The 52,109-nt window shown below is 67.1% G+C and carries 52 protein-coding genes, 1 tRNA gene and 1 rRNA gene (1 of these 54 cut by a window edge); 33 read left to right on the top strand and 21 right to left on the bottom strand.

Annotation, left to right across the window (positions count from 1 at the left end; all coding sequences use genetic code 11):
• The first annotated feature begins 3 nt into the window (after positions 1 to 3).
• The 21 genes from rrf (at position 4) to EEB19_RS02940 (ending at position 19,956) form a co-directional block, all read left to right on the top strand.
• A 5S ribosomal RNA gene (gene rrf, locus EEB19_RS03040) occupies positions 4 to 120 on the top strand.
• Between the two features lie 156 nt (positions 121 to 276).
• The gene (locus EEB19_RS03035; RefSeq protein WP_187582999.1) at positions 277 to 2,490 is read left to right on the top strand and encodes an HAD-IIA family hydrolase; all 2,214 of its coding nucleotides are present in this window, start codon (positions 277 to 279) and stop codon (positions 2,488 to 2,490) included.
• Positions 2,491 to 2,503: 13 nt separating this feature from the next.
• Entirely contained in the window at positions 2,504 to 2,848 is a 345-nt protein-coding gene (locus EEB19_RS03030; RefSeq protein WP_187583118.1) for a hypothetical protein, read from the top strand.
• 14 nt (positions 2,849 to 2,862) lie between these two features.
• On the top strand, positions 2,863 to 3,762 hold the full coding sequence (locus tag EEB19_RS03025) for a TlyA family RNA methyltransferase (RefSeq protein WP_187582997.1): 900 nt from the start codon (positions 2,863 to 2,865) through the stop codon (positions 3,760 to 3,762).
• Between the two features lie 17 nt (positions 3,763 to 3,779).
• Complete coding sequence (locus tag EEB19_RS03020) at positions 3,780 to 4,793, top strand: NAD kinase (RefSeq protein WP_187582995.1); 1,014 nt, start codon at positions 3,780 to 3,782, stop codon at positions 4,791 to 4,793.
• A 1-nt stretch (position 4,794) separates the two neighbouring features.
• A complete protein-coding gene (gene recN, locus EEB19_RS03015; protein WP_187582993.1) occupies positions 4,795 to 6,585 on the top strand; it encodes a DNA repair protein RecN in 1,791 nt (596 codons plus the stop codon).
• A gap of 124 nt (positions 6,586 to 6,709) precedes the next feature.
• Entirely contained in the window at positions 6,710 to 7,891 is a 1,182-nt protein-coding gene (gene steA, locus EEB19_RS03010) for a putative cytokinetic ring protein SteA (protein WP_187583117.1), read from the top strand.
• Positions 7,892 to 7,894: 3 nt separating this feature from the next.
• Positions 7,895 to 8,830, top strand: a complete 936-nt coding sequence (locus tag EEB19_RS03005) for a copper transporter (RefSeq protein WP_187582991.1) — start codon at positions 7,895 to 7,897, stop codon at positions 8,828 to 8,830.
• A 137-nt stretch (positions 8,831 to 8,967) separates the two neighbouring features.
• A complete protein-coding gene (locus EEB19_RS03000; RefSeq protein ID WP_187582988.1) occupies positions 8,968 to 10,716 on the top strand; it encodes a CTP synthase in 1,749 nt (582 codons plus the stop codon).
• Entirely contained in the window at positions 10,713 to 11,390 is a 678-nt protein-coding gene (locus tag EEB19_RS02995; protein ID WP_262365386.1) for an NUDIX hydrolase, read from the top strand. Before EEB19_RS03000 ends, EEB19_RS02995 begins: the two co-directional genes overlap by 4 nt.
• Positions 11,387 to 12,328, top strand: coding sequence for a site-specific tyrosine recombinase XerD (xerD, locus tag EEB19_RS02990; RefSeq protein WP_187582986.1), 942 nt, complete (start codon positions 11,387 to 11,389; stop codon positions 12,326 to 12,328). Before EEB19_RS02995 ends, xerD begins: the two co-directional genes overlap by 4 nt.
• A gap of 110 nt (positions 12,329 to 12,438) precedes the next feature.
• Complete coding sequence (locus tag EEB19_RS02985) at positions 12,439 to 13,377, top strand: ParA family protein (protein ID WP_187583115.1); 939 nt, start codon at positions 12,439 to 12,441, stop codon at positions 13,375 to 13,377.
• A 20-nt stretch (positions 13,378 to 13,397) separates the two neighbouring features.
• A complete protein-coding gene (locus EEB19_RS02980) occupies positions 13,398 to 14,330 on the top strand; it encodes a ScpA family protein (protein ID WP_187583114.1) in 933 nt (310 codons plus the stop codon).
• Entirely contained in the window at positions 14,327 to 15,100 is a 774-nt protein-coding gene (gene scpB / locus EEB19_RS02975; RefSeq protein ID WP_187582984.1) for an SMC-Scp complex subunit ScpB, read from the top strand. The genes EEB19_RS02980 and scpB overlap by 4 nt, the downstream gene beginning before the upstream one ends.
• A 5-nt stretch (positions 15,101 to 15,105) precedes the next feature.
• Positions 15,106 to 16,158, top strand: a complete 1,053-nt coding sequence (locus tag EEB19_RS02970; RefSeq protein ID WP_187582982.1) for a pseudouridine synthase — start codon at positions 15,106 to 15,108, stop codon at positions 16,156 to 16,158.
• Entirely contained in the window at positions 16,155 to 16,841 is a 687-nt protein-coding gene (gene cmk, locus EEB19_RS02965; protein ID WP_187582980.1) for a (d)CMP kinase, read from the top strand. The genes EEB19_RS02970 and cmk overlap by 4 nt, the downstream gene beginning before the upstream one ends.
• Positions 16,838 to 18,289: a ribosome biogenesis GTPase Der gene (gene der, locus EEB19_RS02960; RefSeq protein ID WP_187582978.1), complete on the top strand. Its 1,452-nt coding sequence runs from the start codon at positions 16,838 to 16,840 to the stop codon at positions 18,287 to 18,289. Before cmk ends, der begins: the two co-directional genes overlap by 4 nt.
• A gap of 43 nt (positions 18,290 to 18,332) precedes the next feature.
• On the top strand, positions 18,333 to 18,596 hold the full coding sequence (locus EEB19_RS02955; RefSeq protein ID WP_187582976.1) for a GlsB/YeaQ/YmgE family stress response membrane protein: 264 nt from the start codon (positions 18,333 to 18,335) through the stop codon (positions 18,594 to 18,596).
• 97 nt (positions 18,597 to 18,693) lie between these two features.
• Positions 18,694 to 18,767 (top strand) — tRNA-Pro (locus EEB19_RS02950).
• A 170-nt stretch (positions 18,768 to 18,937) separates the two neighbouring features.
• Positions 18,938 to 19,288, top strand: coding sequence for a hypothetical protein (locus EEB19_RS02945; RefSeq protein ID WP_187582974.1), 351 nt, complete (start codon positions 18,938 to 18,940; stop codon positions 19,286 to 19,288).
• Complete coding sequence (locus tag EEB19_RS02940; RefSeq protein WP_262365385.1) at positions 19,285 to 19,956, top strand: DUF4145 domain-containing protein; 672 nt, start codon at positions 19,285 to 19,287, stop codon at positions 19,954 to 19,956. Before EEB19_RS02945 ends, EEB19_RS02940 begins: the two co-directional genes overlap by 4 nt.
• A 195-nt stretch (positions 19,957 to 20,151) precedes the next feature.
• On the opposite strand, the gene EEB19_RS02935 is transcribed toward EEB19_RS02940, so the two are convergent.
• The 4 genes from EEB19_RS02935 to EEB19_RS02920 all read right to left on the bottom strand — a co-directional run bounded on the left by EEB19_RS02935 (position 20,152) and on the right by EEB19_RS02920 (position 22,463).
• Complete coding sequence (locus EEB19_RS02935) at positions 20,152 to 21,243, bottom strand: phage major capsid protein (protein ID WP_262365384.1); 1,092 nt, start codon at positions 21,241 to 21,243, stop codon at positions 20,152 to 20,154.
• 376 nt (positions 21,244 to 21,619) lie between these two features.
• Positions 21,620 to 21,862: a hypothetical protein gene (locus EEB19_RS02930; RefSeq protein ID WP_187582971.1), complete on the bottom strand. Its 243-nt coding sequence runs from the start codon at positions 21,860 to 21,862 to the stop codon at positions 21,620 to 21,622.
• Positions 21,859 to 22,089, bottom strand: a complete 231-nt coding sequence (locus tag EEB19_RS02925; protein ID WP_187582969.1) for a hypothetical protein — start codon at positions 22,087 to 22,089, stop codon at positions 21,859 to 21,861. Before EEB19_RS02925 ends, EEB19_RS02930 begins: the two co-directional genes overlap by 4 nt.
• A 215-nt stretch (positions 22,090 to 22,304) precedes the next feature.
• Complete coding sequence (locus EEB19_RS02920) at positions 22,305 to 22,463, bottom strand: hypothetical protein (RefSeq protein WP_187582967.1); 159 nt, start codon at positions 22,461 to 22,463, stop codon at positions 22,305 to 22,307.
• 88 nt (positions 22,464 to 22,551) lie between these two features.
• Between EEB19_RS02920 and EEB19_RS02915 the strand changes: the two genes are divergently transcribed.
• The 3 genes from EEB19_RS02915 (at position 22,552) to EEB19_RS02905 (ending at position 23,956) form a co-directional block, all read left to right on the top strand.
• A complete protein-coding gene (locus tag EEB19_RS02915) occupies positions 22,552 to 22,923 on the top strand; it encodes a hypothetical protein (RefSeq protein ID WP_187582965.1) in 372 nt (123 codons plus the stop codon).
• Positions 22,865 to 23,245: a hypothetical protein gene (locus tag EEB19_RS02910; protein ID WP_187582963.1), complete on the top strand. Its 381-nt coding sequence runs from the start codon at positions 22,865 to 22,867 to the stop codon at positions 23,243 to 23,245. The genes EEB19_RS02915 and EEB19_RS02910 overlap by 59 nt, the downstream gene beginning before the upstream one ends.
• A gap of 216 nt (positions 23,246 to 23,461) precedes the next feature.
• Positions 23,462 to 23,956, top strand: a complete 495-nt coding sequence (locus tag EEB19_RS02905; protein WP_187582961.1) for a hypothetical protein — start codon at positions 23,462 to 23,464, stop codon at positions 23,954 to 23,956.
• 12 nt (positions 23,957 to 23,968) lie between these two features.
• Here EEB19_RS02905 and EEB19_RS02900 read toward each other — a convergent pair whose 3' ends face one another.
• The 5 genes from EEB19_RS02900 to EEB19_RS02880 form a co-directional block, all read right to left on the bottom strand.
• On the bottom strand, positions 23,969 to 24,982 hold the full coding sequence (locus tag EEB19_RS02900; RefSeq protein WP_187582959.1) for an adenine-specific methyltransferase EcoRI family protein: 1,014 nt from the start codon (positions 24,980 to 24,982) through the stop codon (positions 23,969 to 23,971).
• Positions 24,966 to 25,832 carry an EcoRI family type II restriction endonuclease gene (locus EEB19_RS02895; RefSeq protein ID WP_187582957.1) on the bottom strand — a complete coding sequence of 289 codons (867 nt, stop codon included), beginning with the start codon at positions 25,830 to 25,832 and terminating at the stop codon, positions 24,966 to 24,968. Before EEB19_RS02895 ends, EEB19_RS02900 begins: the two co-directional genes overlap by 17 nt.
• 901 nt (positions 25,833 to 26,733) lie before the next feature.
• On the bottom strand, positions 26,734 to 29,115 hold the full coding sequence (ppsA, locus tag EEB19_RS02890; protein ID WP_187582955.1) for a phosphoenolpyruvate synthase: 2,382 nt from the start codon (positions 29,113 to 29,115) through the stop codon (positions 26,734 to 26,736).
• Between the two features lie 11 nt (positions 29,116 to 29,126).
• Positions 29,127 to 29,966 carry a pyruvate, water dikinase regulatory protein gene (locus EEB19_RS02885; RefSeq protein ID WP_187582953.1) on the bottom strand — a complete coding sequence of 280 codons (840 nt, stop codon included), beginning with the start codon at positions 29,964 to 29,966 and terminating at the stop codon, positions 29,127 to 29,129.
• 180 nt (positions 29,967 to 30,146) lie between these two features.
• Positions 30,147 to 30,728, bottom strand: a complete 582-nt coding sequence (locus EEB19_RS02880) for a dihydrofolate reductase family protein (RefSeq protein WP_187582951.1) — start codon at positions 30,726 to 30,728, stop codon at positions 30,147 to 30,149.
• Positions 30,729 to 30,826: 98 nt separating this feature from the next.
• Between EEB19_RS02880 and EEB19_RS02875 the strand changes: the two genes are divergently transcribed.
• A complete protein-coding gene (locus tag EEB19_RS02875; protein ID WP_187582949.1) occupies positions 30,827 to 31,408 on the top strand; it encodes a dihydrofolate reductase family protein in 582 nt (193 codons plus the stop codon).
• A gap of 60 nt (positions 31,409 to 31,468) precedes the next feature.
• Here EEB19_RS02875 and EEB19_RS02870 read toward each other — a convergent pair whose 3' ends face one another.
• The 3 genes from EEB19_RS02870 to EEB19_RS02860 all read right to left on the bottom strand — a co-directional run bounded on the left by EEB19_RS02870 (position 31,469) and on the right by EEB19_RS02860 (position 33,420).
• A complete protein-coding gene (locus EEB19_RS02870; RefSeq protein WP_187582947.1) occupies positions 31,469 to 31,771 on the bottom strand; it encodes a hypothetical protein in 303 nt (100 codons plus the stop codon).
• Entirely contained in the window at positions 31,768 to 32,349 is a 582-nt protein-coding gene (locus EEB19_RS02865; RefSeq protein ID WP_187583110.1) for a recombinase family protein, read from the bottom strand. The genes EEB19_RS02870 and EEB19_RS02865 overlap by 4 nt, the downstream gene beginning before the upstream one ends.
• A gap of 210 nt (positions 32,350 to 32,559) precedes the next feature.
• Complete coding sequence (locus EEB19_RS02860) at positions 32,560 to 33,420, bottom strand: hypothetical protein (RefSeq protein ID WP_187583108.1); 861 nt, start codon at positions 33,418 to 33,420, stop codon at positions 32,560 to 32,562.
• 308 nt (positions 33,421 to 33,728) lie between these two features.
• Here EEB19_RS02860 and EEB19_RS02855 point away from each other — a divergent pair, with 308 nt between their 5' ends.
• Together EEB19_RS02855 and EEB19_RS02850 are read left to right on the top strand one after the other, a co-directional pair.
• Entirely contained in the window at positions 33,729 to 34,634 is a 906-nt protein-coding gene (locus EEB19_RS02855; RefSeq protein WP_187582945.1) for an alpha/beta fold hydrolase, read from the top strand.
• A gap of 52 nt (positions 34,635 to 34,686) precedes the next feature.
• Positions 34,687 to 35,478 (top strand): DUF4239 domain-containing protein, encoded by a 792-nt coding sequence (locus EEB19_RS02850; RefSeq protein ID WP_187582944.1) that lies wholly within the window; start codon positions 34,687 to 34,689, stop codon positions 35,476 to 35,478.
• A gap of 16 nt (positions 35,479 to 35,494) precedes the next feature.
• Here the strand turns inward: EEB19_RS02850 and EEB19_RS02845 are convergent, their stop codons facing one another.
• Positions 35,495 to 36,118 (bottom strand): TetR/AcrR family transcriptional regulator, encoded by a 624-nt coding sequence (locus EEB19_RS02845; protein WP_187582942.1) that lies wholly within the window; start codon positions 36,116 to 36,118, stop codon positions 35,495 to 35,497.
• A gap of 67 nt (positions 36,119 to 36,185) precedes the next feature.
• Between EEB19_RS02845 and EEB19_RS02840 the strand changes: the two genes are divergently transcribed.
• Positions 36,186 to 37,058: an alpha/beta fold hydrolase gene (locus EEB19_RS02840; protein ID WP_187582940.1), complete on the top strand. Its 873-nt coding sequence runs from the start codon at positions 36,186 to 36,188 to the stop codon at positions 37,056 to 37,058.
• A 110-nt stretch (positions 37,059 to 37,168) separates the two neighbouring features.
• Here the strand turns inward: EEB19_RS02840 and EEB19_RS02835 are convergent, their stop codons facing one another.
• Positions 37,169 to 38,785: an FAD-dependent monooxygenase gene (locus EEB19_RS02835; RefSeq protein ID WP_187582938.1), complete on the bottom strand. Its 1,617-nt coding sequence runs from the start codon at positions 38,783 to 38,785 to the stop codon at positions 37,169 to 37,171.
• 163 nt (positions 38,786 to 38,948) lie between these two features.
• Here EEB19_RS02835 and EEB19_RS02830 point away from each other — a divergent pair, with 163 nt between their 5' ends.
• Positions 38,949 to 41,351: a Tex family protein gene (locus EEB19_RS02830; RefSeq protein ID WP_187582936.1), complete on the top strand. Its 2,403-nt coding sequence runs from the start codon at positions 38,949 to 38,951 to the stop codon at positions 41,349 to 41,351.
• A 64-nt stretch (positions 41,352 to 41,415) separates the two neighbouring features.
• Here the strand turns inward: EEB19_RS02830 and EEB19_RS02825 are convergent, their stop codons facing one another.
• Together EEB19_RS02825 and EEB19_RS02820 are read right to left on the bottom strand one after the other, a co-directional pair.
• A complete protein-coding gene (locus EEB19_RS02825; RefSeq protein WP_262365382.1) occupies positions 41,416 to 42,765 on the bottom strand; it encodes a DUF4185 domain-containing protein in 1,350 nt (449 codons plus the stop codon).
• 163 nt (positions 42,766 to 42,928) lie between these two features.
• Positions 42,929 to 43,330, bottom strand: coding sequence for an SRPBCC family protein (locus EEB19_RS02820; RefSeq protein ID WP_187582932.1), 402 nt, complete (start codon positions 43,328 to 43,330; stop codon positions 42,929 to 42,931).
• 38 nt (positions 43,331 to 43,368) lie between these two features.
• Here EEB19_RS02820 and EEB19_RS02815 point away from each other — a divergent pair, with 38 nt between their 5' ends.
• Positions 43,369 to 44,184: a shikimate 5-dehydrogenase gene (locus tag EEB19_RS02815; protein WP_187582930.1), complete on the top strand. Its 816-nt coding sequence runs from the start codon at positions 43,369 to 43,371 to the stop codon at positions 44,182 to 44,184.
• 27 nt (positions 44,185 to 44,211) lie between these two features.
• On the opposite strand, the gene EEB19_RS02810 is transcribed toward EEB19_RS02815, so the two are convergent.
• The gene (locus EEB19_RS02810; RefSeq protein ID WP_187582928.1) at positions 44,212 to 45,045 is read right to left on the bottom strand and encodes an arylamine N-acetyltransferase; all 834 of its coding nucleotides are present in this window, start codon (positions 45,043 to 45,045) and stop codon (positions 44,212 to 44,214) included.
• 94 nt (positions 45,046 to 45,139) lie between these two features.
• Between EEB19_RS02810 and EEB19_RS02805 the strand changes: the two genes are divergently transcribed.
• Both EEB19_RS02805 and EEB19_RS02800 read left to right on the top strand, forming a co-directional pair.
• The gene (locus tag EEB19_RS02805) at positions 45,140 to 46,003 is read left to right on the top strand and encodes an alpha/beta fold hydrolase (protein WP_262365404.1); all 864 of its coding nucleotides are present in this window, start codon (positions 45,140 to 45,142) and stop codon (positions 46,001 to 46,003) included.
• Between the two features lie 185 nt (positions 46,004 to 46,188).
• Positions 46,189 to 47,253, top strand: coding sequence for an acyl-CoA desaturase (locus EEB19_RS02800; RefSeq protein ID WP_187582924.1), 1,065 nt, complete (start codon positions 46,189 to 46,191; stop codon positions 47,251 to 47,253).
• A gap of 41 nt (positions 47,254 to 47,294) precedes the next feature.
• Here EEB19_RS02800 and poxB read toward each other — a convergent pair whose 3' ends face one another.
• Positions 47,295 to 49,031, bottom strand: coding sequence for a ubiquinone-dependent pyruvate dehydrogenase (gene poxB / locus EEB19_RS02795; RefSeq protein WP_187582922.1), 1,737 nt, complete (start codon positions 49,029 to 49,031; stop codon positions 47,295 to 47,297).
• A gap of 163 nt (positions 49,032 to 49,194) precedes the next feature.
• Here poxB and EEB19_RS02790 point away from each other — a divergent pair, with 163 nt between their 5' ends.
• On the top strand, positions 49,195 to 49,344 hold the full coding sequence (locus tag EEB19_RS02790; protein ID WP_187582920.1) for a hypothetical protein: 150 nt from the start codon (positions 49,195 to 49,197) through the stop codon (positions 49,342 to 49,344).
• A 52-nt stretch (positions 49,345 to 49,396) separates the two neighbouring features.
• On the opposite strand, the gene EEB19_RS02785 is transcribed toward EEB19_RS02790, so the two are convergent.
• The 3 genes from EEB19_RS02785 to EEB19_RS02775 form a co-directional block, all read right to left on the bottom strand.
• Complete coding sequence (locus EEB19_RS02785; protein ID WP_262365381.1) at positions 49,397 to 49,825, bottom strand: hypothetical protein; 429 nt, start codon at positions 49,823 to 49,825, stop codon at positions 49,397 to 49,399.
• Positions 49,826 to 49,847: 22 nt separating this feature from the next.
• On the bottom strand, positions 49,848 to 51,257 hold the full coding sequence (locus tag EEB19_RS02780; protein ID WP_187582918.1) for an FAD-binding oxidoreductase: 1,410 nt from the start codon (positions 51,255 to 51,257) through the stop codon (positions 49,848 to 49,850).
• A gap of 152 nt (positions 51,258 to 51,409) precedes the next feature.
• Positions 51,410 to 52,109, bottom strand: the end of a protein-coding gene (locus EEB19_RS02775) for a BTAD domain-containing putative transcriptional regulator (RefSeq protein WP_187582916.1). It continues 2,480 nt past the right edge of the window; only the last 700 of its 3,180 coding nucleotides appear in the window; its start codon lies off the right edge, out of view — the gene reads right to left on this strand; its stop codon occupies positions 51,410 to 51,412.

Below are 52,109 nucleotides of genomic sequence, written 5' to 3'. Positions count from 1 at the left end.
AGTTACGGCGGCCATAGCGGAGGGGAAACGCCCGGTCCCATTCCGAACCCGGAAGCTAAGCCCTCCAGCGCCAATGGTACTGCACCCTAACCAGTGTGGGAGAGTAGGACACCGCCGAACACAATTTCACCAACGGCCCTGTATTCGATTTCGATCGGATACGGGGCCGTTGGCATTTCCATGACGTCCTCGGCGGATGCATGCTGCATGCGCTGTCGAACTGCTCGTGGAATCATTTGCTGACGACCCTCCCGCCCCAGGCATAGATTGGCTGTTATGAACGAGCGTGACCGCAACCCGCGACGTGAAGGCGCTACCCGCCGTGACGGTGGCCCGCGACGTGACGGGACTCCGCGACGTGACGGCGGTCGTGGCCGCGACGGCGGCTTTCGCCGCGATCCCGGTCCTCGGTCGGACCGCGCGGCCGGCGGCGGGCGTTCGTCGCGTGGCACGGGTTCCGCCGGGCGGCCGGACGAGCCCGCCCTGCCGATCGACGTCGCGGCGTCGGATCTCGACACCGAGGTCCGCCGTGACCTGCTGACACTGGACAAGGCCAACGCGGAGAATGTTGCCCGACACCTGGTGATGGTGACGCGCCTGCTCGAAGAGGATCCTGCCCTCGCGCTCGAGCACGCACGGGCTGCGCGGCGCCGGGCCGGTCGCGTCGGACTCGTTCGCGAGACCATGGGCATCGCCGCGTACAACGCCGGGGAGTGGCAGGAGGCCGCCTCGGAACTCCGGGCGGCACGACGAATCACCGGCAACACCGCGCTCCTGCCTCTCATCGCTGATTCCGAGCGCGGGCTGGGTCGCCCCGAACGGGCCATCGAGATCGCCCGGAGTGACGACGGCCGCGCTCTCACCGGCGAGGAGGCAACCGAGATGCGCATCGTCGAATCGGGTGCGCGGATCGATCTCGGCGAGCCGGAGAAAGCCGTCGTGACGCTACAGGCCGCGGATCTCAAGCCCGGACAGAGTGGGACCGGCCCCGCACGTCTCTACTACGCGTACGCGTCGGCGCTGCACGCTGCCGGCCGCAGCGACGACGCGATGACCTGGTTCATGAACGCCGCGTCCGCTGACGTCGACGATGTCACCGATGCAGAACTGAAACTCGTCGAACTGACCGAAGGTTTCGGCGACGGCGACGGCGACAACCAGGTCGACGACATCGTCGAGCGGACCGCGGCCTCGGATCCGGCCCCTGGTGACACAGTCGCGCCATCTGCGGCGGCGGAGTCCGCGGTTCGCGAGCCGTCGTCGGCGCCGGCACCGGCCCCGCAGCGTGACGTGGAGACCGTGTCGCCCGCATCGTCGGCCTCTGGTGGCGCGACGTCAGCCGCAGTGACGCCGTCTGATCGCGCGACAGTGTCGGAGAAGGCAGTGCGGTCCGATCCGGCGACGGTCAGCGACCCCGCGTGGTCGACCGACCCCGCGACAACGGATCCGACGCCGACGCCGCCATCGTCTGTCTCCACCGACATCGAGCTCGCATCCCGCTACGACGCCTTGCTCCTCGATCTCGACGGCACCGTCTTCGCCGGGCACAAGGCGCTGCCGGGAGCCCGTGAGTCGCTCGAAAAGACCACGACCGCACGCTATTTCGTGACCAACAATGCCAGCCGGCTGCCCGCCGAGGTCGTGACGCACCTCGTCGAACTCGGTTTCGATGCCACCGCGGAACAGGTCGTGACGAGTGCTCAGTCCGCTGCTCGTCTGCTCGCCGAGCACCTCACCCCGGGTTCGCGCGCTCTCGTCGTCGGGACCGACGGACTCGCTCAAGAGGTGCGTGAGGTCGGCATCGGCGTGACGCGGAGCGCCGACGACCGCCCGGCCGCGGTCATCCAGGGGCACTCCCCGGAGACCGGCTGGGCACAGTTGTCGGAGGCGGCCCTCGCGATCAACGCGGGAGCATTGTGGATCGCGTGCAACACCGACGCGACACTTCCGTCCGAGCGGGGCAAGCTCGTCGGCAACGGGTCGATGGTGGCGGCGGTGGCCAATGCGACCGGACAACAGCCCCTCGTGGCCGGGAAACCGGCTGCGCCGTTGATGGCGGATGCGATCGCCCGCAGCAACGCGTCGCGCCCGCTGGTGGTCGGCGATCGGCTGGACACCGACATCGAGGGTGCCCACTCGGTGGGGGTCGACAGCGCACTCGTGCTCACCGGTGTCAGCTCGGCAACCGACCTGCTGGTGGCACCACCCGAACAGCGCCCGACCTTCGTCATCGGTGACCTCACCGGACTCTTCCACGACGTGGATGCGGTCCGGATCGCGGCTCAACCGGACTGGCACGTGACGTTCGACGGTGATGTCGCGACCATCGACGGTGACGGGCGTACCGAATCGCTGGTCCCGGCGCTCGCTGCCGCTGTCTGGCAGGCCGTCGACGACGATCAGATCGACGCATCGCTGCTCCGTGTGGTCGGTGCGAATCACGAGATCAGCCGTGTGCTGGAATCGGTCGGCGTCGGGAGTGTGCGCTAGCGTTGGTCTCATCATGACCGACCATCTCGACGAGCCGAACCGTGAGCACGGACCCGGCGGCGGGCCCGTTCCGGGTCCACCGCGTCCCGGTCCGAACATGATGCCGCGGACCGCCGGTCCCGCTGCGTCGACGACACCTGATCCGTCCACAGCGCACGACGATCCGCCCGCTGCGGAGCCCGAAACCGAGCCCGGCGCGGTCACCGATGCCGTCGTCGACCTGCTCCGCCAGGTGGACGAGGTCCGTCAGTCCACCGGTGACACCTTCGATCTCGACGCACTGGCGCGTCAGACCGAACTCCTCGAGCGCGCACACGAAGTGCTGACGTCTGCCCTCGAGGATGTCGATCCGCGATGACGGGCTGCTGAGGGGTGGCCCCACGTGCGCGCCTCGACGCCGAACTCGTCCGTCGCGGCCTGGCCAGATCGCGCGAGCAGGCCCGAACCCTCATCTCCGAGGGCCTGGTGAAGGTCAACGGGGTTCTCGCCGCGAAGCCGGCCACCAATGTCGGCCGCGACACCCCGATCGTCGTCGCCGAGACCGTCGGTGACGACTGGGCCTCACGCGGCGCCCACAAACTGATCGGAGCGCTGGATGCGTTCGGGCCCGAAGGACTCTCGGTCGCCGGTCGGCGATGTCTCGACGCGGGGGCGTCAACGGGTGGCTTCACCGATGTCCTGCTCCGGCGCGAGGCGGCCGAGGTGGTTGCCGTCGACGTCGGGTACGGCCAACTGGTCTGGCGATTGCAGAACGACGCCCGTGTCCGGGTACACGACCGCACCAACGTGCGCCGACTCGCGCCCGAGCAGATTGATGGTCCGGTCGACGTCGTCGTCGCCGACCTCTCGTTCATCTCGTTGGCTCTCGTCCTGCCGGCGCTGGCGGCGTGCACAAGGGTCGGCGGAGACCTGCTTCCGATGGTGAAACCGCAGTTCGAGGTCGGCAAGGACCGCGTCGGATCCGGTGGGGTCGTGCGTGATCCGCAGCAGCGCGCCGATGCCGTGCTGGCCGTCGCCCGCGCGGCGTCGCGCCTCGGGCTCGAGACCCGTGGTGCCATCGCGAGTCCACTCCCCGGACCGTCCGGCAACGTCGAGTATTTCCTATGGCTTCGCAAGGAACGCGAGGTCATCGAGCCGGCGGACGACCAGTCCGACGCGAACCCGACCGCGCCGGATAGGGTCGATGTCCGGGCGGACTCTACCGGGGGACCCATGGACGACACGTGGCTGATCGAGATGATCGGCCACGCGGTCGAGACCGGGCCCCGTTGACAGACGAAGGGACCACTGTGGCCAACGACACGGTCGCCGATCGGGCGGGCCATCGAGAGTTCTTGGTGGTCGCCCACACCGGCCGGGAGATCGTCACGCGGACGATGGACGCGATCGCGCGCCATTGCGCGGCCGCCGGTGTCCGACTCCGGGTGGTCGACCACGACACCAAGGTCCGCGAGGAACATGGCGCCCTCATCGAGGTACCGGTCGCGGATCCACCTCGACCCGAGAGCCACCCCGTCGACCCCGAACACCTGCGCAGCATCGGTGCCGCCGTCGAGGTGACCTCCGCCGTGCCTGCCTCGGCGGAGGGATGCGAGGTGGTCATCGTGCTCGGTGGTGACGGGACATTCCTGCGGGCCGCCGAACTCGCGTACCCGGCCCAGGTGCCGGTGCTCGGGATCAACCTGGGCCGCATCGGATTCCTCGCCGAAGCCGAGGCGAACCGGGTCGACGAGGTGATGCGCCAGCTCATCGACCGTGACTATCGGGTCGAGCCCCGGATGACGCTCGACGTGTCGGTGATCGACCCGGCCCGGCCGGGCGAGACCCCGATCCGCAGCTGGGCGCTCAACGAGATCGCGATCCTCAACCGGACGAACAACGGTGTCCTCGAACTCGTCACCGAGGTCGATGGGCGTCCGGTGTCGGCGTTCGGGGCGGACGGTGTGCTGGTGTCGACGCCGACGGGATCGACCGCATACGCGTTCTCCGCCGGAGGCCCGGTGATGTGGCCGGACCTCGAGGCGATACTGGTGGTTCCGAGTAACGCTCATGCACTGTTCGCGCGGCCGCTCGTGACGAGTCCCCGGTCGCGGATCGCGGTGGAGATCGACAAGGGCGGGCGGGCCGCGGTGGCGTTGTGCGACGGCCGTAGACGGATCGACGTCCCGGCCGGAGCGCGCGTGGAGGTCGTACGCAGCGAACGATCGGTGCGCTGGGTGCGAATCGACTCCGAACCGTTCACCGATCGACTCGTGACCAAATTCGCTCTACCGGTGACAGGCTGGCGGGGGAGGCTTACCTGACGTGCTGGAAGAACTGTCCATCGAAGGCCTGGGCGTCATCGAACAGGCATCGGCGCAATTTCATCCGGGTTTCACCGTCCTGACCGGTGAGACCGGTGCCGGCAAGACCATGATCGTGACGAGTCTGCATCTGCTGTCCGGCGCCCGTGCGGATGCCTCCCGGGTGCGGACCGGCGACAGCAAGGCCATCGTCGAGGGGCGCTTCCGGCTGTCCGGCCACGATGCCGCGGCCGACGATCCGATCTCGGATCCGGTGGTCGCGGAGATCCTGGAGGCCTCCGGGGCCGACGTCGACGACGACGGATCCATGATCGCGGTGCGGTCGGTGAACTCCGACGGACGATCTCGCGCGCACCTCGGTGGCCGGTCGGTGCCGGTCGGGGTGATGGGGCGGCTCACCAACCACCTGTTGACGATCCACGGTCAGAACGACCAGCTGCGTCTGCTCAAACCAGAGCACCAGCGGGCCGCGCTCGACACCTTCGCCGGGTCGTCGGTCGCCGGTGCGCTGCGGACCTATCGAGCCGCGCGCGACGAATGGGTGGCGATTCTCGACGACCTCGAGGCTCGACGCACGAACTACCGCGAACTGGCACAAGAAGCCGACCGTCTCCGGTTCGGCATCGACGAGATCGCCGCTGTCGACCCTGCTCCGGGCGAGGACGCGGAGCTCGCCGCGACGATCCGGCGGCTGTCCGACCTCGAGACCATCCGCACCGAGGGCGCGCAGTCGCACGAAATCGTCACCGGCGACGGCGCTTCCGTCATCGAGGGCCTCGGTCAGGTCCGCAGCATCCTGGAGGCCACTGCCGACGACACGCTCCGTGAGCTGCTGCCGCGTGTGTCCGAGGCGCTGACCGTCGTCACCGATGTCGGGGAAGAACTGGCGTCGTTCCTCGCCGATCTGCCCGCGGACGCCGAGGAACTCGACAAGCTGCTCAACCGGCAGGCCGAACTGAAGGCGCTGGTGCGCAAGTACGCTCCCGACATCGACGGTGTCATCGAGTGGCGTACGTCGGCAGAGTCGAGGTTGGCCGAGATCGACGACCCGCACCGATCGATCACCGAACTCGAGAACGCGGCGTCGGCCGCGCGGGAGAAAGTGTGTGACGCCGCGGCGAAACTGCACAAACGGCGAACCACCGCTGCCAAATCCATGGCGACACAGGTATCCGCCGAACTCGCCGGGCTCGCGATGGGCGATGCACTTCTCGCCGTCGACGTCGGGCTCGATCCGGCCGCCGACGACGACCGCCTCGCCGTCGATCTCGACGGTCGCCGGGCACATGCCGGATCCGACGGTGCCGATCGTGTCGAGTTCGCCTTGCTCGCCCACAAGGGCGCCACCCCGCTACCGATCGCCAAATCGGCGTCCGGGGGTGAGCTGTCGCGCGTCATGCTCGCGATGGAGGTCGTGCTCGCCGCCCCGACCAGCGGGTCGATCATGGTCTTCGACGAGGTGGATGCCGGCGTGGGAGGCCGGGCAGCCGTCGAGATCGGCCGTCGGCTCGCCGGCCTCGCTCGCGCACATCAGGTCATCGTCGTGACCCACCTCCCGCAGGTCGCGGCGTTCGCCGACAACCATCTCGTGATCGGCAAGAACACCGGCGGTGCCAAGAAGAACCGCCCGAACACGAGTACCGTCCGGACCCTCGACCGCGATGAGAGAGTGGCCGAACTGGCCCGCATGCTGGCAGGTCTGGGAGATTCCGACACCGGCCGCGCCCACGCCGAAGAACTGCTCGCCACCGCCGAGAGCGAGAAGTCGGTCGATGGGACGCCGCGCAGCTGACATGAGGGTTGGAGTGGGCATGGGTCCGCGGCGACTGGTGTTACTCGTGTGACAAAAGTTGCGGATGTTGCGGCGCGCCTCCACGGATCGGGACGTTGATCCGTCAATCATGGGCGTCATGAAGATGCCTGCCCTGCTTGCCCGTACGACTGACGAACTCCCTGGCGTCACCGGAATAGCCAGGATCGACAAGAACACCCGCCGGCTCCTCGACCGAGTCGGCCCCGGCGACATCGCCATTCTCGACGAGATCGATCTCGATCGCGTCACCGCGGACGCGCTGGTGGCGGCCAATGTGGTCGCCGTCGTCAACGCGTCATCGTCGATCTCCGGGCGGTACCCGAACCTCGGCCCCGAGGTGCTGGTGGCATCGGGCGTCGTCCTGCTCGACAATGTCGGCGACGAGGTCTTCAAGCGGGTCAAGGACGGCGCCAAGCTGCGTGTCCACAACGACCGGCTCTACGTCGGGGAGCGCAGGCTGGCGCTGGGCACCGAACTCGAGGAACGCGACATCGCGGACATGATGATCGAGGCGAAGACGGGACTGGTCGATCATCTGGAGGCATTCTCGGGCAACACGATCGAGTTCATCCGCAGCGAGTCCCCGCTGCTGATCGACGGCGTCGGTGTGCCGGATGTCGATGTCGATCTCGCCGGTCGGCATGTGATCATCGTCGGTGACGGTCCCGACCGTGCGGCCGACCTGCGCGCCCTGAAGCCGTTCATCAAGGAATACTCACCGGTGATCGTCGGGGTCGGTGCCGGTGCGGACACACTCATCAAGTCCGGTTACAAGCCGGCGCTCATCGTCGGCGATCCGGACGACATGAAGACGACGACGCTGAAATCCGGTGCACAACTTGTCCTTCCGGCCGACACCGATGGGCACGCGCCCGGTCTGGCACGTATCCAGGACCTGGGTGTGGGTGCCACGACGTTCCCCGCCGCCGGTTCGGCCTCCGACCTCGCCTTGTTGCTGGCCGATTATCACGGAGCTGACCTCATCGTCACCGTTGGCTACGGCGGGACCCTCGACGACTTCTTCGATCGGTCTCGTCGCGAGAGCAATCCGTCGACCTTCCTCACCCGGCTCAAGGTCGGACCGAAGCTCGTCGACGCGAAAGCCGTTGCCACACTTTATCGCAGCAGGGTCTCGGGGGCCGCGATCGCCTGCGTGATCCTGGCCGCGCTCATCGCCGTCATCGCCGCGGTGCTGCTGTCCAACATGGGGCCGGAGGTCACCGACTGGGCAGTTGCGCAGTACCACCAGGCCGTCGAGTGGGCCAAGGGCGTCTGGAACAGGTGATCGATGATCTCTCCACGGCAGCACGCGATCTCGCTCGTTGCGGTCTTCCTGGCCCTCGCGGTCGGGCTGTTCCTCGGTTCCGGGTTCATCGGTGATCAGGTCAACTCGCTCACCGGGACGTCCCGGGACCGTCTCGGCGACCTCGAGAAGCAACGCGACGAACTCAACGAGCAGGTCAACGCGGCCAACAGCTTCGGTGCGGCGGTCGCGCCGAGACTGATCGACGGCACCCTGAAGGGGCAGTCGGTCCTCGTCGTCACCACCCCTGACGCCGCAGATCCCGATGTCGACGCGGTGAAGGAGTCGATCTCGTCGGCCGGGGCGCGATTCTCCGGTCAGATCGCCCTCACCGACGCGCTGGTGCGGGACCAGAACGCCGAACAACTCCGCACGATCGTCGACCAGACCATTCCGCCGGGCACGACGCTGCGGGCCGAACTCACCGACTCGGGCGGACGGATCGGCGACCTCATCGGGGCGCTCGCGCTCCGGCGCGACGGCCAGTCGGGTGCCACGGCCGGCGACACCCGTCTCGGGCTGCAGGCACTGCGCGAGGGTGGCTTCATCCAGTACGCCGACAACGCGGTATCCGAGGCCGACCTGGTCGTCGTGGTCGCCGGCGACGCACTCGCCGGCGACGCCGGCGCGCAGGGGCAACTCGTCGGTCGGATGGCGGCCGCGATGGCGGCGCGCGGCCAGGGCGGCGCACTCGTCGGTCGGACGGGTTCGGCGACGGGGGGATCCCCGATCGCGGTGGTCCGCTCCGACCCGTCACTCGGCAACGCGGTCTCCACGGTCGACAACGTGGATCAGCAGACCGGCCGGATCACGACAATCCTGGTCCTCGCACAGGAGTCCGACGGCAAGACCGGCGCGTACGGCACCGGACCCGGTGCTCGGGCGATCACCGTCGGCGGGGAGTCCGGGCCGGCGGCCTGAGCGCGGCCGTACGTGGCGTGCGCCACGTACGGCGCCCGGTCGGTGTGGCGGCAGTGGTTCGTCGACCGAGGTGTTACCCTGGAGTCCCGTAGGTAATCAGGGTTTTCTGGCCTGAATCGGCCGACGGGAGACGCATTTTGCGACCACTTCGTGTGCACACGGACACCAAACACATCTTCGTGACGGGCGGTGTCGCGTCGTCCCTGGGCAAGGGACTGACGGCATCGAGTCTCGGACAACTTCTCACCTCACGTGGCCTGCGGGTCACGATGCAGAAACTCGACCCGTATCTGAACGTGGATCCGGGCACCATGAATCCCTTCCAGCACGGCGAGGTCTTCGTCACCGAGGACGGCGCCGAGACCGACCTCGACGTCGGGCACTACGAGCGGTTCCTGGACCGCAATCTGTCGCAGTCGGCCAATGTGACCACCGGGCAGGTGTATTCGACGGTGATCGCCAAGGAACGCCGAGGCGAGTACCTCGGCGAGACCGTCCAGGTGATCCCGCACATCACCGACGAGCTCAAGGCCCGTGTCCTCGCCATGCGTGAACCCGGCTCCGACGGCGAGGCACCCGACGTGGTGATCACCGAGATCGGTGGCACCGTCGGCGACATCGAGTCGCAGCCGTTCATCGAAGCTGCGCGTCAGATCCGCCACGACGTCGGCCGGGACAACGTGTTCTTCCTGCATGTGTCCCTGGTCCCGTATCTCGCGCCGTCCGGGGAGCTCAAGACCAAGCCGACCCAGCACTCGGTCGCGGCTCTGCGCAACGTCGGCATCCAGCCCGACGCCCTGATCCTGCGGTGCGACCGCGAGGTCCCCGAGGGTCTGAAGAAGAAGATCGCGTTGATGTGCGACGTCGACATCGAGGGCGTCATCTCGACCCCCGATGCACCGTCGATCTACGACATCCCCAAGGTGTTGCACCACGAGCAGCTCGACGCGTACGTGGTGCGCAAGCTGGGTCTGCCGTTCCGCGATGTCGACTGGACCGAATGGGGCGAGCTGCTCAAGCGTGTGCACGATCCGCGGGAGACTGTGACGGTCGCGCTGGTGGGCAAATATGTGGACCTGCCCGATGCCTACCTGTCGGTGACCGAGGCGATTCGAGCCGGCGGCTTCGCGTGGAAGGCCCGTACCGAGATCAAATGGGTGCCGTCCGACGAGTGCGCCACCCCCGAGGGTGCGCAGGCTGCCCTCGGCGATGTCCACGCGGTGCTGATCCCCGGCGGCTTCGGCATCCGCGGCATCGAGGGCAAGGTCGGCGCGATCAATTACGCGCGCAAGCGCGGTGTGCCGTTGCTGGGATTGTGCCTGGGGTTGCAGTGTGTCGTGATCGAGGCGGCCCGTGCCGCCGGGCTCGACGGCGCGAGCTCCACCGAGTTCGATCCGGACACCCCGTTCCCCGTCATCTCGACCATGGCCGATCAGGCCGATGCCGTCGCCGGTGAGGCCGATCTCGGCGGCACCATGCGGCTCGGCGCCTATCCGGCGACTCTCCAGCCCGGCAGCGTCGTCGCGGATGCGTACGAGACGACCGATGTCTCCGAACGGCACCGGCATCGCTTCGAGGTCAACAACTCCTATCGCGACAAGATCTCCGAATCCGGTCTGGTGTTCTCCGGCACATCGCCCGATGGGCATCTGGTCGAATTCGTGGAGTACCCGGCATCGGTCCATCCGTTCCTGGTGGCCACCCAGGCCCACCCGGAGCTCAAGAGCCGGCCGACGCGACCGCATCCGCTGTTCCGTGCGTTCATCGATGCGGCGCTGAAATACAAGGCGGCCGAACGTCTGCCGGTCGACATCGGCGACTACGACCGTCCTGCGGCGGCTGAGGACGACGCAGTCCTGGAGGACTCCGAGGTACGCGGCGCTTGAGCGGCACAGTGCACGATCCGGGAGACGAGCAGCGCCCGCCCGACACCGCGGGCAGTCACGAGTTCGACGTCCGCGAGAGCCGGACGGTCTATGACGGGGCCATCCTCACGTTGCGGGTCGACGATGTCGCCATGCCCGGTGGACGGGTCGCCGAGCGCGAGGTCGTCGAACACTTCGGTGCGGTCGCCGTCGTCGCGCGCGACGAGGCGGGGCGGATCGCGATGGTCCGCCAATACCGGCATCCGATTGGTCGCAGGCTGCTGGAGTTGCCCGCCGGTCTCCTCGACGGCGGACCGGGGGAGTCCCCGCTCGAGGCCGCGCGCCGTGAACTCGCCGAAGAGGTCGACCTGGCCGCCGACGACTGGCGGGTGCTCGTCGACCTGGCGTTGTCCCCGGGATTCACCGACGAGGCGTTGCGGCTGTATCTCGCCGAAGGCCTGCACCGGCTCGACGTGTCCGAGCGGCACGACGAGGAGGCCGACATGTCGGTGGAGTGGGTCTCCCTCGACGACGCAGTCGGGCGCGTGCTCAACGGCGAGATCGTGAACGCGACCAGTGTTGCGGGCATCCTCGCCGTGGCCACCGCCGATGTCCGCGGCATCACGCTGCGCGGCGTCGACGCACCCTGGACCGACGAGCCGGTGGCCCTGCGCGACCGACGCTCTCGGCGATGACCGGGGCGACGGTGTCCGCCGCGAATCCCGCCGAACACATCACCCGCTACCTCGATCACCTCACGGTGGAGCGCGGAGCCGCGGCCAACACGGTGAGTTCTTATCGTCGTGATCTCGAGCGCTACCGTCTCTACCTGACCTCGCGGGGGATCGACCGACTCTCCGAGGTGACCGAGAACGACGTCCGCGAGTTCCTCGTCGATCTGCGTCGTGGCGACCCCGACAGCGGTACGACGCCGCTGGCGGACAGTTCGATCGCCCGGACCCTGGTGGCGGTGCGCGGATTCCACAAGTTCGCCTCGGCCGAGGGCGTCGTCGATGTCGACGTCGCCCACGCGGTCCGCCCACCGCGTCCGGCCCGTCGACTGCCCAAGTCGCTGCCCGTGGATGAGGTCCTGGCGATCCTGGACTCCGCGGGCGCCGCGGATCATCCACGCGCGCTTCGTGATCGGGCCCTGCTCGAGCTGCTCTACAGTTGTGGCGCGCGGATCTCGGAGGCCATCGCACTCGACATCGACGACATCGACACCGACACACGCGCGGTCCGGTTGTCCGGAAAGGGTGGCAAGGAGCGGGTCGTCCCGGTCGGGGGGCCGGCCGTCGAGGCCATCGATGCGTACCTCGTGCGGGGACGTCCGGCGCTGGCGAGTCGTGCGAACCCGGCGTTGTTCCTCAACGCCCGCGGTGGCCGGCTCTCCCGGCAGAGTGCCTGGCAGGTTCTGGTCGACGCCGCCCAGCGTGTCGGGCTCGACAAGGCCGTCTCACCGCACACCCTGCGCCACAGTTTCGCGACCCACCTCCTCGACGGTGGTGCCGACGTCCGTGTCGTCCAGGAATTGCTGGGCCACGCGTCGGTGACCACCACGCAGGTGTACACACTCGTCACCGTGAACACGATGCGTGAGGTCTACGCCACGGCCCATCCCCGCGCCCGGTGATCGGCGATCCATATCTGCCCGGTCTGTTCGTCGGCGATGCGCCACGGGATCAGGGCGTCGACGCACTACGCTGGGACCAGCAATTCGGCGAAGAAGGGAGCGGCGGACACGTGAGCACCCCGGGGGCACCGCGGTCTGCCGACGACCAGTACCGGATCTCGGTGACGCCGTCGCATGACGTCGACGAGGACAGCGGCGCGGAGAACGAGATCGGCCCGACCGGCCGGCCCTATCGTGAGGTCCCCGAGCCCACCCCGCTCGATCGGCACGGACCGGCGACGGTCGTGGCCGTGTGCAACCAGAAGGGCGGGGTCGGCAAGACCACCTCGACCATCAACCTGGGTGCGGCCCTCGCCGAGTACGGCCGCCGGGTCCTGCTGGTCGACCTCGATCCGCAGGGTGCGTTGTCGGCCGGGCTCGGCGTCCCTCACCACGACCTGGAGCAGACCGTCTACAATCTGCTCGTCCCACCGCAGGTGGAGACCGACGAGGTCCTCATGCGCACCCGGGTCGAGGGACTGGACCTGTTGCCCAGCAACATCGACCTGTCCGCCGCCGAGATCCAGCTCGTCACCGAGGTCGGCCGCGAGCAGTCCCTGAACCGGGCCCTGCATCCGGTGCTCGACCGCTACGACTTCGTTCTCATCGACTGCCAGCCGTCGTTGGGACTGCTCACCGTGAACGCACTGGCCTGTGCCGACACCGTGGTGATCCCGATGGAGTGTGAGTACTTCAGCCTCCGCGGGCTGGCCTTGCTCACCGACACCGTCGACAAGGTCCGCGACCGGCTCAACCCGAGGCTCACGCTCGGCGGCATCCTGGTCACGATGTTCGACGCTCGCACCCTGCACTCGCGTGAGGTGATGGCACGGGTCGTCGAGGTCTTCGGCGACGCGGTCTACGACACCGTCATCAGCCGTACGGTCCGGTTCCCCGAGACGAGTGTCGCGGGCGAACCGATCACCTCGTGGGCACCCAAGTCGGCGGGCGCGAAGGCCTATCGCGCGCTCGCGCGGGAGGTCATCGCCCGCGATTCACGTTCCACATGACCGAGTCCGACGACGCAGGCATGCTCGCCGAGGCGGAGGTGACCGAGCCGGATGCACCCGGCTCAGCGGCCGACCCCGAGGTGGCAGGCGCGGAGGTGACAAGCGCACAGGTGGCCGACGCAGTGGCGGACCCGGCCGTCGGGGAGGCCGAGGCGGGGGAGAAGCCCACCGGCTTCCAGGTCCGGTTACGCAACTTCGAGGGTCCCTTCGACCTCCTGCTCAACCTGATCAGCCAGCACCGACTCGATGTCACCGAGGTGGCACTGCACGAGGTGACCGACGACTTCATCGCCTACACCCGCGAGATGGGTGCGGAGATGGGGCTGGAACAGACCACCGAGTTCCTGGTGGTTGCCGCCACGCTGCTCGATCTCAAGGCCGCCCGGCTCCTCCCGTCTGGAGAGGTCGATGACCCGGAGGACCTCGCGCTGCTCGAGGCGCGGGACCTGCTCTTCGCCCGTCTCCTGCAGTACCGCGCCTACAAGCAGGTCGCAGCACTCTTCGGGGAGTTGGAAGCGGCTGCGCTACAACGTTATCCGCGCGCGGTATCGCTGGAGAAGCAGTTCGAGGACCTGTTGCCCGAGGTGACTCTCGGCGTCGACGCCGGACGATTCGCGCAGGTCGCTGCGTCGGCGATGACACCGCGCCCGACGCCCAGCGTCGGCCTCGATCACCTGCACGATGTCCACTCGGTGTCGGTACCTGCGCAGGCGCGTCGGATCGCGGAATTGCTGACGGTACGGCCCGGCTCCTGGCTGACGTTCCACGATCTCGTCGCCGGATGCGAGAGCGGACTCGAGGTGGTGGGCAGTTTCCTGGGACTCCTCGAGCTGTTCCGCGAGCGTGCGGTCGCCTTCGAGCAACCCGAGGCGCTCGGTGATCTCCAGGTGATCTGGACCGGGGACCGGGACGTGGAGGATCTGACGATGGACAAGGCGGAGGACTACGGATGACCGAGGACACCGGGAGCGCGGCGAGCGGGCCGGGATTCGAGGAGGATACATCGCCGGGACAGGGCGTCCTGGAGGTCGATGTCGACGACGAACTGGCCCTCGATGATGACCGGTTGCGTTCGGCGCTCGAGGCCGTGCTCCTGGTGGTCGACACTCCCGTCACGGCCGGTGAACTCGCCACCGCGGTCGAGCAGGACGTGGCGCGTGTCCGCACGATGCTCACGCGGATGTCCGATGAGCTCACGGCCGCCAACAGCGGTATGGATCTCCGGTTCGCCGGCGACGGGTGGCGGTACTACACCCGAGCCGAGTTCGCGCCCTATGTCGAGCGGCTCCTGTTGGACGGCGCGCGGTCCAAACTCACCCGTGCCGCGCTGGAGACCCTCGCCGTCATCGCCTATCGGCAGCCCGTGTCGCGGGCACGTGTCAGTGCCATTCGCGGCGTCAACGTCGACGGCGTCATGCGTACCCTCGTCGCGCGTGGCCTGATCAACGAGGTCGGGACCGACCCACAGACCACCGCCACGATGTACGCGACCACCGAGCTCTTCCTCGAGCGACTGGGACTCGCGTCACTCTCGGAATTGCCGGACCTGGCGCCGTTGTTGCCTGACGTGGACGTCATCGATGATCTCGACGAGGAACTGTCGTCGGACCCGCGATTCGCCAAACTCGACCGTCACCGGTCAGACTCGACAGAGAACGATTCAGCAGGATCGGCCGCCGACACCACGTCGGTAGGCGGTCCCGACAACGACAACCAGGACTGATCACCATGGCATCCGCTAGCCGAGACGGCACACCGGGCCCGCGCAAGAAGTCGTCGCGCGTGCAGAAGACCGGCAAGAACGCACCCTCCCAGAGCCCGTCTGCACGACATTCCTCCGGCAAGAAGCCGACCGGCAAGACCGGTGCCGGGAAGAACTCCGGCAAGGGCCGCGCCGCCCCGACGGCGGGCTCGACGAGGAAACCGCACCGCAAGGGTTCGTCGAAACCGGATGTCACCTCGGGCAAGGTCCGACTCAACAACGCCAAACCGGCGCGACACCAGGTCCCCGACGCCGACCTCGGCGATTCCGGCGCCACCTACGTTGCCGACGGTGTCCGCCTGCAAAAGGTGCTGGCCGCGGCCGGTGTCGCCTCGCGGCGAGGCGCGGAAGAACTGATCGCGGCCGGCCGGGTCGATGTCGACGGCGAGATCGTCACCGAGCAGGGCCTGCGCATCAACCCCGACACCGCGATCATCCGTGTCGATGGGGCCCGCGTCGTCATCGACGAGAGCAAGCAGTACCTCGCCCTCAACAAGCCCAAGGGCTGGCAGTCGACCATGTCCGACGACCAGGGTCGCCCGTGTGTCGGTGACATCGTCGCCGAGCGGGTGATGGCGGGGCAGCGACTGTTCCACGTCGGACGCCTTGACGCCGACACCGAGGGACTTCTCCTGCTGACCAACGACGGCGAGCTGGCCCATCGACTGATGCATCCGTCCTATGAGGTCCCCAAGACCTACATGGCGACGTTGCGTGGTGAGGTGCCGCGCTCACTGGGGCGTACCCTGCGCGCCGGCGTCGAACTCGAGGACGGCCCCGTCGCGGTGGACTCCTTCACCGCCGTGTCGGTGTACGAAGGGCAGTCACTGGTCCGGATCACATTGCACGAAGGACGCAATCGGATCGTGCGCCGCATGATGGAAGAGGTCGGGTTCCCGGTCACCGCGCTCGTCCGGACCCATGTCGGTGCCGTCACACTCGGCGAGCAACGACCCGGCAGTCTGCGAGTCCTGAATCGCAACGAGATCGGTGAGCTGTACAAGGCGGTCGGACTGTGAGCGCCGGTACCCGCGTCATCGCCATCGACGGACCGGCCGGCACCGGCAAGTCGACGGTGTCGAAGATCCTCGCCGACCGGGTCGGCGCACAGTTCCTCGACACCGGCGCCATGTACCGGGCCGCAACCCTGGCTGTGTTGAATGCCGATGTGTCGCTGGATGATCCGGCTGCGATCGGCGAGACCGTCGATCGCGCCGACATCAACCTCGACGTCGCAGGCGGCGGATCGACGACCTACCTCGACGGCGCCGATGTCTCCACCGATATCCGCACCGACGTGGTGACCAAGGCGGTGTCCGCGGTCTCCGCCGTTCCCGCTGTGCGCACCAAACTCGTTGCGGTCCAACGCCGTGAGGCACAGGGTGCCTTCGTCGTGGTGGAGGGTCGCGACATCGGGACCGTCGTCTTCCCCGATGCCGATCTGAAGATCTACCTCACCGCGACGCCGGAGGCGCGTGCGATGCGGCGCCATCGGCAGAACGTCGCCGCCGGCCGCGCCGGCGACGTCGCCGAGGTGCTCGCGGATGTCAACCGTCGCGATCATCTGGATTCGACCCGGGCGGTGTCGCCCCTGCGGCCCGCCGACGACGCCGTGCTCGTCGACACCAGTGACCTCACCCTCGACGAGGTCGTCGACACCCTCGGCGGTCTCGTGCGCGACCGGATCGGAGTGCAGTCGTGACCGAGCAGAACACGGGCGGCACGCCCGGAGACGAACTGGCACTGCCCGGTGACGGGACCTGGTCGGATGAAACCGACTGGGACCTGGTCGATGTCGATGTCGACGGGCAACCGGTCGATGCGACCCCGGTGCCGGTGGTCGCCATCGTGGGCCGCCCCAACGTCGGCAAGTCGACCCTCGTCAACCGCATCCTCGGCCGCCGCGAAGCGGTCGTGGAGGACATCCCCGGGGTGACCCGCGACCGCGTCTCGTATGCGGCCAGCTGGTCAGGACAACGGTTCACCGTCGTCGACACCGGTGGGTGGGAGCCGGATGCGAAGGGGTTGCAGCAGGCGGTCGCAGCGCAGGCCGAGCTCGCGATGCGAACGGCAGACGCGATCGTGCTCGTCGTCGACGCGACCGTCGGTGCCACCGCCACCGACGAGGCCGTGGCCCGCGTGTTGCGCCGATCGAAGACCCCGGTCATCCTCGCCGCCAACAAGATCGACAGCGAGCGCGCCGAGGCCGAGGCCGCGGCACTGTGGTCGCTGGGTCTCGGCGAACCGCAGCCGGTGTCCGCAGCGCATGGCCGTGGGGCCGGCGACCTGCTCGACGTCATCCTCGCCGCGCTCCCGGAGACGCCTCGTGAGGGGCCCGCGATGGGTGGGCCGCGACGGGTTGCGTTGGTGGGCAAGCCGAATGTGGGCAAGAGCTCGCTGCTGAACAAGTTGGCCGGTTCGGAGCGGTCGGTGGTCGACAACGTCGCCGGGACGACGGTCGACCCGGTCGACGAGCTCATCGAACTCGGGGGCAAGGCCTGGCAGTTCGTCGACACGGCCGGGTTGCGACGCAAGGTCCGGACCGCGAGCGGTCACGAGTACTACGCGTCGCTCCGGACACGCGCCGCCCTCGATGCGGCCGAGGTCGCGATCCTGCTCATCGACGCGTCGGAACCGATCACCGAGCAAGACCTGCGGGTGCTGTCGATGATCATCGACAGCGGCCGCGCGCTGGTCATCGCCTTCAACAAGTGGGACCTGGTCGACGAGGACCGCCGCTATCAGCTCGACAAGGAGATCGATCGCGAGCTGGCCCGGGTGCCGTGGGCGCGCCGCGTCAACATCTCCGCGAGCACCGGCCGTTCGGTGCAGAAGCTGGTGCCTGCGCTCGAGGGTGCGTTGGCGTCGTGGGACAAGCGCGTGGCCACGGGGCGGCTCAACAACTGGCTCAAGGACGTCATCGCGGCCACGCCTCCGCCGCTGCGCGGCGGTAGGCAGCCGAGGGTCATGTTCGCCACCCAGGCGGCGACGCGACCTCCGACCTTCGTGCTCTTCACGACGGGATTCCTGGAGGCGGGATATCGCCGGTTCCTCGAACGTCGACTTCGCGAGGAGTTCAACTTCGACGGCTCACCGGTGCGGGTCAACGTTCGCGTCCGCGACAAGCGGGAGCAACGCCGCAAACGCTGAGGGGTACGCGATCTGAGCCGACGGGCGTGCGATACTTCCACTCGTGCTCATCATCGGAATCGTCTTGTTCGGAATGCTGATCGGCGCGGGTGCGCAATTGATCCTCGGGCGAGGAGCCAAGGGGATCGACTGGGGCGTGGCGATCGTCGCGGGTCTCGTCGGCTCCTTCGTCGGCGGTCTCCTGATCAGCCTGCTGGCCGGTGACGGCCTGGACTTCCGACCCAGCGGGATCATCGGTTCGATCGTGGGTGCCATCCTGATCACCGCGGGGTGGATGTGGTTCAAGGGTCGCTCGACCACGACCTGACCGCCGTGGCGGTGCCGGCGTACACCGTTCTGACCAGGCGATTGGTTCGAACGGGCGCTCGTCGGCTACGCTCATCAACGCCCCGGAAACGGGGTAACGGGCTGTGGCGCAGTTTGGTAGCGCACTTGACTGGGGGTCAAGTGGTCGCAGGTTCAAATCCTGTCAGCCCGACGTCGTGACCAGCGTAAACAAGCTGGATCAGGGTCACCGTGCAATAGCGGCTCGGACTTCCACCCGGAGGTCCGAGCCGTTCTTGTGTTCACGGCGTGGGAGCTGGCTCGTTGGGATGAGGGGCCATGATCCGGCCCAGTGTTGCTGGCCGCCACCGATATGCTCAACCAATGCCTTGGACACTGGAGCCCAGAGACGACGACAACGGCCATGTACTGGTGAACCGGACGGGCCAGACGGCCTACGCGGTGAGCGCGGCCTCCCTGGACGATGCCGCCGACGCCTGGCACGCCGCGCGTCCTCCCTACGCGCCGGACCGTCACGCCAGCGTGACCCTGGAGACCGAGGTCCCGGACGGTGAGGATGTCGGTGGCTGGAGGTTCATTCCAGGCCCCAACGCGCTCGGGACTGTCGAGATCCGTTGGTCCGACGTACCCGGCGGACCGTTGGCCAACGCGGTTCAGATTGACGTTGAGCGCGGCTTGGAGTCTCACGAGATCTCGGGATCGGGACCGCGGTGATAAACACTCAGTGCTGGCACTGCGAAGCGCTCACCGGCCATGAATTGCTGGAGGGCAGCGCCGCCCAGAACTGGAATGACCCGAGGATTCCCGAAAACAAGATTGCGGTGTACGGCGCGTACAAGTGTGTCTCTTGTCTGGCCATATCGGTCGGACTCAAGATCGTGGACCTGCGGCGCGACTGGGAGCAGACAATTGAGCGCACGCTGGAACAGCATGGCGTGGATATGTGGATACCGTCAGCAGGGGCAACGAGGTCATACGCGGACGTTCCTAGGCCCATCGCTGACTCGGCCACTGAAGCGTTCGAGTGTCACTCACGACATCACTACCGCGCGTCGATCTTGCTGGCGCGAGCCGTCATCGAGGCGACAGCCAAGGACAAGGGCATTTCCAAGGGAGTTCTCGCCGCGAAGATTGACGAGATGTTCACCAAAAACCTTGTCCGCGAACATATTAAGGATGGCGCTCACAGTATCCGCGACCTCGGTAACGAGATGGCGCACGGCGACTTTGCTCAGCCGGTTACAGAGGAGGATTCCCAGATGGTGATCGCGCTCATGGAGGAGATCCTTGTGGAGGTCTACCAGTCACCAGCAAAGGTGGCCAAGGCCAAGGCCGCCGTCGCTGCTAGGAAACAGCAGAGTCAGGGCCAGATCACGCCATAGATATACTCGCACCTCCACCGACGCCAACGGCCCCGGACCTCCACCTGGAGATCCGGGGCCGTTGGTCTTGCGGTCACATCATGCGGCCTGGGTGGTGATCTTGACGATGCCCTCGGGTCGGCTCACGCCGATCTCGTAACGGCCCTCCACGCGTGCGCGGACAGCGTTCTTGGTGAAGTCATCACCGGAGCGGTTTCACTCCACGCGGACGGCCGCGCCAACGTCGGAGTAGACGCGGACCGAGTCCTCCGAGATGAGGTAGCCGGTCTTGGCTCCGAGCTGGGTGGAGACCACGACGGGCACGCCCCAGAGCTTCTGTTCTGCCGGGTCGAACGGGCCACCCTTGTTGACGAACTCCCCGGACCCCGAGGTGGTGGCCAGGTCGATGGTCTCCAGGTCGGCGGGGCCGAGGACGAACACCTTGGGCAGGTAGCCGAGGGTGGTCACCGCGGTCACGGCCTTGCGGGTGGTGGCGAACAGGTTGGTGGCAAACGCCTGGGTCTGGACGCCGGACTCCTGGGCGATGCCGTGGAGGTGGGCCGCGGTGCCGTCACCGTTGAACAGTTCGTTTTCCAATGCCCGGATGAGGCCGAACTGGAGTTCGGTGTTGACGAACTCCATGAGCGCGGGAACGTCCTGGAGGTCATACTCCTGGAGCGGTTCGCTCAAGTGCGCCAACACCTTACGGGTCCGGTCCACCGGGGTGATGCCGTACTCCGAGGTGGGCTTGGTGGCCCAGGCCGCGACCACCGCGGCGGCGTTGGTCCGGCTGGTCTGGCGCATGTAGCGGATGGCCGGAGCCGAGGCCCCGATCACCGGCACCACGTCCAGGACGGTGGTCGGCCGACCCATCGGAGCCAGGCCGGGGTCCACCACGGTGACCTCGGTGCCACCGGCCGCGGTCAGGGACTTACCCTCACGGGCCTCGGTGATCTTGGCGGCCAGACGCTCACCGGCGTTCTTGATCGCGGCCGAGGTCAGGTATCCCTTGGACTCCCCGCCGAGACCGCTGGAGCCGATGGTGCCCTCGTGGTGGTCGATGCGCTGGTGGCCGCCGGTGGCTCCACCGCCGGACCGGCGCTCGGCGCGGCCCTTGAGTTCGGCGTCGATGGCCTTGATGTGGTTGGCCTTGGCCTGGGCGGTCTCGTGGTCGCCGCGGGTGAGGGACTTCTGGCCGAGGATGGCGTTACCCTCCGCGATGAGCTGGGAGCGCCGGGTCTTGAGTTCGGCGTCGGACTGGTCCATGAATCCCATGCGGCCGTCCTGGCCGAGGTGATAGCGGGTCACGGTGAAACCTTCTGTGAGAGTTGAACTGTGGGATTTTCACCCATCGCCGGTGAGGCCCTGGAGGGAGCTGCACGACGACGGGTGAACCGTCTGGGGGTGTTGCGCGCAACTCCAGGGAGGCGGGCGGCTGATGCCGCTGGCTCATCACTGCGAGCGTCGGACCGATGGTGTTCTCACCGATGGCGGGCGGTAACCGCTGGCTGGTCGATGCCAGGACACGAGTCCGAGGGCTTGGCGTCGGCGGGGATACCGCGTCGGCCACCGCTGAGCCTATCACCGTCGAGATCGGTTGTCGTTATTGACGTTTGGCGTCAACACGGCAACGGCCACCCAGGGCCATGATGGCGTTGGGTGGCCGTCGTCGGTGTGGGTCCGGCTACTCCTCGGCCAGTCGGAAACCGGCCACCGCGAGCACGAACCGCGCGGACCCGCGCTCCCGGATCTCGTGGCGGTGGCCGTCCGGCGTCCACCAGGTGACGGTGAGAGGGTCGGTCCGTTTCCGGTACTCCGAGACCACCACGCGGGTCCCGTCGTCGGCCTGGTACTCGGTGTGGTCGTGGTGGCCGACGCCGCGGACGTGGTGGGAGCTGGTGACCCCGGTCGGCACGACGCCGATCACCGGGTGGACTCGGCGTCCAGGGAGCGGGCCACCAGCTCGGCCACGGACTCCTCGGAGATCCGGTCCGCGGTCATCTGGCCCAAGGCCAGCGCCACGTCCCGGAGCGCGCCGAGGCCGCCGGTGGTCGATGCCTCGGTGAGGACGCGGACCGCGGCGTCCAGGTCATCGTCTCGGAGGGCCAGGACCACGCGGGCGGCGCGGCTCACGGTCTGATTCTGTCGGTTCACGGTGTGTTCCTGTCGTTGGTGGGTCTGTTGACGCTCGGCGTCAACGGTTGAGGTCGGATTGTGTTGACGCTGGCCGTTTTTCGGATGCCAGGTAACTGGCGGACCTGGCGGCGGGGGCGTGGGCCAGTGGCAGCAACCCCCTACCCCTCATTGCTGGCTCCCAGATGCCCGGAGGCGGCTGAGCGGGTGGTCGGGGACTCCCGTGTCCGGCGCGGTCAATGCCGCAGGACCGGACGCGGCCCAGGCGGAGCGCGTTCGTCCGGGTGATGTGCTCCCGGCCGCAGTCGCACCGGCACCGCCACCGACCGAGCGGGAGTGGTGCGACGGCCGAGGGACACCTCGACCTCGATGGCCTGGCCCAGGTCTGTCGGCACGTCCTGGACCTAGACCTCGAACGGGCGCGTGCTGTGCTCGCCATCGCACCAAAAACCATTACCGAACAACGGAATTAGGAGACCCAACATGGCAATCACCGGATATCTCGCCCCGCGTCGGGAGCGGCCAGTAGCGCCGGAACCGACCTACAGCCAGGACGAGAAGCGCGACCGACGACGCCACTGGCTGCCGTTCACCTACGACGCCGACTTCTCACTCGCAGCCGAGGTCGACGCCATCTGTGAACCGCTGGCCAAGCGAATCGCCGAACAGCCGAACGCAACCGGGTACATCGGCTACGTCGAGGCGGTCGCCGATGCGGTTGGCGAGCTGTGTGGAACCGTCGCCGGACTCACCGCCGGCGCCAAGCTACGGGGCCTCGACGGAACTGATCGCAGTCGTGCCCGCGAAGCCCTGCGCACAGTCACGCGCACCTCGGTCCCGGGGATCACCCCGTGACCAGCTCGCCGACGGGTCATGGGCACCGACCCTGGTTGACCTCGCCCGACGCGACGCTGATGCCCTGGCACACCTTCTCGGGCATCAGAACAAGAATCGTCGCGGCGGCGAGACCGCCTCCGACACCGTGATCGAAGCGCTACGCGCACTCGACCGCGCCGCCCTCGACACCCATCGGCGAATCGATCGTTCCGACTTTTTCCGCAGTCAATTCGGTGACACCTCGCGCCGCCCGACCCAGCCCAGCGACGCTCAGATGGCCCGCGACGTACTGGCCGAGCTGGGAATCGACGAGACCGCCAAGAAGGACAGTGCGTCGTGACCGCGGATTACCTACATGCCTGCTCCGGCTGCGGAGAACCCACTGTTCGGTACCGGGGCACCGTCCACGGATTCACCTGCGATGCCTGCATGACGTCGCGGATCGGCCTCGACCGTGGGCCAACACGCCACGAGCGCCGGTCGTCCTACTTCATCGAGTCCCATCGCCAGGAGGTCTCCGGTGGCCAGTAAGCGGACCTCACGTAATGCGGATCGGATGAGCGCCGCGTTTCACGAGGCAGGCCACGCGGTCGCCTCGGTGATCTTCGGGCCGGGCATCGAGCGCGCGGTGTTGACGCCGAACAGTCGCCATCATGCGGGGTTCACCGAGCACAACCGCCCCGATGCTCTCGGGTTGCATCCGCTCATCACCGCTGCCGGTCCGATGGCCGAGGCACTTCATCGGTTCGGACCGCGACCGACGCAACGACAGATGTGGCGGGTACTCGACGTGAACTCGCACGACTGCGCGACGCTGCGCGCCTCGGTGGGTGACCCGTCGGCGATCGCCGCCGCGCCGCTGCTCGACAGGTGTTGGCCCGCCGTCGTCGAGCTGGCACGGGTGCTCGACGAACGCGGCGAGGTGGGCGAGGGTGACGTCATCAAGGCGCTGCGGGGTCCCGCCGGGACCGGCGGGGGATCGGTACGTCGCCGAGCTGCGCAGCGGCTATCGAGCGGTATCGTGATCAGCGCGGGCACCGTGCCCGTATGAGGTACCCCGGCCCTAAAACATCAGTGTCTGCCCATCGGCAAGAGCCGCATCTCCAGGAAGAAGAGGCTCCACGTCCCGATCTGTCTTTCGGCGTATGACGATGCGGAAGTACGGCGACTTTCCGTTCACCCTGAGATCCTTGCCGTCGTCTCCCTTGCGGAAGCGGACGATCTCAAACTGACTGGGATTGTGCTTGTGTAAGAAGGTGATCGGGACGCCCATGAGGCCGTAATAATCTCCGGGGATGTCCTTGGTCTTGTTGACGTTGATCCCATCGAGGTTGTCGTAAGTCGGGTACCGATCCTCGTTACCGACATAGGTCTCCAGCAGAGGGATGTCTTCGTGGCGTTTCTCGAGATCCAACGTCGTCAGCCAGAGACTATTGTTCGTCGAGACGATCCGCTCACCCCGCTCGTTGATCCTCGCCTCCGTTCCGTAGAGCTCGTAATGCTCTGGCACGATGAAGCCCGAGACTGCGCGACCCAGGCCGACACCCAACCAGACATTTCCGTCCTGAATGAGCTTGAAGATGTCCTTGTAGGTGATCGCGTTGACCGTGGCGATGATGAGGAAGTCCTTCTCGTAACTCCGCATAAAGGAGATGAACTGGCGCAGAAGGGAATACGGCGGGTTGGTGACCACAACATCTGCATGCCTCAGGTACTCAAGGCATTCACTGCTACGGAAATCCCCATTGCCTTCGAGCCGCTCGACCTTCCCGGTCTCGAAATCTCTCAGAGCCTGCTCTGAACCGTCATAGACCATCACGGAGCCGCGGGTCTCATCTCCCAGTGCGTAGCCGGTGGCGACGAGCTTGGCGAGCCCCAGAGTTTCGAAGTTGTCGACGAAGAACTTGACGAAGTTACTCACCCGGGGGTCATCGGTATTGCAGTAAACGACCTTGCCCTCGAAGTGGCCCTTGTAATGCGCGAGCTCGGCCACGATGTCCACGTACTGCGTGTAGAACTCGTCGTTCTTGTTTTTCTTGGCATCTACCAGCAGTGATCGGTCAACGACCCTCGTCATCGGACACCTCCTCATTGGGCTTGGCCACCATCTGGTGGAAGAGATCGCTCGCCAGCACCTTGATCGAGGTGGTTGCAACCTCGATCATGATCGCCAGCATGTCCGCTTCATCCCACGGGCCACCCTTGCCTTGGGTGTAGATGGAAGCCGCTTGCAACATGATCGCCTGCCCCTTGCTGGTGACGACCTTGTTCTCGCAGAGGTTGGTGTTGATGGGCATCGAATAGTTGACGGCAGTGAGACGGTCGATGCGGTTGAGGCTGCCCGAGTCGTAGCGGAGCGTGACCTCCCGACCATCGGGTCTGGTGATTGAGATTGTCTCGGTAAGGAAGTTCGATCCCTCCAGGAACAAGATGTAGGGGAAGTGCTGCTCACCGAGCATGAAGTTGGCAATCTCGCGGACGTTCTTGTGAGACCTCTCAATGGCGTTGCCCGCCGCCATGAGGTCCTGATCCTTCTTCTTGCCGACCAGTTCCCCTTTTTGGATGTTCTCGATGTCCTTGCCCTGGTACTTGGCCTCGGTAACGAGAACAACCCTCCACTCGTCGTCGTCATCGAGAACCTCAATGAGCCCCCCATCCGGCCTGATCTCACCGTTGGGGAGAAAGAGGACCTGCCCCAGGTCTGCATCGATCTGCGCGAGCTTGGCGTTGATCTCCTTCTTGGTCATCTGCATGCGATGGCGGAAGGTGAGCGTGGGGAAGTCCATCCCCAACTGCTTGACGGCCAAGTCGGCGACCTGATCCACAGTCAAATCGTGGTTCTTGGCGATCTCACCGAAAATGCCCTCGACACCATGATTCGCAAGGTGCTGCGTGGTGAGTCGGGTGGTCTGACTCTTCCTGACCATTGATCCCCTCCAAGCCCTGTCTGACGACATCACTCTAGTGGGAACCCACCGACCGGTTAGGCATGCAGCCGGGTGTGGCGGATTCGGCCACGGCCCGACGGTGCCTTCGAGGTACCGTTTCTCGTCGAAGTTCATACGAGTCTGACGCAGTCAGCCTCCACCTGGTTCCATCGAATCGCGTCGAACTGACGACCTCTATGCACAGGCGGACAGCCCCGCTGTCCCTTCGAGCGCATTCTGGTGTGCCGCACCATGGATGGCGAACCGCTCACACGTTCGACGTTGGGCCAACAGTGGGCCAAGACCCGCGCGCACGCAATGGACACAGCGTTACGCGGTGAACGGCGGCAGGCCGTTGAGCTGGACGTATTGGACGCCATCGAACATAGGTGCACGTTCTCCGAGCTACTGGGGGTCAGGTGGTCGCAGGTTCAAATCCTGTCAGCCCGACGTCGTGACCAGCACTTGTGTGCTGGTCACAGTCGTCTTCGCGACGTGCCGACATTCACCAGCGCCTCACTGCAGCCGCGTCGGGGGACCAGTCCGACCGAACGTCGATCGGCGGATGCGATCCGTCGTCGTCGGCACCGCGATCGCATTCATCGGCGGCAAGAATCCGGGGTATATCGCCGATCACGGCGTTCACGGTCCGATCCGGGATGTTCTGAACAACAGATCGTGCGAGACCGCGGGTGACGACGAGGACACGCACGCCCCTGCCCGAGGAAGCGTTCGCCGGGTCACGAACCGGTGATGTCCTCTTCGTCGTCAGACGGAGACCGACCGACGGCTTCCGGTCGACGTATTCCGAATGGGCTGATGACACTAGACCGGCGCAGGAATATCGCTGTGAACGATCCCAACGCAATTCGCGATGGACATTGCGTTGGGACCGGTGTGTTCAGCCGAGTCGTGCCAAGCGTGTCCAGGTGTCGACCACGGTGTCCGGATTGAGTGACATCGACTCGATTCCCTGTTCGAGGAGCCACTCGGCCAGGTCGACGTGGTCGCTGGGTCCCTGCCCACAGATGCCGACGTACTTCCCGCGAGCCTTGCATGCGGCGATGGCGGCGGCGAGCATGTGTTTCACCGCCGGATCACGTTCATCGAACCCGTCCGCGACGAGCGCAGAGTCGCGATCGAGTCCGAGGGTCAGCTGCGTCATGTCGTTGGAGCCGATGGAGAATCCATCGAAGTGATCGAGAAACGCATCGGCGATGACCGCGTTGGAGGGCACCTCACACATCATGATCACCTCGAGGTCGTTCTCACCGCGCCGCAGGCCGTGGGAAGCGAGCAGGCTGATCACCCCTTCGGCCTCGGCCACCGTGCGGACGAACGGGATCATGATCCTGACGTTGGTCAGACCCATCTCGTCGCGAACGTACTTCAGTGCGGCACATTCCATTTCGAAGCAATCGGCGAAATCCTTCGACAGGTAACGCGACGCGCCGCGGTAACCGATCATCGGATTCTCTTCGTCGGGTTCATACAGGTCGCCGCCGACCAGCTTCGCGTACTCATTTGACTTGAAGTCGGACATCCGGACGATGACCGGGTGCGGCGCGAACGCCGCGGCGATCGTCGCCACACCCTCGCTCACACGATCGACGAAGAACTCCCGCGCACTCGGATAGGCCGCGATCGCCTCACCGATCTGATCTTTCAGCGCCCCGTCGAGGGTGTCGAAATCGAGGAGTGCCTTGGGGTGGATGCCGATCTGGCGGTTGATGATGAACTCCAGTCGGGCCAGGCCCACACCACTGTTCGGCAGACGGGAGAACGCGAACGCCTGCTCGGGGGTGCCGACATTCATCATGATCTTGGTGCCGATCTCCGGCATCGCCTCGATCGAGGACTCGGTCACGTCGAAGTCGAGCAGTCCCTCGTAGACGAAACCGGTGTCGCCTTCGGAACACGAGACCGTGACCTCGCGACCGGCGGTGAGGGATCGGGTGGCGTCGCCGGTCCCGACGACGGCGGGGATGCCCAGTTCGCGTGCGATGATCGCGGCGTGACAGGTGCGGCCGCCGCGATTGGTCACAATGGCACTGGCGCGCTTCATGATCGGCTCCCAGTCGGGATCGGTCATGTCCGCGACGAGCACCTCGCCCGCCTGGAATTCGTGCATCTGCTCCACCGATTCCAGTACCCGGACGGCGCCGGCGCCGATGCGGGCACCGATCGCCCGGCCCTCGACGAGTACGTTCCCCGTCTGGGTGAGTCGGAACCGCTGCTGGCCGGTCACCGCAGCCCGGGACTGCACCGTCTCGGGGCGCGCCTGCAGGATGTAGAGCTCACCGTCGACGCCGTCCTTGCCCCACTCGATGTCCATCGGACGTCCGTAGTGTTCCTCGATCAGCAGGGCCTGGCGGGCGAGCGCCTCGACCTCGGCGTCGGTGAGGCTGAGCACCCGCCGTTCGGCCGGGTCGACATCGACGAACTCGGTCGTGCGTCCGACCGAACGGTTCTCGGTGTAGACCATCTTGGTCGCCTTCGATCCGATGCCGCGCTTGAGCACGGCGGGTCGGCCGGCCCGCAGAGCGGGTTTGTAGACGTAGAACTCGTCGGGATTGACCGCACCCTGCACGACCGCCTCGCCCAACCCGTACGACGCCGTCACGAACACCGCGTCTGCGAAGCCCGACTCGGTGTCGATGGTGAACATGACCCCCGAGGTTCCGATGTCGGAGCGCACCATCTGCTGGACGCCCGCCGACAGCGCGACGGCATCATGCTCGAACTCGTGGTGGACCCGGTACGCAATGGCGCGATCGTTGTAGAGCGACGCGAACACCTCCCGCATCGCCTGCAGGATCGCGTCGATGCCCCGCACGTTGAGGAAGGTCTCCTGCTGCCCGGCGAATGATGCGTCCGGCAGGTCCTCGGCGGTGGCACTGGACCGTACCGCGAAGGATGCCTCATCCGACTCACCCGCCAACTCGGCGAAGGCAGTGCGGATGTCGGCGTCGAGATCTTCCGGGAAGGGCTGCTCCATCACCGCTGCGCGGATCTCCCGGCCGGCCGCGGACAGTGCCTGCACGTCCTCGGTGTCGAGGTCGGCGAGGAGGGCGCTGATCTTCTCGGCCAGGCTGGTTCCCGCGGCGCTGGGCTGGTTCACGAACCGGCGGTAGGCGTCGGCGGTGGTCGCGAACCCGTTGGGGACCCGAACGCCGACCTCGGTCAGGTTGCGCACCATCTCGCCGAGCGATGCGTTCTTTCCGCCGACCTGCTCGAGGTCGGCGAGGCCGAGGTCGGCGAACCAACGGACGTTGTTGTTCATGAACTGGTTCCTCAATTCTCAGGGTGGGGCCTGCGAGCGAGCACCTGCAGGATGAGCGTGGACATCTCTTCTACGGACTTCGACGATGAGTCGACCACCGGGAGGTCGTGATCGCGGTACAACTGCTCCGCACGTTTGAGTTCGTACGTGCACTGGCGCAGTGACGCGTACGTCGAGTCGGGTCGGCGTTCGGTCCGAACTGCGCTGAGGCGGGCCGCGGTGGTGATGATCCCGAAGCACCGGTCCTGTAGGTGTCGGATCGGGCGAGGGAGATCTGTGCTGTTCAGGTCCTCGTCGACCAGGGGATAATTCGCGACACGCAGTCCGTGCTGCAGCGCGAGGTACATGGTCGTCGGGGTCTTCCCGCAGCGTGACGGCGCCACCAGGATCACATCCGCCTTGTCGAGTGTGCGCACGCTCTGGCCGTCGTCGTGTTCGATCGCGTACTCGACGGCCTGCATGCGTGCGTTGTAACGCTTCACGTCGCCGACGCCGTGTAGACGGGCAGGGGTTCGGGCGCCCCGGGTGCCGAGGATGGACTCGACCTGCTGCATGTGCATGTCGAAGAAATCGATCAGGGGAGCGCGGGTCTTCTGCAACTCGAGACGGACGTCGTCGAGCGCGGCCGTGACGAACACCAGCGGTGTGGTGCCCCGGTCCATGACGGCATCGATCCTGGCCACCACCTCACGGGCGTCGTCGGCCGTGGTGATGAACGGGATCAATGTCCGGTCGAATCGATGATCGGGGAAGTGCAGCAACAGGGCATTGCCCATGGTCTCGGCACTGATGCCGGTGCTGTCGGAGAGGAAGAAGACAGGGATCAGGTCACCGGCATACGTGTTGTTCACTCGGTCATTCCCATCGGCCGACGCCTTCTCGTGCTCCTATCCTTGCGCAGGCGATTCTCCGGCGTTCGGGCAGGTCGATCGACCGGCCGTTCACGGGCCGTTCACCCGGAGCCGATCAGCGCTTCTCGTGGTTCGCGAGCCGCGCTGCGCGCCTACGGTCTGAGCGGCCGCACGCGTTGGTCATCGGCGCACCCGATAGCGCACGTGCAGCACCCGGTCGCCCTGGATGACCTCATCTGGATTCTCCAGCACATGATGTCCGTCGGCCGACCCGAAATAGCGTTTGCCGGACCCGAAGATCACGGGCACCACGTCCATGCGCACCTCGTCGACGAGACCGGCCGCGAACACCTGGCCGCCGACGTCGCCGGCGGCGACCTCGACCAGACGATCACTTGCGAGCTCCTGTGCCGTGGTGACCGCCGCTTCGATGCTGCCGACGAAGTGGAATGGCGTCGACGGGTCCCAATCCTGCGGTGCCGGTCGATGTGTCACGACGACCACGTGTTCGACGCCGCCGGGCGGCACGCCATCCCATCCGTCCGTCAGGTCGAAGACGTGGCGGCCGACGACGGTGACGCCGATCCGATCCCAGTACGGCCGGGTGTAGTCGTAGGACGTTCGCGAGACGGTCAACGCACCGCTGTCATCCAACGGCACGTCGCCGGCGAGCAACCACTCGAAGAGCGGGCCCGGCTGGTCGTCGTCGTCTGCGATGAAGCCGTCGACCGATACCGCGGCGTACATCACCACGTGGCCCATGGCGCTCCTCTGCTGGGGGATGCTCTCAGGTTAGGGGCTCGGATTCCCACGCGAGGCCACTACGGCAGACGCTGCTCGGGACATGTCAGGATGACCGCGTGCGCAAACTCGTCTACTACGTGGCCACAACCCTCGACGGTTTCATCGCCGGGCCCGACGGCGGCGATCCGTCTGGAAACGAGTTCTTCCCGATCACCGACGACGTCCTCCGGTTCATCGTCGACAATCACCCCGAGACGCTGCCGGCGCCGGCCCGTCAGGCGCTGGGCGTCGACGGACCCGGCGCCGTCTTCGACACCGTCGTGGAAGGGCGCAGTTCCTACGAGATCGGGCTCGCGGCAGGCCTGGACGACGCGTATCCCCATCTGCGACATCTCGTCGTCTCCGAGACGCTCGACGAGGTACCTTCTGCTGCAATCGAACTGGTTCGTGCGGATCCCTGTGGCCGGGTGCGCGAACTCAAACGCGAGGACGGCCTCGACATCTGGTTGGTGGGTGGCGGCACACTGGCCCACGCACTGCTTCCCGAGATCGACCGGCTGATCCTGAAGGTGAATCCGGCCGTCATCGGGAACGGTATCCCGCTCTTCGCCGGGCCGTTCACACCGACCCTGTTCACTCCGGTCGACGAGACCGCGCTGCCGGGTGGTGTGCGTGTGCTGACCTACGACCGACGGTGACATGCCGGCGGCGTTCGGATCTGACCTGACCGCGAGTGTCCGGTCACATGTCTCGGATGCTCACTCCCGTCCGTGCCGCAGGTGACCGTACAGTGCGGCGCGGTACCCGCGCGTATAACTCGGCTCGTCGTCGTCCGGGTCGGGCGGGCACGCCATGATCGACGAGGCGTGATGCCGCGCCCACGGCGAGGGCATGTCGTCGAGGCACGCGAGCGCGTCGGTGAAGCCCTGCTGGAACAGATCGGGGTCGAGGTGTGCGTCCAGCTCGGCGTCGTAGATCGGAAAAGACGTCGGAAGGCGGGTGACGACACCGTGCGGCGTGACGATGTCGAGCTCCGGCAGCTCCGGATCACTGGTGGTCACCGGACCGAGCGCCTTTCGGCCAGGGTGCGATAGAGGGTCGCGCGGCTCACTCCGAGCGCGGAGGCGATCGACGGAACAGGCTGGCCGGCGGCGCGCATACGTTCGGCCACCGCGATCTGATCGTCGTCGAGGACCCGCGGCCGCCCCACGGTCGACGTCGAGTCGGTGCGCGACACCCCGGTCGACCGTCGTCGGCGCTCATCGATCTCCGCGTCGAGTTCGGCGAGGGACGCGAGGACACCGACGATCATCGCGCCGGCCGGGTCGTCGGTGTCGAGACCCTCGCGCAGAGAGCGCAATCCGATCCGTCGCCCGGACAGCTCCCGTGCGGTCGCGAGAACCTCCGGTGCGCTGCGCCCGAGTCGGTCGATCCCGACGACGACGGTGGTGTCGCCGGGACGTGCATAGTCGAGCAACGCGGTCAGTCCCTGCCGCGGGGGATCTGACGGTGTCGATTCCGCGGCGTCGGCCGCATCGGTGTAGATCCGCGCGGGATCGACTCCCGCGTCGGTCAGTGCGTCGATCTGCGGGGACAGGGGATGCCGCCCGGAAGTCTCGCGCGCGTAGCCCAGCGCCATCCCGCCGGCCGTCGCATGTGATGCCATGACGGCAATGGTATCTCAAAAATCTCGAAACACTGCGACGCGACGCGAGCAGAAATAGTGAGACTTATGAGAACGTCGTGCCGTGTGTGTGGCGGTTGCCAGATGCGTCAGAGGTCCATTTTCAGGAAGCCTTAAGAGCCGACACGTCGACGGGAGAGTCGTCAAGTCCCTGCTTTGAGAGTCTCAAAAGAGGACTCGGTGTCGCGAAAGTCCATCGCCTGAGTATCGAGACCAGTCGAACGACGACGCCCACAATGCGTAGGGGACGTGGCCGGTCGGGCTCGAGTGGATGGCCTGGGCGACCTCCGGCGGAATGGGTGCCCAGTGGGCCGGCATCGCGGCCGCCAGCGAGGGCCGCACGACGTACAGCAAGGCGAAGTTCACGATCCACAGGGGAGGAGCCAGCGACATGCCCACCTGGGTACTGACGCCGCCCTTGGTGTTCGTCACGAGCTGCGCTGCGCCGGACATCTGCTGCGCCGCGAAACCGAAAGCGGCCTCGATCGTGTAGGCGGAGCGATACAGCGCGGCCAGCGTCCGAGTGGCGCCGTTGTTCCGCAGCCAGTTGCCCACGAAGCCGCCGGGGGCGATCAGCGAGTTGACCTGCCGTGTCGGGGCGTCCGCGTTGGCCGGGCTCTGGAGGCGACCGTTCGCATCGACGTACAGGCCATAGCTCGCGAGCACGGACGGTATGAGATGACCGTCGACCTCCGAGTACAGCGGTCTCCCCGTCGTATTGGTGAGGATTCGGATGCATGCGTCGATGATCGTGGCGTCCGCGCGGTTGCCGCCGACTCCGCCGCCCGCGATGAGTTCGCGAGACTGCTTGTCGGACAGCGCGTCCGCGCGGGTCAGGCCGATCTGCTGCGCGACCCGGTCCGCAGTCGGCTGACCGAGAGCAGCGTTGAGTTGCCCCGGCCGGGTCACCTGGGTGGGAGCGAGGTGCTCGAAGGCCGGCGCACCGGCGAACGGCATCGCGAAGCCCGTCATCGCGGAGTCGGCCACCGGCCCGGCCGTCGCCGTCGGGGCAACCGCGAACGACATGAGACCTGTGATGATGGCCGCCGACATCGCCAATGCTGCGCGTCGTCGCCCACGCGGACCGGGGTGGAGCACATGGTGTGGGCGCGTTCCGGTCTCCATGATGGTGCGCACTGGGCAACCTCCACGGGTGAGTGAGTGGCTGGACTCGTGATCTCATCCCATGCCTCGACGGGAAGGGTGTCAAGGTGTTGCGCTGCCGGGTCTCGCCCGCCGTCGTGCGTTCGTCCCCGGTGTCCCGAATCGCGGGTGACGAGATGCCGTCGGCGATACGATCACCGAGATCAGTCCCGGACCGAAGGACTCCCGCCATGGCACGGTCGAGCACCGGATCGCCCGATCTCATCCCACAGACCGCCGACACGTCGTACGGGTCTCTCGAGTTCGTCGACATCGGCGACGGGCCGCCGGTGGTCTTCGTCCACGGGTCACCCGGGGGCTGCGACCAGGGCGCGTTGATGACGCGATTCCTGTCGCCGACCCACCGCGTCATCTCGGTGTCGCGGCCGGGCTACCTCGGCACACCGCTCACCGGGGAGAATCGCACCCCCGAGCAGCAGGCGGCGCAGATCACCGACCTGCTCTCGGCGCTCGGCGTCGCGGACTTCGGTGTGATGTGTTGGTCGGGCGGAGGCCCGGCGGCCTACCGGTTGGCGGCCGCCCTACCCGGAAGGGTCACGTCGATGGTGGCGGTCGCCGCCGTCAGTACGGAGTTCGATCCGGGTGCGTCGTTCCGGGGTCGCCTCGAACTGGGGGAGGAGAAGGTCCTCTTCAGCCGGCTCGGACGGTGGTTCGCGACCACGCTGGCCGAGAAGGCGCCCGCCGCAGCGATAACCACGTTGCTGTCCGGTGAAGGTGACCTGACGCGAGCGCAGGCGCGTGAGCTGACCGCCGGAATTCTCGACGACGACGACCAGCGGGACTTCGCACGCGCCCTCGTCGACACCGTGACCGGGACCCGAAAGGCAGGCTTCGAGAACGACTTCGACGAGTTCGCCCGCCTCGACCTGCCGCTGTCGAGCGTCTCCACGCCAGTGCTGTTGATACATGCGAAGACCGACGCGGACGTTCCCTATGAGCAGAGCGTGCACGCCTCCGGCGCACTTCCTGACGCCCGTCTCGTCGGAATCCAGCTCGGCACCCATCTGTCCGCGTGGCTCGGTCCGGATGCATCCGGAATCCAGGCGGACATCGTGCGGCACCTGAGGCCGGCGTAATCGGCGGCCTCGGCGTGCGGACGACCGGTGCCCAGACACGGGGGAGCGTCGAGTGAGCTCATGGCTGGTGGCCCACGTGCCCGCCTTCGCGCTTCTGGTCGGGTTGATCCTCGTGACCGCGGGGCTCGCGGTTCTCGTCACCGCCGGGGTGCGCCGACGTTTCCCCGCGCTGACCGGTGATGCGCACAATGACGTCACACGGTTCACCTACGGCTTCGTCGGTTTCGTCTACGCCTTCTTCATCGGTTTCATCGTGTCGGCCATGTGGGGCGAGATCAACACCGCCGACGCCAACGCGCGGGCCGAGGGGGCGGTGGCGGTCCAGATGGCCAGGGACTCGACCGCATTCAGCCCTTCCGATGCCGACGCGATCCGAGCCGCGCTGCTCGCCTACGAACGTGCCGCGATCGACGAGTGGACCGACACCGACCACATCCGCTCCGCCCGTGCCGATGCCGCGCTGGGTCGACTACAGGCCACCTACCGGGATGTGCGACCCGGGACGGACCTCGAGAAGTCGACGCTGACGGCGAGCGTCGCCAATCTGGACAAGCTGGGCCAGGCCCGGACCATCAGACTGCTCACCGCGCAGGACGATGTCGGACCTCCATGGCCGCTGTGGGTGGTCATCTATCTGACCAGCATCATGGTGCTCGGCACGGTGATCATCTACGGCGTGGAACGACCGGCGTTGCACTATCCGATGGTGGTCATCGTCTCGATCATCGTCGCCACCAACCTCTTTCTCATCCTCGAGCTGTCGCACCCGTTCATCGGCGACATCGCCACGAGTCCCGACCCACTCCGTGAGGCGGTGTGGGTGGTGACGAACACGTCATCATGAGTCGCCGGTCGGGCGGTCAGTGCCCGGCGGCCGACTCGTCACCCATGCTCGAGCGGGCAAGGTCGACAAACCATGTCTCCCAATCGGATTCGGACCAACCACGGTCGCCGACCAGTCGCAACCATATGGATCGGGCGGCCAGCGACCAGATCGAGTCCACCAGTCGGTCGGACGGTTCCGTCCCGAGGACCAGGCCGACCGCGAAACGGACCTCGTCCCAGCGATTCGCCTCGCGCTCACGGAGCCGTTCGGCGGCATCGGGATCGGTCACGGCGGCCTGATCGAGCACGTTCTGGATGACCGCCGATCGCTCATGCGCGCCTCGCAGCCAGCGCGCGCCGGCGGTGAGACGGCTGTCGAAGTCGCCGTCGGCCATCGCCCGGTACTCGGGAAGTTCGCGCACCCGCACCGGTTCACCCGCGGACAGGGCGTTGTCGATGCAGGCGTCGAGAAGGGCGAGTTTCCCGTCGAACTGCTGATAGACGGTCTGACGGGTCAAACCCGCGGCCGTCGCCACCGCCGACATCGTCGTCGGGACCCAACCGTCGGTGCAGAACAGCTCGGTGGCCGTTGCGATCACGAGCGCCCGATTGGCGCGCGCCCGCTCGGTGCGCAGCTGTGAGGAGTAGATCCGTGCCACCACCCGAGTCTAGACATAATTCAATTTACCCTGTGTAATATCAATATTGTCTTCCCGAGGAGTGACCATGAATGAGTTCCGCGTATCCACCGATCTCGGTCGACTGTCCGTGCGCGAGGTGGGTGACGGGCGGCCGGTCATCCTGTGGCACAGCATGTTCGTCGACTCGCACAGTTGGGACAGGATCGTGCCCGACCTCGCCGCCGACCATCGGCTCTTCCTCGTCGACGCGCCGTCGGCCGGAGGCAGCGATGCACTCGAACGGGCAGTGGACATCGCCGAGTGTGCCCGAGCTGCCGAACGACTCGTCGACGACATCCGTCGGCGTACCGGCCACGACCGGGTGCGCTGGGTGGGCAACGCGTGGGGCGGTCATGTGGGACTCGACCTGGCCGCGACCCGTCCGGACATGATCGCCGACCTGGTCGCGATCAGTGCACCGACCCATCCCATCGGCCGCGGTGTGCGTCGTAAGGTCCGGGCGCTGCTCCCGCTGTACCGGATCATCGGTGCGCGCGGTCCTGTGCTCTCGGCCATCGAGGACACGTTGTTCACCGAGCGGACCCGACGGGAGGACGCCGAGGCGATGGACATGCTGCACGACTCCCTGTCCGCGTCCGGACGATCGATGATCGCCGCCGTCGAGACTGCGATCCTCAATCGCACCGACCTAGGATGGGCCGCGGCACGTATCACCGCGCCGGTCGCCTTCGTTACGACCGACGATCGTGGTGAGTGGACCCCGGAGGAGGCGCGGGCCGTCGCCGTCACGATGGACGATGCCGTCGAGATCACCGTCTCCGGTGCCCGCGTGATCCCGGCGCTCGAACGCCCGGCGGCCACCGCCGACGCGATCCGTTCGTTCTGGGCCGAGGTGGACCGGCGACCTCCCGCCCGTCGGCCCGAGCGCGAACCCGAACCATCGCCGACCGTGTCCTGAATTTCGTCGAGCGTGCCCAGCGAGGACACGCTCGACGAAAGTCAGGACACGATCGGCGGGTAGTGAACGGTCACAAGGGCGTTCGGTCGAACGATCACGCCTGGCTCACGTCAGGCGAACGTGGATGCGAGATGTTTGCGCATCGACTCGACGTCGGCCACGGGGCCGCGATAGCCCAGGTAGCCATCCGGTCGCAGGACGAAGACCGTCGAACCGCCCGGCTGATACTGCTGTGCGAATGTGCCTGCTGCGTCGCGGATGAGGGGGAGGCCCACGCTGCCCACCTGCGCCTCCGGCGATGCGATCACGTAGGCGTGCAGTCGGCCCCGAGCGGCGGATACCGCCTCCGCCGCCAGCGTCTCGATCGCCGCGACATCGCCGGCTCCCGCCGCGTCGCCCGCGTAGATCAGCGCGGTGTGGCCCTTGCGGTCGAGGAGGGAGAACAACCTGATGGGGAAGTTGAGCACCTCGCGGGAGAGTTCGACGGCATCGGGGGCGCGCTCGCCAGGCCGTGGGCCCGGTCCGGCGTCGGTCCCGGTGACGATCGGACTGTCGGCGTAGCTGATCAGGAGTTGCGCCTCACGGCGGGTGATGAAGTCCGGATCCGAGGAGTCCGCGCCGATCCCTTCGCGCGCGCTCTTGACGGTCCGGCCGACCACATCTTCGCCGACGGGGCGTCGTTCGGCGTCGTAGCTCGCCAGCAATCCGTCGGCCGCGACCCCCTCGACTGCCAGAGCGATCTTCCACGCGAGGTTGTGCGCATCCTGGATGCCCGTGTTCATCCCCTGTGCACCGGTCGGCGGATGGATGTGCGCTGCGTCCCCGGCGACGAACACCCGTCCGCGCGAATAGGCGTCGACAATACGATGACTGATCCGGAAGACCGACGACCAGCGAAGGTCGGACACGGTGGCAGGTTCGGGCGCCAGCCGGTCGACCACCGCCTGGATGTCGGCGAGCTGCGGGGCCCGGGCGCCCTCGAATCCGTGCGCGATCCCGTCGCCGGGTGACGACGGGGCGACGGCCAACTGCTCGGGCACCAGCATGGACATGCGATAGCGTCCGTTGCCCGGCAACGGGATGCAGACCAGGAGATCGTCGGTGGCCCCGTCGGACTGATGCATCGAACGGATGCTGTATCCGCGGGGTTGCGACCAGTCGACCACGACGTCGCCGAGCATGTACTGCTCCTCGAAGGCGGCGCCTTCGAAGGTCAGTCCGAGCGTTTTGCGCACCGTGCTGTGGGCTCCGTCGGCGCCCACGACGTACCCGACGCCGACCGTCTCGGTGCCCGCCGGGCCCTCGAGGGTCACGGTCACCCCGTCGTCGTCCTGTTCGAATCCGACCAGGCGCGTGCCACGCTCGATCTGCGTGTCGAGTTCGGTGAGGCGCTCCCGTAGCACCCTCTCGGTCTCGTATTGCGGGATGCAGTGGAAGCGGAACGGGATGTCGGCGGGTACCTCGAGATCGATACGACCCACCTCGGCCTCGTTGACGAAGATGATCTGACCGCGCATCTCGACGCCGGCGTCGAGAATCTCCCGCAGCACGCCCATGCCCTCGAAGACCTCCAGGGTCCTGGGCTGTACACCCACCGCCTTGGCGTACTGAGGCGGCTCCTCGAGCGGATCGACGATCCGCACTCGCACCCCACGCCGCCGCAACTCGATCGCGGCCGTCAGGCCGATCGGTCCTGCGCCGGCGATCATCACATCGACATCGGTCATGGTACGGGCCCCTCGGTGTCCGGAATTGCAGATCGGCAACTGCAGGTCGATTATCGCCATCGGGCGGGCCGGCCGTGCTGTTTGGCACAAATCGGCGGGGAAGGTGCCGCTCGTCGGAACCGCCTGCGCCGAGGTGTCGGGTTCCTTCGGTAGGGTCCTCCGAGTGAATCCGAGCTCATCCGTGAAGTCCGTGAACACGCGAATCGCCGAGGAATTGTCCGTCGGTGAGGAGCAAGTCGCCGCCGCTGTTCGGCTGCTCGACGACGGCTCCACCGTGCCGTTCATCGCGCGATACCGGAAAGAGGTGACCGGAAGTCTCGACGACGCCCAACTGCGCACCCTCGACGAACGGCTGCGGTACCTCCGTGAGCTCGACGAGCGACGCGACGCGGTCATCGCCTCCATCGGGGAGCAGGGCAAGCTGACCGACGAACTGAAGGCGGCTCTGCTGGCGGCAGAGACCAAGGCGCGCGTCGAGGACATCTATCTCCCGTACAAACCCAAGCGGCGCACCAAGGCCCAGATCGCTCGGGAGGCGGGCCTCGAACCGCTGGCCGACCGGCTGCTGGCCGATCCCTCGCTGAGTCCCGACGACGCCGCCGGCGAGTTCGTGACCGATGACGTCGCCGACGCCGCGGCGGCGCTCGACGGTGCGCGCCAGATCCTGATCGAGCGCGCATCGGAGGATGCCGAACTGGTCGGTGCGATCCGCGAGAAGTTCTGGTCCGACGGCTCGATGCGCACGGCCGCCCGATCGGAGGCCGCCTCGACATCGGCTGCAGCGCAGAAGTTCCGCGACTACTTCAAGTTCTCCGAACCGCTCGACTCGATGCCCTCACACCGTGTGCTCGCCGTCCTCCGCGGTGAGAAGGAGGAGGCGCTGACCCTGTCACTCGACGGCGGCGAGGACGAACCCTACGAGGCGATGGTGTCGGCGACGCTCGGCATCGACGCGTCGAACCCGGGGCCGGGCACGCCGTGGTTGGTGACCACCGCACGCTGGGCGTGGCGCACCAAGCTGATGGTGTCGGCGTCCATCGAGGCACGGGTCCGGCTGCGCCAGCGGGCCGAGGCCGACGCGGTCGGGGTGTTCGCCACGAATCTGAAGGACCTGCTGCTCGCGGCGCCGGCCGGCACGCGTCCCACCCTGGGTCTCGATCCCGGCTTCCGTACCGGCGTCAAGGTCGCCGTCGTCGACGGCACCGGCAAGGTGCTCGACACGTGCGCGATCTACCCCCATCAGCCGCAGAAGCAATGGGATCAGGCCAAGGCGACACTGGCGGCTCTCGTCGCCCGCCACGGGGTCGACCTGGTGGCCATTGGCAACGGCACGGCATCACGCGAAACAGACTCTCTCGCAACCGAACTGATCAACGACATCCGCACGTCCGGTGCTCGCGCGCCGGCCAAGGCGATCGTCAGTGAGGCCGGGGCGTCGGTGTACTCGGCGTCGGAGTACGCGTCGCGCGAACTCCCGCAGCTCGACGTGTCGCTCCGCGGCGCCGTCTCCATCGCCCGGCGGCTCCAGGATCCGCTCGCGGAGCTGGTCAAGATCGACCCCAAGTCGATCGGAGTCGGCCAGTATCAGCACGACGTCACCCCGGGCACGCTCGCGCGCAGTCTCGATGCGGTGGTCGAGGACGCGGTGAACGCGGTCGGCGTCGATCTGAACACGGCCTCGGTTCCGTTGCTCTCCCGCGTGTCCGGTGTGACCCCGACGCTCGCGGCGGCGATCGTCGCGCACCGGGACGAGGTCGGACCGTTCCGCAGTCGTGCCGGTCTGCGCGACGTCGCGCGACTGGGCCCCAAGGCTTTCGAGCAGTGCGCCGGCTTCCTGCGGATCCGTGACGGCGACGACCCACTGGACGCGTCGGGCGTGCACCCGGAGTCCTATCCCGTGGTCCGGCGCATCCTGGACCGGTCGGGTCTGGCGATCACCGAGCTGATCGGCGACTCCCGTGCGCTGCGCGCACTACGTCCGGAGGAGTTCGCCGACGACCGGTTCGGCATTCCCACGGTCACCGACATCCTCGCCGAACTCGAGAAGCCGGGGCGCGATCCCCGACCCGCGTTCGCCACCGCCACGTTCGCCGCCGGGGTGGAGAAGGTCGCCGACCTGCGTGCGGGCATGGTTCTCGAAGGCGTCGTCACCAACGTGGCCGCGTTCGGTGCGTTCGTCGACGTCGGCGTGCACCAGGACGGTCTCGTCCACGTCTCCGCGATGTCGGACCGGTTCGTCTCCGATCCGCACGAGGTGGTGCGTTCCGGCCAGGTCGTGCGGGTCAAGGTGATCGACGTCGACGTGGAACGCCAGCGCATCGGCTTGAGTCTGCGGCTCGACGACGAGCCGGGGGTCGGCGGGCGCGGGCCGGCGTCGACAAAGAACGGTGCCGCCGCACCGTCGGGGGGCAAGAGCGGCCGGGACCGGACGGGCAACCGTGGCGGACAGCGCGGGGATCGCGCGAACCGTTCGGCCAACGGCCGCCGCGACGGTGGCCGCGGCAACCGCAGTCAGCCGAGCGGATCGATGGCGCAGGCGTTGCGCGACGCCGGGTTCGGGAAGTGACGTCGGGCCGGGTGCATCCCCACGCGCCCGGTCGCCGGCCGTCCCACCCGGCGACACCGACCGGTCATCTCACCCGGCTGAGGTCGGTGCGTAGCAGCATCACGTTGTAGTCACTCCAGCGGGATGCGTTGAAGTACAACTCCTTCCCGTCTCCCCGGAGGGCGGGGGAGTCGGGCAGCATCATGGGGCCGTAGACCACGAGTGCGCCGGACGGGACGAGCGATTTCGGTCCGCTCCATGGGCCTTCGGGGTGATCGGCGGTGCGCATGCGGATTCCGTTGTCGCCGTCGAGCATCACGTACTTCTTCAGATAGTGGCTCCACGCGACCGACAGTTCGGTCACCGGGGCGGGCACGACGATCGCGGAGCCGTCGTCGGGGATCTCCTTGATGTCGTCGACCCAGCCACGCGCCTTGCCGGCCCAGTACTGGTAGCGGTCGAGTGACAGGATGTCCGCGGGCGCGAACCGGGCGAGGAATGCGGCGCCGAATCTGCCGTTGGGAGTGCCGAACTGATAGATGTACTTGCTCTCCGTGGCCGAATCGGGGCGACCCTTGACATAGGCGCCTTGCTGGAACTTCCCGTTGTTGTACTCAACCGGTGGGAGGTCGCCCGGCAGGGCGAGCGACACCGGGGCGTTGATCAGGATGGTGTCGGTGTCGGTGGTCCAGGTCTGACCGTTGTCGTCGGAGTGGGCGATCGCCGAGAAATTGGTGACCCAGTGGCCGGCGCTGCCCCAGGATCGCACCGACATGTAGTTGATGAACTGTCGGAAGCCGCCGCCAGGCCGCGGCAGGGAGATCGCGGTCGTCGGGATCGTCGTCACCTCGACGTTGCTGATACCGAGGGACGGGATGAGTTGTTGCGCGTAGTTCGGCCGGCCGGGGGCGATGACCGTGCCGGAATACACGTCGCCCGCGACGCCGTTCGGCACGCTGATGCCGTCGCTCAGCCGGTCGTCGTTCGTTCGCAGCAGGACGTTGTGTCGCCACTGCTGGCCGGCCGCGTTGCAGTTGCCGAAAGTGTCCCCGAAAGCCATCAGCGTCTGTCCGGCACCGTTGTCCCAGCTGATGCCGAGGTCGGTACCCGTGATCCCGAATCGGCTGTAGGTGCGATTCGGGCTGATCGGGCCGGTGACCCAGGAGACCGTTCGAGTGCTCGCCCCGACGAACGGCACCAGGGGGCCCTGCGGGCCCAGACTGGGGATGTCCGAGCTCCCTGATCCGCTCGAACCCGACGACCCGCTCGAACCCGAGGAGCCCAGTGAGCCTGACGATCCGAGCGATCCGGTGTCGAGGAAACTCGATCCGAACCCACCGTTGCCGCACGGCGCGGCCTCTGCGGTTCCCGCGCCCTGGGTCGTCGCCAGTACCGACGCCGACACTGTGATCGCACCGGCGAGCGCGAGGCGCACGCCATTCCTGAGACGACGACGCACCCCGACCTCCACAACGTTCTGTTACTTATGTGACATGTGGGGCCATTGTTACTTATGAGATAGCTGAGAAGAGACTCAGGCGGGTCACGATCTGGTGTAGACCGCTCTGCTCGGGGACCGAACGCGCCGACCCGTCGTGTCAGGAAGCCTCGGTGACGACCTGGCGCAGGGCTTCGAGATCACCTTCCACGGCGGCGCAATCGGCCTCGAACTCGTCGTCGGAGAGGTCGCGCTGACGCACGGTGAAGACGACCTCGGCGCCGTCCGGATGCTCGAGAACGCGCAGCGGATTGGCCACGACCGTGCCGTCGGGCAGCGTGACGTCGTGATCGAGGACACCGAACGGATTCGGCGGGGCGAAGCGGACGCTGACCTCGCCCATCGGCGACTGCGTGATGAGGAGATCTCCGTCACGGCGGACACCCGAGGCCAGCCCCGCGGCCCACCGCGAAAGATTGTCCGGGTCGGCGGCGAAGGAGTAGACCTCGTTTCTGGTCGCCGCGATCACGACGGAGATGTGCCGGCTCCGCATCTCGTCCATGCCGCGAGAGTACTCGCGCAGACACTAGGCTGAGACCCATGCCGATCCTGAACAAGGACATGACGTTGTGCATCTCGTTGGCCGGACGGCCGTCGAACATCGGGACGAGGTTTCACAATTTCCTCTACGACGAGATCGGCCTGAATTTCGTCTACAAGGCCTTCACCACCGACGACATCGACGGCGCCATTCGCGGTATACGAGCACTCGGAATCCGTGGTTGTTCGGTGTCGATGCCGTTCAAGGAGGCGGTCATCCCGCTCGTCGACGTGATGGAGGAATCGGCCGCGGCGATCGAGTCGGTCAACACGATCGTGAACGACGGCGGTCGGCTGGTCGCCGCCAACACCGACTACGAGGCGGTGGCCGCTCTCATCGCCGACCACGCGCTCGACCCCGACTCCTCGGTGGCGATCCGCGGGTCCGGTGGCATGGCGAAGGCCGTCGTGGCCGCGTTCCGCGGTGCCGGTTTCGACGACGTCACGGTGATCGCCCGCAACGAGGAGACGGGTTCGGCGCTCGCGGAGAGATACGGCTACCGGTACTCGTCGGCAGCACCGGCGCCGTCGACGTCCGTGTTGGTCAATGTCACCCCGCTCGGGATGCACGGGGCAGACGAAGACCGACTGTCGTTCGACCCCGCCGAGATCGACGCTGCCGACATCGTTTTCGACGTGGTCGCCTTCCCGGCCGATACACCGCTCATCCGCGCCGCACGCGCCGAGGGCAAGCGGCTCATCACCGGCGCCGAGGTGATCGCACTGCAGGCGGCACGTCAGTTCGAGCGGTACACCGGTGTCGAGATCAGCGCCGATCAAGTGGCACGGGCGTCGGAGTTCTCCCGCGCCGGGTGACCCGGGAGGACCGGACGGACGGCCTGCTCACCGCCCGAGCAGCTCACTCACCCGGTGCTCGAGGCCGTCGATCGACGAGACGTCGATCCCGAAACTGTCGACGAGCAGGTCGAGGACCTCTCCTGCGGTGGACAGCTCACGCTTCTCGCCGGAGCCGTCGGGACGATGGATGGCCAGGTTGCGATCGCGCAGGTTCCATCGAGCGTCGTCGATGACCATGCAGGCACTGAGTGTGGTCCGGAAGTGGGATTCCGGGAAGGTCGACGCGAACCAACTGCCGACCACGCTGTCGATGTCGGGACGCGGTGCCGTGGTGAACAGATACAGGGGCTGCCAGCGGCCACCGACCTCGGACTCCATCACGTGGAACCCGTCGTCGGAGATTCCGATCCGAAACCGTTCGAGGTCCGTGTCCTGCTCCTCGCGCGGGGCGAGCCGCAGTGGGGCGGTCGGCGTCTGGCCGCCGAATCCGACGTCGACGAGATAGTGCGCCGAATCCCCCGGGATGGACACCGACAACAATTGGTGGGTCTCGGCCGGCAGTGGTCCGGGGTCCTTCATCCACACGACTCGGCCGGCGAGCGGAGCCGCGTCGAAACCCAGCGCGGTCAGCACGTGACGGAACAGCCCGTTGTGCTCGTAGCAGAAGCCTCCACGTCGACGGTCGACGAGTTTGTCCTGCAGGCCCGCGGGATCCAGGTGCGTGATCGGGATGCCGGTCAGTGGGTCGAGATTCTCGAACGGGATGTGACGAACATGCGCGCTGATGAGTTCTCGCAGCGTGTCCAGGGTGGGGGACCGATCGCCGGTGTATCCGACGCGCCGCGCATAACGGTCCACATTGACCTCGCTCGTGCCCATGGACACAATCGTTGCATCCCGTCTGCAGAACACGCTGCCCGGATCGACCGGGAGCGACGGACACCTGACCTACCACCCGTGGGGAGTGACGTCGGTGACGCACGAGTACGAACATCTCGACCTGCACGGCGATCGCGTCGCGTATCGCGACGTCGGTACCGGTGACGCGCTGCTGTTGATCCACGGCATGGCCGGCAGCTCGGCCACGTGGGATGCCATCATCGCCCCGCTGTCGACACGCCATCGCGTCATCGCGCCGGACCTGCCGGGCCACGGAGACTCGGACAAACCGCGCGGCGACTACTCGCTGGGGGCATTCGCGGCGTTTCTGCGGGACCTCCTCGACGAGCTCGACGTGCGCACGGTCACCGTCGTCGGCCAGTCGCTGGGTGGTGGGATCGCCATGCAGTTCACCTATCAGCACCCGGACCGATGTGACCGGCTCGTGCTGATCGGCAGCGGCGGACTCGGTCCCGACGTCAACTGGATGCTCCGCCTCCTCGCTGCGCCGGGCGCCGAGCTCGTCCTGCCGGTCATTGCGCCGGGGCCGGTGCTGCGGGCAGGTGAGAAGGTCCGCTCGTGGGCGTCGTCGGCAGGTATCCGCTCACCGCGTGCCGATCAGACCTGGCGGGCGTATTCCTCTCTGGCCGACGCAGATACACGCCGTGCCTTTCTGCGGACCCTGCGATCGGTGGTGGATCACCGCGGCCAGGCGGTCAGCGCGCTGAACCGGCTGTACCTGAACGCCGAACTGCCGACGCAGTTGATCTGGGGGGACAAGGACAACATCATCCCCGTCGACCACGGCATCGCCGCCCACGAGGCCATTCCGGGCAGTCGGCTCGAGGTGCTCCCGGGGATCGGGCACTATCCACATGCCGAGGCACCGGACGAGGTCGTCCGCATCCTCGACGACTTCCTCGCCACCGCGCCCGCCCGGGCCCGTCGTCTCGGCTGACATCCGGCCCTGGTCGGTCTCCACCTGCGTCGACGTCGCGTGGGCCGCCCCGGACCGTGCCGTCTGGCACACTGGGGGTGCCGACGTGATGCATTGCTGTGCGCTGGTCGTGACTCTCGTAGGGCGCTCTTCTCGGATCTCACTCCGTGGCGCCGGCTCCGCACAGAAAGCACCGAGGCACGTCCATGTCGGACCCCGACAACTCGACCCTTCCCCGCAACAGTGTGGTGAGTTCTTACACAGACCTCGTCGCCGAGGTCCGCGAGTCCGGTCTTCTGGAGCGGCGTCGCGTCTTCTACATCTCCCGCATCGCGCTGACGATCACCGTCTTTCTGGGCGTCTGGGCCGGGGTGGTGGCGATCGGGGACTCGTGGTGGCAGATCCCGCTTGCCGCCGTTCTGGCCGTCGTCAGCACCCAGTTCGGCTTTCTCGGGCATGACGGCGCGCATCGGCAGATGTTCTCCTCCGCGTCGGCGAACGAGTGGACGGCCCGGATCGTCGCGGGCGCCTTCGCCGGGCTGTCGCTGCATTGGTGGCGCGCCAAGCACAACCGACACCACAAGGCGCCCAACATGATCGAGGAGGACCCCGACATCGAGCCGGGGCCGTTGGCGTTCGTGCCGGCGGACGCGCAGGGACGAACCGGCTTCTACGGCTGGTTCACCCGCCGGCAGGGATGGCTGTTCTTTCCCCTGGTCACGCTGGAAGGGGTCGCCCTGCACATCGCGAGCATCCGCGGGCTGCTCGGATCGGCCCCGGTGGCGCATCGCGCACTCGAGCTGGCGCTCATCGTCGGGCGCCTGCTCTTCGGCCTGGTCCTGCCGTTGACGGTGATGTCGTTGCCGATCGCAGTCGTCTTCATCGTCACCCATCTCGCCCTGTTCGGACTGCTCCTCGGTGGCAGCTTCGCGCCCAATCACAAGGGGATGCCGTTGGTGCCCAAGGGGATGCGGGCGGATTTCCTCCGACGGCAGGTCCTGATGTCGCGCAACATCCGCGGTGGTCGGTTCACCGATTTCATGATGGGCGGCCTCAACTACCAGATCGAGCATCACCTGTTCCCGAACATGCCGAGACCGAATCTGTCGAAGGTCCAGCCGATGGTCCGGGCGCACTGCGCCCGCCACGGTGTGCCGTACACCGAGACCAGTCTGATCGGTTCCTACGGCATCGTCATCCGATATCTCAACCAGGTGGGGCTCGGCGAGCGCGATCCGTTCACCTGTCCGCTGGTACGGATGTACCGCTGACCTGTTTACTCCCGCTCTTCCTGCGCGACGACCCGTTCGCCTCAGTCGAACAACCGACGGAAGACGTTGGTCTCGGCGAGGTCGACGAGTTCGTCACCGCGACCCGACATCACCGTTCGCAGCGCGTACAGGGTGAAGCCCTTGGCCTGCGCGGCCGTCACCGTCGGCGGGATGGACAGTTCCTGTCGGGCGGTGACGACGTCGAGCAGAGCCGGTCCGTCGTGGGCGAGGATCTCGTGCAGTGCGCCCTCGAGATCGTCTGGTTGCTCGACCCGGCGACCCAGGATGCCAACCGATGCGGCGAGGTCGGCGAAGTTCGGATTGTCCAGCCCGGTACCGTAATTGACGAATCCGGCTGCCTTCATCTCGACCTCGACGAAATTCAGGGATGAGTTGTCGAACACGATGATCTTCACGGGCAGTCTGTTCTGGGTGAGGGTCAGCAACTCGCCGAGGAGCATCGCCAGACCTCCGTCGCCGGCCAGCGCGATCACCTGCCGGCCGGGAAAGGCCGACTGTGCTCCCACCGCCTGTGACAACGCGTTCGCCATCGAACCGTGTGAGAACGAGCCGATCAGGCGGCGGCGCCCGTTCATCCGGAGGTAGCGAGACGCCCACACCACGGGCGAACCCACGTCGGGGATGAACACGGCGTCGTCGGTGGCCAGCTCGCTCACCAGGCGCGCCAGGTACTGCGGATGGATCGGTCGGCGATTGCGGTCGTTGACGGCGAGTTCGTCGAGACCTTCCCGGGCGCGTCCGTAGTGCCGTCGTGCGGAGTCGAGGTGATCGGACTCGCGGTCGGGTTCGATGAGGCGTGTCAGTGCCGGGACCGTGTCCGCGACCGTCCCCACCAGGCCGAGATCCACGGGCGTGCGACGACCGATCTGGTCCCCTCGGACGTCGAGCTGGATGATGCGCGCGTCGGACGGATAGAACTGCTGGTACGGGAAATCGGTCCCCAGCATGAGCAGGGCATCGCATTTCTCGATGGCGCGGTAGCCCGACGAGAAGCCGAGCAACCCGGTCATCCCGACGTCGTACGGGTTGTCGTACTCGATGAACTCCTTGCCCCGAAGTGCATGCACGATCGGTGCCCGCAGCGTCCGGGCCAACTCCACCACCTCGTCATGGGCGCCGGCGACACCGGCTCCGGCGAGGATGGTGACGCGCGCGGAATCGTTGAGGATGTCTGCGGCCGAACGCAACTCGGCATCAGACGGACGCACGATCGGGTCCGCACGGCGGATCGGGGCACCGGGTCGCCGACGGGAGGCCTTGGCGAGGAAGATCTCACCGGGGATCACCAGGACCGCGACATCGCGGCGTTCGATCGCGGTCCGCATGGCGATGTCGAGGAGGCGGGGGAGCTGCTCCGGTGTGCTCACCATCTCGCAGTACGCGCTGCACTCCCGGAACAATTGTTCTGGGTGGGTCTCCTGGAAGTACGTGCTGCCGATCTCGGCCCCGGGGATGTGCGCTGCGATGGCGAGTACCGGGACCCGGCTGCGGTGCGCGTCGAACAACCCGTTGATGAGATGGAGGTTCCCGGGTCCGCAACTGCCGGCACAGACGGCGATCTCGTCGGTCAGGGCCGCCTCGGCGCCGGCCGCGAACGCTGCGCCCTCCTCGTGGCGGACGTGCTGCCAGGCGACGGTGCCATCGCGCCGCAGCGCATCGGTGAATCCGTTGAGGGAGTCGCCGGGAAGTCCGTAGACCCGTTGCACGCCAGAACCCTTCAGGCGCTCGATGATGACATCTGCCACGGTCGTCGCCATTGCCGGTCCTCTCCGTCGCCGTGTCGGCGCGTGTCGGCGTCTCTCGTCCGTCGAACTCGTCGTGCCGATGCTACCCGAGCAGATCCGACTGTCGGGCCGATCGTGTGCGGCCGCGTACGCTGGAGCGCGGCCGAAGATCTGCGTCGGACGAAGGGTGGCCGGGATGGGGAAGATCCGCGTGACGGGCAAGATCCGCGTCACCGGCAAGGTGCGCGTCACCGGCCTCGATCAACTCAGGAAGATCGTCGACCGTGGCCGCGAAGGAACCGCGAGGCGTGCACCGACGTCGGATGGGCCGCGAGCGTCCGGCTGATCCGGCCGCCGGCAGTGCGCTCGTCACAGATGTGGGCTCCAAGGGTGCGGCTCTACAGATGCGACAGCGCCGACGGTCCGACGACCCGCGCGCCCAGATCGGTGACCCGCCCGCGGAGTTCGCGGTCAGCGGTCACGACGAACACCTCCCGTTGCCCGACGTGATGGGCGACGACTTCGACGATGCGATCGTCCCCCGAGTGCGGTGACGCGACTGCGGTCACGGTCGTGATCGAGCGGACGTCGCGGGCCTGACCTTCGACCACGAGGTTCACCTCGAGGGGCCCGGGGATCCCGGGCAGACCGGCGGCGGCGACGCTGCCCAGGCGGTCGCGGAGGCGCTCGTTGGCGCCCTTGCGATCTCGCCACCAACCGTCCGGCCTGGAGCCGACGACGTTGGCCGCGTCGACCACCAGCAGGGGGATCTGTGCGGGGTGGATCTCGCTGTCGCTCACGGCCGACGGCCTCGGTGGGTCATCCACCGAGGCTATCGTCGGCGACACCTCAGCCGAGGGCGATCCCGTGGCAGAACCGGTTGGCCGGGTCGAGCGCGGCCTTGATCGCGGCCAGCCGTCGCCGATTCCCGTCACTGAACGAGCTCGCCGACCGCGCCGTCTTGTCCTCGCCCTCGACGAAGTTGAGGTAGGCGGCGCCGGTGACATACGGAGCCAACGCCTCCCGGGTCAGGCGGAGGGCCGATTCGATGGCCAGGCCCACGTGCGGATCGGGCACCACCGAGGCCATCTCGAGCAGGAACGTGCCGTTGCGTCCCAGGTCGTTGGGTGAGTCCGTCGCACCTCGTGCCACCGCTCCGCCGGCGTGCCGCAGTTCGGCGAACAGAATGAGCGGCATCGAACCGGGCTTCGGCTGCACCCGCGAGGTGAGGATACCGATCACCTCGTCGGGCAGTGTGTCGAGCCACTCGGTGGTCACCATCGCGGGCATCGGATCGGTCGGGTCCATGCTGATGGCGTCGGCCGCGGCGAACGGCATCTCCGACCACATGTCGATCTCCGGTGTCTTCCATTCACGCCACTGGTCGATCGCCGCACGTGCCTCGTCGAGGTTGCCCGCCCAACATCCGCGGACAAGGGTGAAGCTCTTGCCGCGCAGCGGTTCCGGAACGACGTCGAGAGGTGGGAAGTTCATCAGGCACACAGAGGAGGTGAGGTCCTCGGACTGCTCGGGTGCCCATTCGGCGAAGCGTCGCAGGATCTCGGTCGCGTCGTCGGCGGGATAGAAGAGGTTCCCTGCGTACACCGTGGTCACCGGGAACAGGTCGATGACGACGTCGGTGACGACCCCGATGCTGCCGGCTCCGCCGCCGCGGAGCGCCCAGAAGATGTCGGGATGACTGGTGGCGCTCACCCGCAGCGGATTCCCGTCCGGGGTGACCAGGTCGAACGATCGGACGGCGTCGGAGGAGAGTCCGTGCTTGCGCCCGAGCCAGCCGAAACCGCCGCCGAGTGTGTAGCCCACGACACCGACGTCGGTGGTCGATCCGAGGAGAGGAGCCAGACCGTGCTCGGCCGCCTGCGCGAGCACCGGACCCCACTTCGCGCCCGCGCCGACCGTTGCCGTCCGGGCGACCGGGTCCACCGCGACATCGGTCATCGCGGAGGTGTTGATCAACAGGGCACCGTCGGCGGAGGCGCCGGGCCCGTGCCCGGTTGCCTGGATCGCGACGCGCAACCCTTCATCAGCGGCGAAGCGAACCGCCTCGACGACGTCGAAGCGATTCACCGGAACGGCGATGACGGCGGGTTGCTGCTCGGCGAGCAGGTTGAATCCACTCCGAGCGGCGTCGTAACCGGGATCACCGGGCCCGTGGACCTCACCGGTGATCCGGGCGGCGAGCGCGGACAGCACCGCTGCGCGGGGGCGGACGGCCATGGTGTCGGACTGGATGGTCATCGGGGTTCCTCACGTATCGGCCGGCGTGTCCGGCGGTGTCGGGTTCCGGCTGGACCGGATGAGGAGAACTCTGGTCGCGGCCCCTTGAGAGCGACTTGGAACCCGCTTGGACCAGCGGACGTGCGCAGGCCGATACCAGGTCGATGGCGGTGTCAGCGCCCGGCGAGGCGATAGCCGTGGGCATCGGCGAACGCGGTGATGCGCGCAGCGAGTGCGTGCGATTCCTGGGCATCGGCGACCCGTAAGGCCTCCCGGACCGTGTCGACGACCGTCGTCGCCGGGTGCCCGGCCGCATGCTGGAACTCGGCGCACACGAGCAACCGGTGGGCGTCGGGATAGCGCTGGCCGGTGCGCTCGGCGAAGTCGTTCGCACGTTCGAGAAGACCGGCCACCGGATCCAGCCGACCGGCGGCGATCAGTGCCTCGGCGTACAGGGCGAACCAGAAGCCGATGCCGGTCCGCTGCGGCGGGTCGTCGAGGTGGAGCGCTTCGATGCGGTCGAGGGCATCACCGGGGGAGTCGCCGACGGCACGGGCCCACCAGTAGATCCGTTCACCGCCTCGGCGCAGGTATTCCAGGGCCCGGTGATTCGCCGGTGTCATCAGCCGCTCGCCTGCCTCGCACACCCAGTCGACGTCGCCGGTCATGGCGGCTGCGGTCACCGCGAAGACACCCACCCCGAGGTGGGTGGTCGGATCCTCGGGGCCCACGTCGATCTGATCGAACATGCTGCGGCCGGCGGCCGGACCGACATGCAGGGTCGTCGCCCAGGCGCGGAACCCGCGAGCCAGGACGATCTGATCGGAGTGCAGGCCCGGGACGTCGGAATGCACTGGTGCGTACCGCTCGAGC

It is taken from the genome of Gordonia sp. OPL2 (assembly GCF_003797825.1).
Taxonomy (GTDB): domain Bacteria; phylum Actinomycetota; class Actinomycetes; order Mycobacteriales; family Mycobacteriaceae; genus Gordonia.
Note: the sequence above shows the minus strand (reverse complement) of the source record. Positions and strands in the feature narration are given on the sequence as shown.

What these genes read in the sequence shown, in the direction of transcription:
- scpB (WP_187582984.1), top strand. Translation starts at nt 14,327, where the DNA reads ATGACCGAGGACACCGGGAGCGCGGCGAGCGGGCCGGGATTCGAGGAG.
- poxB (WP_187582922.1), bottom strand. Translation starts at nt 49,031, where the DNA reads ATGGCGACGACCGTGGCAGATGTCATCATCGAGCGCCTGAAGGGTTCT.
- EEB19_RS02810 (WP_187582928.1), bottom strand. Translation starts at nt 45,045, where the DNA reads ATGGGCACGAGCGAGGTCAATGTGGACCGTTATGCGCGGCGCGTCGGA.
- EEB19_RS02895 (WP_187582957.1), bottom strand. Translation starts at nt 25,832, where the DNA reads ATGGTCAGGAAGAGTCAGACCACCCGACTCACCACGCAGCACCTTGCG.
- EEB19_RS02820 (WP_187582932.1), bottom strand. Translation starts at nt 43,330, where the DNA reads ATGGACGAGATGCGGAGCCGGCACATCTCCGTCGTGATCGCGGCGACC.
- EEB19_RS02900 (WP_187582959.1), bottom strand. Translation starts at nt 24,982, where the DNA reads ATGACGAGGGTCGTTGACCGATCACTGCTGGTAGATGCCAAGAAAAAC.
- steA (WP_187583117.1), top strand. Translation starts at nt 6,710, where the DNA reads ATGCCTGCCCTGCTTGCCCGTACGACTGACGAACTCCCTGGCGTCACC.
- EEB19_RS03030 (WP_187583118.1), top strand. Translation starts at nt 2,504, where the DNA reads ATGACCGACCATCTCGACGAGCCGAACCGTGAGCACGGACCCGGCGGC.
- EEB19_RS02905 (WP_187582961.1), top strand. Translation starts at nt 23,462, where the DNA reads ATGAGCGCCGCGTTTCACGAGGCAGGCCACGCGGTCGCCTCGGTGATC.
- EEB19_RS02980 (WP_187583114.1), top strand. Translation starts at nt 13,398, where the DNA reads ATGCTCGCCGAGGCGGAGGTGACCGAGCCGGATGCACCCGGCTCAGCG.
- EEB19_RS02865 (WP_187583110.1), bottom strand. Translation starts at nt 32,349, where the DNA reads ATGGCGCTGGGCTACGCGCGCGAGACTTCCGGGCGGCATCCCCTGTCC.
- EEB19_RS03005 (WP_187582991.1), top strand. Translation starts at nt 7,895, where the DNA reads ATGATCTCTCCACGGCAGCACGCGATCTCGCTCGTTGCGGTCTTCCTG.
- EEB19_RS02945 (WP_187582974.1), top strand. Translation starts at nt 18,938, where the DNA reads ATGCCTTGGACACTGGAGCCCAGAGACGACGACAACGGCCATGTACTG.
- EEB19_RS02780 (WP_187582918.1), bottom strand. Translation starts at nt 51,257, where the DNA reads ATGACCATCCAGTCCGACACCATGGCCGTCCGCCCCCGCGCAGCGGTG.
- xerD (WP_187582986.1), top strand. Translation starts at nt 11,387, where the DNA reads ATGACCGGGGCGACGGTGTCCGCCGCGAATCCCGCCGAACACATCACC.
- EEB19_RS03035 (WP_187582999.1), top strand. Translation starts at nt 277, where the DNA reads ATGAACGAGCGTGACCGCAACCCGCGACGTGAAGGCGCTACCCGCCGT.
- EEB19_RS02835 (WP_187582938.1), bottom strand. Translation starts at nt 38,785, where the DNA reads ATGACCGATGTCGATGTGATGATCGCCGGCGCAGGACCGATCGGCCTG.
- ppsA (WP_187582955.1), bottom strand. Translation starts at nt 29,115, where the DNA reads ATGAACAACAACGTCCGTTGGTTCGCCGACCTCGGCCTCGCCGACCTC.
- EEB19_RS02855 (WP_187582945.1), top strand. Translation starts at nt 33,729, where the DNA reads ATGGCACGGTCGAGCACCGGATCGCCCGATCTCATCCCACAGACCGCC.
- EEB19_RS02880 (WP_187582951.1), bottom strand. Translation starts at nt 30,728, where the DNA reads ATGGGCCACGTGGTGATGTACGCCGCGGTATCGGTCGACGGCTTCATC.
- EEB19_RS02970 (WP_187582982.1), top strand. Translation starts at nt 15,106, where the DNA reads ATGGCATCCGCTAGCCGAGACGGCACACCGGGCCCGCGCAAGAAGTCG.
- EEB19_RS02790 (WP_187582920.1), top strand. Translation starts at nt 49,195, where the DNA reads ATGGGGAAGATCCGCGTGACGGGCAAGATCCGCGTCACCGGCAAGGTG.
- EEB19_RS02800 (WP_187582924.1), top strand. Translation starts at nt 46,189, where the DNA reads ATGTCGGACCCCGACAACTCGACCCTTCCCCGCAACAGTGTGGTGAGT.
- EEB19_RS02915 (WP_187582965.1), top strand. Translation starts at nt 22,552, where the DNA reads ATGGCAATCACCGGATATCTCGCCCCGCGTCGGGAGCGGCCAGTAGCG.
- EEB19_RS02840 (WP_187582940.1), top strand. Translation starts at nt 36,186, where the DNA reads ATGAATGAGTTCCGCGTATCCACCGATCTCGGTCGACTGTCCGTGCGC.
- EEB19_RS02815 (WP_187582930.1), top strand. Translation starts at nt 43,369, where the DNA reads ATGCCGATCCTGAACAAGGACATGACGTTGTGCATCTCGTTGGCCGGA.
- EEB19_RS02860 (WP_187583108.1), bottom strand. Translation starts at nt 33,420, where the DNA reads ATGTCGTTCGCGGTTGCCCCGACGGCGACGGCCGGGCCGGTGGCCGAC.